Here is a 57,671-nt window from a genome sequence, read left to right on the forward strand (position 1 = left end):
CTGGACATGCTCCAGCCAAGCAAGAGCTGGGAAGCTCTTGACATTGCAACAGGTGGTGGCCATCTGACCAAATTGTTATCTCCATATGTGAGACAAATTTATACGACAGATTTGACTCCGATGATGTTGAGGGAAGCTAGGACATTCTTGGATACGGAGTATCGAAATATTGCATACGTAGTTGCGGATGCAGAAAATCTACCTTTTATGGATGGACAGTTTGACTTGGTAGGATGTCGGATCGCAGCTCACCATTTCCCTGATAAATCCGTATTCCTTAAAGAAGTCTCAAGGGTACTAAAACCTGGAGGCGTTTTCCTCCTGGTTGATAATATAGTACCTGATGATAAAGGTATAGCCACTTATATTAATACCATTGAAAAGTTGCGTGATAAAAGCCATGTATCATGTTTGTCAGCAGGTGAGTGGGAGGAATATGCTGCTGCTGCAGGGTTGAACATCTCACAAGAAGTTACAAGAAAGAAGGTCTTCGATTTTCCTGTGTGGGTGTCAAGAACGACAGAATCGCAGCAGCAAGTAAACGAAGTTATACAATATATAAAGACCGGAACAAAGGAGCAGCGGGAATATATTACGGTTAGGGAACAAGATGAAGAGATAGAATCTATTGAGATTGATGAATGGATTGCCGTATTTACAAAACAATAACCGAATTGCCAGAGTCATTTAAGTTTTTATATTTAAAAAAGCTCCTTATCGGTATCAGTAACCGTTGGAGCCTTTTTAGTATTAGATATTTTCAATACTTTTAAGATGTTCGATTGCTTTGACTAGAAAGTCTTTCTTACCGAAGCTTCCTGATTTCAACACAATCAGCATTTCCCTTCCCATAGATAAACCTGAAGGAACTCCTGTGTCTATTTCTTCTAAAATGTAATTCCCCTTTATACCAAGTTTACGAGTCACAGTTCCGGAGGTATCTCCTCCAGCAACTACTAGTCTTTTTAAATCAGTCTGGTCACAAACTTCTTTTGCAATATCTGCTAAAGCAGCAGATATGCGCTTGCTTATCTCGAGCGGATGCAATCCAGCTTTGTGTCCAAGTTCTTTTGTTTCTTTCACAACTTCAGGCGTATTATCAGCTAAAACCAAGACATTGTTACCGTTGGTAATATAAGCAGACACCTCTGAAACTATCCTTTTAATTTCTTTAGAGGCATTTTCATAAGCAGTTAGAATTTCGCGAGAATCCAGGGTGAAAGTAGGTTCACCTTGTTTTTCCAGATAAGCAGTTTGCTCTTTCGTTTGAAGGGTTAAACTTCCTGAGATTACTAACACGCCTTGGTTTGGGTCTGCTGAAAATTGTTTGCTGTTCAGTTCTATAGGTTCTTCTCCGTAAAAGGGAGGTAGTTCCAAACCGATAGCAGAGCTTCCGCATATTACCTTGAAATTAGAAATTGCCTCTGCAACAATGCGTAGATCCTCTTGGGTTTTACTATCCACGATGCAATAACTATAACCCTCTTTTCTTTTCTCTAAGATTTTCTCCTGTAGAACTGCAGCACCCTGTCGAACAAATTCTAAATCAACAAACGTAACTTTTCGTTCAGTTTGTTCACTAAGAACGCGGACTAAATTCGAATCCGTAGTAGGGTGGACAGGATCATGTAAAAAACCGGATTCTTCAAGAAGCTTTCCGTCTACGGTATGGATACCGTGTTCTGTTTGCCGGCCATTTTCAGGGAACGCTAAAGAAACAACAGCAAATTCTTCTCCTAAAGCATCCAGCATGGCATCGAATTCTGTTCCAATATTACCTCTGAAGACAGAGCACGTTTTATTATGAAAGGTACTGCAACCAGCCGCCATCAGCTGTTTTGTTGCTATATACACTTTATTATAACTATCTTCCAAACTGTCTAATCGGCTATCTGTATCAACGATAACGACATTCGTGTCTACCTGTAACTCGGCATCTTGATCAAAGGTTTCGATTTTTGCTGTGTAACCACCTCGATTGAACATTACGCCTATATCGTTTGCTCCGGTAGTATCATCCGCAACAACTCCAATTGTTTTTCTCATTTTTCTATTCCTTCCTTATGTCTTATTTCTACTTTGATAGAAGGGCTCCAAGTAACATCCTGAAGAAGCTCATCATCAGCAAGTTGATGAGCTTCCAGTTTAGGATAGATGATCAAATGCCTTTCCTTTGATGGTCAACCATTACTTGTTTACATGTTCGATTCTTTGACGTGGTTTATACTTTGATTCCTCCAGAAATTCCATTACGACCTTCTGTGGCAGGCCATTGAGTTCGATACCTGCTGATTTTGCTTTAATCAGCATTTCACACGCCAGCTCTAACGTCTCCAATCGCATCTTTGCTTCTGCAAAGGAAGTATCAAAAACTACTACTCCATGATTCTTCATTACGATGATATTTGCTTCTTTGGATTTTTCAGTAATAGCATCTGCTAATTGCTGCGTGCCAGGGTGATGGTAGTCTACATATGCAATTCTCTCTAAGTAATACATTGTTTCAATAAATAGATTGGAAGGAATACGCTCTTCTGAACATGAAAACAAGGTCGTATATAAGGGAGAACTATGAAGGACAACATTGATGTCCGGTCTGTTCTGATAAATTCCTAGATGGAAAGGCGTTTCTTTTGATGCACGTTTAGTACCAATCACTTTTCCTGATTCTACATTAATTTCTACAAAATCATGCTCAGTCAAATCTTCCATGATAGTTCCTGAAGCAGTGATTTGCATGTATCCTTCATCTAGGCGTGCACTAAGATTTCCGGATGTGCCCCATGCAAGTTTATTATTTTTAAGGTATTTACCTGTTTCAATCAATTGACTCTTAATATCCATTTGAGACTCCCTTATTATTGATTAATTTGGGAAACGATTGCTTCAGCAAATTCAGAAGTGGAGGCATTGCCGCCTAGGTCGCCAGTTTTAATGCCAGCTTCCACTGTAGCAAATATCTCTTTTTCCATTGTTTTTGCGACTGCATCAAGCTTCTCATCCTTATGCTGGGAATACAGCCATTCGAAGAACATCACCGTACTTAGCATGATACCGATTGGGTTGGCAATATTTTTACCAGCAATATCCGGTGCAGACCCATGTGCTGCTTGTGCCATGGCTTGCGTGTCGTTCGAGTTGATTGACGGGGCAAGTCCCAGACTGCCAACCAATTCACCAGTAAGGTCTGAAAGGATATCCCCAAACATGTTTTCCGTTACGATGACATCAAAGTCGCCTGCGCGACGTACCAAATGGGCAGTCATGGCATCGATATGATAATCATCCACTTCAACTTCCGAATATTGCTCGGCAACTTCGCGGCATACATTCAGGAATAAACCTGTTCCAAGCTTAATCACGTTGGCTTTGTGCACAATGGTAACTTTTTTCTTTCGTGTCATGGCACTTTGAAAAGCGGCGTGTGCAATCCTTTCAACAGCTTTTCTGGTGAATACACCTGTTGAGACAGCCACATCGGGTGTAATCTGCAATTCCCCGACTCCTATATACATGTTTCGGTCTGTATAGAAGCCTTCTGTGTTCTCGCGGAAGATGACTAGATCAGCTTCGCCAACCATACTTTTTGTACCAGGCATCGTTTTCGCAGGTCGCACGTTTGCGTACAAATCAAAGTAGTGGCGCAGCTCTCCGCTTGGGTTGCGTTTCTGTTTATGTTCTTCCGGATAGGCTGCTGAATCGTGTGGTCCGAGAATCCAGCCATGGCATTTTTCGAGCTCATCTTTTGTGTACTGTGGAATCGGATCATTATGTTCCTTTATCGCTGCCCATCCCATAGGCAAGTCCACAAGATCCAGCTGCAGCTCATGTTTTTTTGCAGCTGCTTCGAGGATACTAGTTGTAGCGCTTACAATTTCAGGGCCAATTCCATCTCCGTTAAGTACGCCAATACGGTATGTTGTCATTTTGTATCAAACTCCTTCATAAGAGGTTTACTTTACATTTTAAGTATAAGTCGCTATATGAAATAAATAAAATAAATAATATGAATGAAATTTAATTGTATTTTTCTATATCTAGATAAGTAAGTGATGTAAGTTATTCAAGTATAAGTACTATCTCTGAGAATGGATGTTAGCGGACAATTTAGCTAAACAATTATCCGGAAGCAATAGTTTTCTTTCTACATTATCAGAAACAAATAAAGAGATATAAAATTTCTTTATGCATTACTATCGAGAATATGTATTATTGAAAAACTAATCACTGTGATAACATTTTTATGAAAAATGTTTGTCGTATAAGTTATATGTAAGCACTTACAGGAGGGTAAATATGAAGAAAAAAATTGGATTGATACACGCTACAATGAACTCTGTGCAGCCTATTTTATCCGCTTTTCAACAGCATGCTCCTGAAGCAGTTTTGGTCAACTTCATGGATGAAAGTCTCATATATGAGCTGAATGAAAAGAAAGTCATCACAAATGATATGGTTCGCAGACTTGTCGAGTTAATTAGCAAAGCAGAGAGAAGTGGTGTTGACGGGATCCTTCTGACTTGTTCGTCATTTACTCCATGCGTAGAGCAGATTAGTGATCTCTTTGACAAGCCATTGCTTAGTGCAGATATGAGCATGCTTGAAAGAGCAGTTGAGATAGGCAGTAAGATTGGTGTGATAGCTACCGTAGAAGCAGCAGGTCCAACTACAGAAGGATTACTAAAACAAGTAGCCCAAGAGAAAGCGAAAGAGGTAGATATTGAAACTGTAGTAATTCATAAAGCTTTTCAAGCACTACAAGATGGAAGAAAAGAGGACCATGATTACCTTATCCTTGAAAAGATTAAGGAACTGGAATCTAAATCAGACGTTATTGTCTTGGCTCAATTTTCTATGGCTCGTGTCTTGGAACAGGATAGCACCTTCCAAGTCCCGGTTTTAACCAGTCCTGAAATCAGTGTAAAAGCGATACTTCAAGAAATTCAAAAGCATGGATCAACAAGATTGAAGGAGCAGCGTAATGCCTGATCATAATGTTGTATATACTATTTTTATTTAACGAAAGAATCAAACGAGATGATATGAACAATCCAATATTTAACTAGTAAAGGAGGATTTCCATGTATTCGTTTGAAGATCTGAAAGAGAAAAACATACTGGTAGTGGGAGGAAGCAAGGGGATAGGAATTGATATAGCTGCTGCCTTTGCAGATAAGGGGGCAGCTGTAGTAATTACTGGAAGGAATAAAGAAGACCTGGAGAAAGCCGAAGCAGAATTGAAATCAATAAATAAGAGTTGCACATACGTCCAAGCAGATATTACCAAGATAGATGACATTGAACAGATGGTAGCTATAGCTGAGGAACATATGGGGCGTATAGATGTATTAGTGAATAACGCTGGAACAAATATTGCAAAGCCTGCTTTAGAAGTGACAGAGAATGATTGGGATACAGTTCTAGATACTAATCTAAAAGGCACTTTCTTCTGTTCTCAAAAGGTAGGAAGACATATGATTGATAATGGGATACAGGGTAAGATTATCAATATCGTATCTCAAATGGCATTTGTAGGATACGTCAAAAGAGCTGCTTATTGCTCCAGTAAAGGAGGGGCAGTGCAACTCACTAAAGCTTTAGCAGTGGAATGGGCTCACCATCAAATCAAAGTCAATGCAGTAGCACCTACTTTTATAAAAACAGATCTTACCAGCGGTATGTTTCAAGACGAAGACTTCTACAGAGATGTATTAAGCCGAATTCCATTAGGCTCCTTAGCAAAGCCCTCAGATGTTACTGGAGCAGTACTCTTCCTTGCATCGAATATGGCTGATTTTATAACCGGAGAGACAATTAAAGTCGATGGAGGCTGGACAGCGATTTAGTTTTCGTATAAGTAAATAATTGCACAATTACAAATTAGGATAGAGTAATTTTGATATGGAGCCTTATGGCTCTTTTTTTGTATTTAAAACAAATGTTTTCGGGAGATGTGTTTGATCACTTTTTTTTTAGAGAGTTTTTAATCAACTGGAGTGATAATAATCTAACCGGATGAGGCTTCATAATTGTGTAGCTCACCATTCTTGTTAACACGATTATTTAATTGAAAATTTCAATCATCTTTCATAGGAAATATATATTTTATTCTTTGCTTTACTTCACATACAGTGGACATATAACAAGAAGCAGAGGGGGGAAAGTAAAAGAGATATTTTGCAAAGTTGAAAATGAAAACGCATACAAAGATTGGAGATGAACTAATGTTATCCATTTTAGGTTTTCTTACGATCATACTTTTCATGTATCTTGTAATGACAAAGAAAGCATCTGCATTTACTGCAATCGTTATTTCACCTATTATCTTTGCCATTATTGGAGGGTTCGGTTCAAATCTCGGACCAATGATGTTTGAAGGGATTGAGCTAGTTGCTCCTACTGCAGTTTTACTGTTGTTTGCGATCCTTTATTTTGGAATCATGATGGATTCTGGATTATTTGACCCTGTTTCACGCACGATTTTAAAGATTGCTAAAGGAGATCCAGTCAAAATAGTAGTTGGTACAGCCATACTTGCACTGTTAGTGGCACTGGATGGAGATGGTACAACCAGTTATATGATTATCTGCTCTGCCATGCTGCCCATTTATAAAAAAATCGGTATAAATCCTTTAGTACTTGCTACCATTTCAGTCATGGCCTTAGGTACAATTTCAGGAATGACTCCGTGGGGAGGTGCAGCAACAAGAGGCATAAGTGTCCTAGGTTTGGATGCATCGAACTACTTTGTCCGTTGATTCCAATGATCTTGTGTGGTTCGTTGTTCATTATTGTACTTGCTTATGTAATGGGCAGAATGGAAAGGAAAAGAATCGGAATAGCGAAAATCAAAGAGGTCTCAGCTGAGATTGCTGCAACTATCACAGAAAATGAAAGTGCAGTGTCTTGGAAGATTTGGTTCAACTTCTTATTGACATTAGCCCTGCTTGTATCATTAGTAATGGGTATAGCGCCATTGCCGGTCCTATTTATTATCGGTTTTGTAATTGCATTGCTAGTTAACAATCCCAAAATTAAAGAGCAGCAGGAACTTATTAAAGTTCATGGAAGTAATGCAATACCAGTGGTTATGCTTGTTTTAGGAGCGGGAATCTTTACAGGGATACTTTCCGAAACAAAAATGGTTGACCATATGGCTTCCGATTTTCTATCAATTGTACCAGAAGCATTTTCCCCATTTTTCACAGTCATTGTTGCTGTAATTAGCTTGCCACTCAGTTTCCTTATGTCAAATGACGCATTCTTCTTTGGTGCATTACCAGTCCTGGCTCAAGCCGCAGCAGAATACGGAATTGATCCAGTAGAAATAGCAAGGGCAGGAGTAATAGGGCAGCCTCTGCATTCAATGGGCCCAACATCCGCCCCGTTATGGGTATTGCTCGCGTTAGTGGGAAAAGATTTAGGAGAATTTCAACGGTTTGCTCTTGGATGGTTGATTTTATTATCCGTTGCACTAATTGTTTTTGCTTTGCTGACAGGTGCAATAACAATAGCTTGGTAGTGTGCAGAAATAGAAAAAAATTATGACCTTCTATAAAAAAACACTATTTTAATAGGAGTTGTAAGTTTTGTATCATTTAAATAGAAATATTAGTTGAAAGAAGTTGGTCTTACATGAAAACAATTAAGGGAGTTTATGATCTTCATATTCATTCTGCACCGGATATAAGAACTAGAAAACACGATGACTTGGAGTTATTAAGCCAGGCAGAAGCTTTAGGGGCAGCAGGATTTGTGCTAAAGTCGCATCAGTTTCCAACAACTGAGAGGGCTTGGATTTTAAACAAATTAGCCCATAAAACCATTGCTTATGGGAGTATTACTCTGAATAATGCTGTAGGCGGGCTTAATCCCACTGCTGTACGCTATGCACTGGAATTAGGCGCAAAGATAGTCTGGCTTCCGACAATTGATGCTAGGAATCATCGCCAGAAAGAGAGCAAGCAAGGCGGAATCACTATAAAAGAAGGCAATCGGATTGTACCGGAACTGCTGGAAATCTTGCGAGTTATCAAGCAGCATAATGCAGTACTTGCAACTGGACACATTTCGAAAGATGAAATATATGCTGTTCTGGAAGCGGCGAATGATTTAGGGATTTCTCACATAGTAGTGACACATCCGGAATTTCATATTGTCGATTTATCAATTGAAGATCAAAAATTTATCGTTTCCAATTTTGACAATGTATATTTTGAAAGAACATTTGCACAGCCAATAGGTAATGGCAACTATCAAAACAATCTGCCTGCCAATGTAGAAGCAATTCGTGAAGTTGGATATGAGACAACACTTGTATCCACTGATAGCGGACAAATTGAGAATCCTCCTTGGAATGAAAGTCTGCCAGCTTATATTCAGTTCCTGAGAGAAAATAATATAGAAGAAGATGCTATCGATTGGATGACGAAGAAGCTTCCTGCGAAACTGCTGAACATTAATTAGGAATGAAATAGGGGAATCTTTTTAGAGAGAACGATACTTATGTCGGAAAAGGGGCTGAATGGTAATGACAACATACCGTATAGGTGTACTTCAAGGAGATGGAATTGGGCCAGAAATTGTAAGCGCTACAACTAGTATCCTCGAAGCAGCTGCAAAAAAACATGAGCTGCAGCTGAATCTTGTAGACTTGCCAATGGGATGGGCAGCGATAAAGGAACATAATGATCCGATTCCACAGTACACAAAAGATGAGCTCGAAAAATGCCATGGCTGGATTCTCGGACCACACGATTCAGCAGCCTATCCGGAAGAACATAAACAGAAACGCAACCCAAGCGGAGAGCTGCGCCACTACTTTGATTTGTACGCAAACGTGCGACCTGCGAAAACGATGCCTGGTACAAAAAGTATGGTTGGCGAAGCTGATCTAGTCATCTTCCGCGAGAACACAGAAGGCTTCTATACAGACCGAAACATGTATATAGGAGTCGGGGAATTGCAGATTACACCCGATGTGGCTGTCTCAACAGGTGTATTCACCAGAAAAGCTGTTGAAAGGATTGCACACGCTGCTTTTCAAAGTGCCATGACAAGACGAAAAAAAGTCACCATCGTACACAAAGCCAACGTGATTAAGCTTGGAACAGGTTTATTCCTGAATGTATGCCGCGAAGTTGCCGAGCAATATTCGGAAGTTGAAGTGGATGATTATCATATCGATGCCATGACTGCCCATTTGGTACGTCGCGCAGGCGACTTTGATGTCATCGTAACGGAAAACATGTTTGGGGATATCCTTTCAGACCTTACTGGTGAATTGGTTGGCAGTCTGGGACTTGCCCCGTCAATCAACTCGAACGACACGCAAGCCATGGCACAAGCAGCACATGGGTCTGCACCGGATATTGCTGGTAAAAATATTGCCAACCCAATCGGTATCATGCTAAGTACGGTGATGTTCTTCGAATGGCTGTATTCCCAGCATAAGGATGAAAAGCTTAAACAGGTTGCGGAAACAATGGAAAGAACTCTCTTTAAGACGGTAGAGTCTGGAGTTAAGACAGGTGATTTAGGTGGCAGTGCTTCGACTTCTGAGTTTGCAGAATATATTATAGAGAGTATTCATGATGGAGAACAAAAGATGAGTAAGTAGAGTCTCTCTGGGTCATTGCTATATTATCTTAACTGGTACAACTATTGCGCTTTAAAGGACTGAAATTCATGGAACCAATCGGCCGAAGAATCTAGAGAGGGAGTATAGCCCTCAAAGGAGAAATTGTCTGTAAAAGGATCTAAACAGGAGGATTAGATATGTTCAAAGATATTCCTAGTACAAGTGTTTCAGATGCCCTTCAAGGAAAGAATCACATGTCTTACGAGATTAAACCTATAGGAGATTTTCAACTGTCTGGACCTGCATTCACGGTAGAAATAGACGAAGGGGAAAACATATCCGTTTTGGAAGCTATGTATAAAGCGAAACCAGGTGATGTATTGGTTGTGGACGGAAAAGGCTGGACAGCAAATGCTGTCGCTGGAGACTTTATTCTTAATTTAGGCAAGACACTGGGGCTGGCTGGAATTGTCATCGATGGAGTAATCAGAGATATCAAAGGAAGTTTGGCTCTAGACTATCCGATTTTTTGTAAAGGGACAACGACATGTGCTAGTAAAAAAACTCAAAAAGGGTTGATTGGCGTCCCAATCGTTTGCGGAGGAGTGTCTGTAAATCCTGGTGATTATATTGTAGGCGATAGTGACGGGGTAGTTGTAGTTCCGCATTCTGAAGCGAGCAGCATAAGAGAGCAAGCACTAGAAAAGATAAGTGTCGATGAAAAAAGAGAGAGCAGTGTAGGTCAGGATGTTGACGCTGCCAGAAAATATATTGAGGACTTTTTAATAAAAGCCGAAAAAAATATTGTCTTATAAAGAGTTCTATGAGTACACTAATTCATAATGGAAGAGAGGCAAGGTATCTAATGGGATCTTGCCTCTCTTCTTATTTTACTGTCATTTTTCCAAATCAACCGTTTCATTGATGTCTGTCGATTTTACACTTTGCCCAGTCATACGTTTATACATAAAGGCAATTTTCTTCGTGAAGTTGCCTGTATCCCAATATTCAGCTGCTTCCGCTTGTACCTTAATTAAGACAACGCTTGGATCATCATAAGAGGTTTGCATAATTTTCTCGTATGCTTTACTCCATAATTCCTTTCTCTTGTTTAAATCTTCAATGATTTCCGCTCTTCCACGTATGGAGACATAGGATTTACCTGCATAAGCTACATTCACATCTTGGTCATGTAGAATTTCTTCATATTTATCAGTTTCTTTTTTTGTGAAAAACCATAAGTCACCATCAAATTCTACTTCTTGCGTTTTCATAGGGCGAGATACAAGTCCTTCTTCCGTAACAGTAGTCAGCATCGCCGTGTCTACGTCTTTGATTAACTCTCTTACTGTTTCCAATTCTTCTTGTTTCATCATTTCCACCACCTAAAAACAATTTATAGAGGTATACTACCCTTCACGCCAATTTTTATTCGGATTGGTGTTCTACTAAACTATTTTTTATTTGTGTCAGCATTTTAAAGCAAAGTAACTTTTAGATTAAAAAAGTACCGTCTTCGAGTATGGCGAAGTCAATAGATATAACTTAATAATCTGATTTAAGTAAAAGAAGTTGTAAAGATGCTTAGAAGGCGATACCATCTTGCAAAGGAGTTATGAGATCTTTCTTGAGCCACAAAGTAAAGCACATAGCACTGAGAGAGTCATGGAGAGTGGCAAAAAGAGCCCAAATTAACTGCTTCTATTCTTAAATGCGTAAGCTGAGGCTGTCGAGAATGCCTCGACAGCCTTTATATTATGTTTTAAAGGAATGTGCCTCAGTGCTTCATTCTAAAGCGAACGACCTTATAAATTTCTATCAAGCAACACTCCCATTTGCCTAGCAACAACTTTAGCTGGTTCAGATAATCCGTTTGTGATCCATGCTTCCACTATCTCTACGATGGCCGCTCCAAAGAATCTCAGTACTAAGTTCCTGCTTAATCCTTGATTAATCCCTTCTATTAAATCCAAGTCGACATCCAATTCTTCTATCACAAATTCCAAAAAGCTCTTGCGAAAAGCAGGTGCTCCTTTACTTGATAGCATAGTAGAAAAGAATGAATAATTATGTTCAAAGTATTCAAACCAAATCAAGTTATCGAGATGGATTTCAGGTTTTGTTAGTCACAGGTGGGGAAGGCTGGTACCAAGAAGAAGGGAAAACTGCTCAATTGTTAAAAGCTGGCGATGTCATCGTCACTCATGGATGGCATACAACATTTGCATGTAGCTACAAAAGACAGCTGGTTTTGAACATATTGCAATAACTGCAGGTAAACCAGAATGGTTGGAACCTGTGGATGATGCGTTAATTTGGTTCCTTAAAAGACTAAATAGAGAATCAGACTGTCACTGAATTAAGGTGCAGCCTGTTTTACTTTCCAATGTAAAAGTGAAGTTTTTCCGAGATAACTTCGAATCAAATTACTTGCCACAGAGTAACACATAACATTTTGATTAGGGAAATAAGATAGTAAACCTAGAATGAAATTAGCTGATTTTTTTGAAAAATCTTTTCATTTATTGCAGATTCCATTATTAAAGTAGTATGGATATAAGATAAAGGATATTGGAAAGCGATCTTCCTATGTCCTTTTTTGATAAATCATATCTTCTATTCATATATTGTAGAAGGTCTTGCTTATATGGTGGAGCATCAGTGGTTCGAATAAAACAGAGATAATAAATATATAGTACACAGAAATGTGTGTACAGTCTTTTTATAAGAAAACTGTTATTCTTAAGATTCAATTCCGACGATACCATATCATCAATGGAATCAATAAAACAGAAACAATCCCTCCAACCATAGATAACATCAAAAAACTGGAACCTGCTACAATCAGTCCAGACAAAGCCCCGCCTGCTGCACCAGATAATGCAATCAAAACGTCCACTGTACCTTGAGTTTTAGCTCGAATGCCAGTCTCAGTAGAATCAACAAGAAGTGCTGTACCACTAATCAGACCAAAGTTCCACCCTAATCCCAGTAAAGAAAGGGCGATAATCAGCAGAAGCAAAGAATCTCCTGGAGCCAATGCAGCAATTAAGGCCGCTAAAAGCAATGTTACACCGGAAGCGCCAGCCATTATTATGCGGCCAAACTTATCAACTAGAAAGCCTGTAAATAGAGATGGGAAATACATGGCACCAATATGAAAGCCTATAACTAGACCTACGGTGCCCAGTCCATGACCATGATGGTTCATATGCACCGGTGTCATCGTCATAATTGCTACCATGACGATCTGTGTAAGGATCATAATGGTTGCACCCACAAAGATGCCACGCTTGTTGGTATGTTTAGCTTTTCCTGTATCATCGCTCTTACGCTGATCCTGCTTAGCCGCTTCAATTGCTTTAGCTATGACTAACGGTTCTGGTCGAAGTAAAATAAATAAAACCAGACCCGCTAGAATATAAGCAGCTGCTGCTAAAACAAAAGGACCCGCAAGTGATGGAACGCCAATAGACTCAGCAAAACGTCCCATCACATTGACTAAGTTTGGTCCTGCAACTGCACCGAATGTTGTGAAAACCATCGTCATGCTGATAGCTGTCGCGCGCTGTTTGTTATTCGCTAAGTCAGTACCAGCATAGCGAGCTTGCAGATTGGTGGCTGATCCTGCGCCATAAATAAGCAAGGAAGCAAATAATAGCAAAATACTATTTATAATTGCTGCAATGATGACTCCTATAGCTCCAAGTCCGCCAATGATAAATCCCGCAGAAAGACCCGCACGACGCCCGAAACGTTGAGACAGTCTGCCAACTGAAAATGCGGCTCCGGCTGATCCCAGTGTGAATAAGGCAGTAGGTAGGCCGGCATATGCATCTGTTCCAAGCATTTGCTGGGCAATGAGAGCACCAACGGTTACTCCGGCTGCTAATCCTGCGCCTCCAAAAATCTGTGAGATACTAACAACCAATAAAGTACGCTTATATAGTGCTTTTTGTTTCTCTGAAGAATGAACATAGCTTTGTACCAAGGCTGATTGTGTTCCTACATCTCTATCTTTCACTATGAAAATTCACCTCTCTTTTAACAAGTTCCTTAATTTAGGTTTGCATTATCATAGCACGCACAAAAAAACCATACAATTCAATAATTGTATGGCAAACAATATTACGTGATTTTATCTAATAAGTTTTTAAGAATAGCTAGTCCTTGCTCTAACTCTTCCGTGGTTTTTGGTGCACACACAGAAACCCTTACAGCTCTTTCTGGTGAGCTGTTGCCTACAACAAAACGATCAGCTGCATACACCTGCACGCCCTGTTTTGCAGCTAACGTTTCGAACGTATCACCAGTAATCGTACCGGGTAATAAAAGCCAGCGAAAGATGCCTGTATCAACGCCTAAGCACGTATAGTCTTTAAAATACTTATTTACGATCTGATTTCTGCAAATCGTCTGTTGACGGTGATTATCGACTAAGACTTCAAATTGATTGGATACAATCGTTCGTGCCGATAATTCTGCTAGCAGGGGCGAAACAGTTATATTCAGATTGTACAGCGCCTTGGAAAGTTGCTCTTTAAATTGCCCTGGCACTGCTACATATGCTAGTCGCAGACCTGGAGCTAATGATTTTGATAAACTGGCGATATGTATGACCTGTTCCGGAGCAAAAGATGCTAGTGCGGGCATCGGGTCTTCATTAAGCAAATGATACGATGCATCTTCAATAACAAACAGTTTATACTTCTTCGCAATTTCTGCAATCTTTTTTCGTTTTTCCACGGATAGAAAGGTAGCTGTAGGATTGTGATAATCCGGGATTAAATAAACGCCTTTAATGTTTTCGTTCTTACATGCATATTCAAGCGATTCCGGACTCATCTCATAATTCTCTGATTTTATCGGTACAATTTGCACGCTGAGCATGGCAGCAACTGTTTTTAAGCCAGGGTATGTATGTAAGTCAACACCAATTCGATCTCCGGGTTTACAAAGACTTGCCAATGCAGCGGCAATCGCATTTTGTCCTCCATTTGCAAATAATATACGCTCTACGGATGTTTCGAATCCGCTTCTTTTGATTAACTGTACAGCTGCATCTTTTTGCCAAAGGCTTTCACCTGACCTGCCATAGCTGAACCACTTTTCATAGTCTGACTCTTGCAGCATGGTTTTAAGTTGAAGCAGGAGAGGTTCATATGAAGTATCATCCGGCAGTGTTGCACCCATTTCTATTAAATGCTTCGGCTCTGTATCCTCGAGTAAATAAGCATTCGACAAAGCATCGTATGATACGTAGGTACCACTTCCAACAGAGGCGCTTAGCAATCCTTTTAGCTCACAGACTTTAAAAGCTTTTGAAATGGTACTTACGTTTAAATCCAAATAATCAGCCAGTTCTCTCTGGGGAGGAAGTTTGGTTCCGGGTATGATAACACCATGGATTATATCTCGTTCCAATTGCTCAGCTAACGCTTTGTAGATAGGCTTATTAGTTTTATCAAGAACTGGCTTCCAGCTCATAGGATAGTTATCAAAAGAATTAATAGGCATAATTTACATTCCTTTTTAAGCAAATTTATAATGCTGATTTGTTATTTAATTATAGGCGTATTAGGGTTGGGAGCTACAGTTGCTATTATGACTGTTTCTAATGACGTAGTTCAATTAGTTTTTCTAATAAATAAATGTATTATTGGTAATACTACTTCTTGTTTTAAACCATTGCTTTTAACGTTTAAATATATTGAAGGTCGGGAAAAGTAATAAATAATAACTCCTTTAGAAGGATACTGAAAAGAAACTTATTGTAATTATTATAATTGAATAATTTATATTAGATAACAAGTATAATAATTGATGAAATGGAATTTGAATGTTAGAATTATTTCGAATAATCTAAGGAGGTACACCAATTTGGCTGAGAATAAAGATAAGAATGTTGAGAGAAAGACCCTAACTACTAGGCAGGGGCATCCAGTTACAGATAATCAGAATATCCGTACGATTGGTGACCGAGGTCCGGCAACACTTGAGAATTATCACTTTATCGAAAAAATTTCCCATTTTGACAGGGAAGAGGTACCAGAGCGGGTTGTACACGCAAGGGGTGCTGGGGCGTTTGGTTATTTTGAAACGTACGGAAAAGTAGGGGACGAGCCTGTAGAAAAGTATACACGTGCAAAAGTCTTTTCGGGCGCTGGTAAGAAAACGCCATTGATGGTTCGTTTCTCTACAGTAGCGGGGGCAAAAGATTCTCCGGAAACTGCTCGAGATCCTCGTGGTTTTGCAGTGAAGATGTATACGGAAGATGGAAACTGGGACTTGGTTGGTAACAACCTGAAGATTTTCTTTATCCGTGATGCGATGAAGTTCCCGGATATGATTCATGCGTTCAAAGTAGATCCAGCGTCAAACGTCCCTAATCCGCAGCGCATGTTTGACTTTGTGTCACGTACGCCTGAGGCAACACATATGATTACATTCTTATTCTCGCCATATGGCATACCAGCAACATATCGCCATATGCAAGGTTCAGGTGTCAATACTTATAAATGGGTAAATGAAAAGGGAGAAGCAGTCCTGGTGAAGTACCACTGGGAACCGAAGCAAGGCATCCGAAATTTGACCCAAGAAGAAGCAGATTACATTCAAGGAAAGAACACCAGTCATGCAACACAAGATTTATATGAGGCAATAGAGCAAGGGGATTACCCGGAATGGGAGCTATTTGTTCAAATCATGGAAGATGATTATCATGAAGAGCTGGACTTTGATCCTCTTGATGACACGAAACTATGGCCGGAAGATAAATTCCCATGGCTTCCAGTAGGAAAAATGGTTTTAGATCGTAATCCAGTGGACTATCACGCAGAGATTGAGCAAGCAGCATTTGGTACTGGCGTGCTTGTCGATGGAATGGACTTTTCTGACGACAAAATGCTGCAAGGCCGTACTTTTTCTTATTCCGATACGCAGCGCTACCGTGTAGGAGCCAACTACTTGAAATTGCCTGTTAACGCACCTAAAACAACTATCCATACAAATCAGCATCGTGGACAGATGGATTTCCGGGACCCGAAAGAGTCCGGTGACAATCCGCATATCAATTATGAACCGTCCATGCTTGGCGGTTTGCAGGAAGCGGATAAAGGAGAACGGCCGCAGCACCGTCCAACATATAACGCTGCAGCTATGAGCGCGCCGATCGATCGCCCGAATAACTACGGGCAAGCAGGTGAAACGTATCGCAACCTTGAGGATTGGGAGCGAGATGAGTTAATCAATAACTTGTCCAATGCTTTGGCTGTTTGTGATAAATCAATCCAAGACGCCATGGTGGAGCACTTTACACAGGCAGATGAGGAATATGGCCGTCGTGTGAAGGAAGGCATTGAGGCGAAGCTGAAAGAAATCAAAGAAAACAAAGAAGAAAATAAGCTTCCAGGACGCGAAGCAGGGCACACGAAATTTGGTCAAGGTTCATTAGCTGCAAATGAAGCTACTGATGAAGCTGTAGAGAATAGCCGTAAATCAGATGAGTATTAAGAAATAATGTTTGTACAAAAAGGCTGTCATGTGACAGCCTTTTTGTATGCATTTTTTAGCTTGCTGCCCTGATCAGTCGAAGTATTTTCAATTCGAAATCCTACAAACTTATAACTAAGGATATATTCATCTAGTTTGTGTTATTTAACATCCTCTTGATGAATTAGAGACTCTATGTCTTCTTAATGTCATATGCAGCACTTCTGCTGGAGCTTTTCGCATTATAAAATACCGGATTCCAATAGAGGAATCCGGTATTATAGTGCCCTCTCTAAGTGGACGGGTCTATTTTAGATATCAGCATCCTAAGAGAAGGAAGTATGAAATTTCATTTAAGCTAATCTCGTCTTAAAGTCTTGATAACCAAACTCGCGCACGACCTTACAATCTCCATCTTTATCTCGTACCGCAATGGCAGGTAAGGGCATACCGTTGAATGTGTTGGTTTTTACCATGGAATAAATAGCCATATCTCCGAAGACTAATCTATCGCCGCTTTTTAAAGGCTGATCGAAAGAATAATCTCCTATTACATCACCTGTAAGGCATGTTTGCCCGCCAAGGCGATATGTGAATGGCTTCTCGCCAGATTCGCCTGAGCCTAATAGAGGGGGGCGATATGGCATTTCCAATACATCTGGCATATGACAAGTTGCGGAAGTATCAAGAATGGCTATTTCAATTCCATTCTTATGAATATCAAGCACTGATGTAATCAGATAGCCTGCATTAAGCGCAATGGCTTCTCCTGGCTCTAGATATACTTCTAGATCGTACTTTTCCTGCATTCTATTAATACACTTTTCTAGAGTGGGGATATCATAATCCTCTCTAGTGATATGGTGACCGCCGCCAAAGTTGATCCATTCCATTTGCGGCAGCCATTGACCGAATTTTTCTTCCACGGCATTTAGAGTCGTCTCTAAATCGTCCGAATTCTGCTGGCAAAGGGTATGGAAGTGCAGTCCTGAAACACCTTCAAGCAACTCTGGAGAGAAATCTTCCTGTTTCACTCCGAATCTGGAACCTGGGGCACATGGATCATAAATTTCATGTCCATCTTGTGTGGAACATTCAGGGTTAATACGCAAGCCAACTTTTCTGCCAGCCTCAAGAGCCTTATCCTTAAATTTTTCCAGCTGTGAGAAAGAGTTAAAGATAATATGATCACAAATGGATATGATTTCGTCGATTTCATCTTCACGATAGGCAGGGGCAAAGACATGATTTTCCTTGCCCATTTCCTCGTAACCTAGACGAGCTTCGAACAGGCCGCTCGCTGTTGTGCCGCTTAAATACTTTCCAATCAAGGGGTACATTGCTGTCATGGAAAAAGCTTTTTGAGCTAACACAATTTTTGCACCTGTACGCTGCATGACGCCATTCAGGATTTTTAGATTCTTTTCGACGAGACCTTCGTCAACTACATAACAAGGGGTTGGTAATTCTTCAAACCGCATGTTATCGAACGGACTCCTGATCTTTAGCTGCAGGCTCCTCAACAAGCACTGGATTGAAGTCTTCTACCCAAGGAAGGCCCCATTTGTTCAGCTCTTCCATGAATGGATCTGGATCAAACTCTTCAATGTTAAACACGCCTGGTTTGTTCCATTTGCCAGTCATGATCATAGCTGCTCCAATCATGGCAGGAACGCCAGTTGTATAAGAGACAGCTTGAGAACCAACTTCTCTGTAGCATGCTTGGTGGTCACAGACATTGTATACATAGTAAGTTTTTTCTTTGCCGTCTTTTTTACCTTTGAAGATACAGCCAATGTTTGTTTTTCCAACTGTACGCGGTCCAAGTGTTGCTGGATCTGGTAATACAGCTTTTAGGAACTGAAGTGGAATAATCTGTTTTCCTTCGAATTCGATTGGTTCGATGGAAGTCATTCCTACATTTTCAAGAGCTTTAAGGTGTGTAAGGTAGCTTTGGCCAAATGTCATGAAGAAACGAATACGCTTGATACCAGGGATATTTACAGCAAGAGATTCAAGCTCTTCATGGTAAAGCAAGTACATATCTTTTTTACCAACTTCAGCAAAGTCATACTCACGCTTGATTTCCATTGGTTCTGTTTCGATCCATTCGCCATTTTCCCAATATCTTCCGTTAGCAGAAACCTCACGGATATTGATTTCAGGATTGAAGTTCGTTGCGAAAGGATAGCCATGGTCTCCGCCATTACAGTCAAGGATATCGATATATTCGATTTCATCAAAGTAATGCTTTAGTGCATATGCAGAAAACACACCTGTAACACCTGGATCAAAACCGCTGCCTAAAAGAGCAGTGATTCCTGCTTTTTCAAAACGCTCGCGGTATTCCCACTGCCATTTGTATTCAAATTTAGCTGTATCCTCTGGCTCGTAGTTTGCTGTGTCCATATAGTGTGTTTTTGTTGCAAGACAAGCATCCATGATCGTCAAATCCTGATACGGTAATGCTAAGTTCATGACAATATCCGGTTTTACTTCTTCGATTAGAGCGATTAGCTCATCTACATTATCTGCATCCACTTGCGCCGTGGTGATTTTTGTTTTACCGCCATCTAATTTTGCTTTTAACTCATCACATTTAGATTTTGTACGGCTTGCGATACAAATCTCTTCAAATACCTCGCTGTTTTGAACGGCTTTGTGAACAGCTACTGAAGCTACGCCGCCAGCGCCAATAATAAGTGCTTTACCCATTCTTTTATCTCCTAACTAAGATAGATTTTTGTCTAGCAAAGAAGAATACTGAACCAACCAAGCGATCAGAGTTGTTGCCACTTGCACGGCTGCAGGAAAGAAATACTTAGAAATAGTTCCCTAAAAACAAAAAAGCAAGTGCCAGAAACGCTAATCGCGCATCACACTTGCTTTAGATATAATTATCAATATTAAAATAGCATAGTAACTCCAGAACAAAAGCAGTCCAATTAAACTGAGTCTTTTGCAAGAAAGCTTTTTAATATTCAAGAATATATCAAATAGGATCAGAGTCTAATAGCAAATAATTACTTTTACCACTCTTATTGACCGTTTCACAAGTTGATGTGCATAAGCACTGGTTGTAAAGTAACCAACTTATAAAATTTGAGCTTCTAACTCAATCAATAGGGCAACTAAAGTTGCCAATCGGCATTTGACCCGGCTGTCCGTATGGCCCTTAAACTTCCCTCAAGAGAGAAGTGGTCAAAATTATCTGCTTGGAAAGATCCAGATATATTGAATAGCAGCTTTCCAAATAACGCATCTATTATACTAACACATATAATTTATATAGCAATAGACAAATTTCATTATATTTTTTACATATATGACATAAAAGTCTTGAATGGTTACCATACACTATGTGTTTTGATGAAGACGAAGTTCCACATATCCCAAAAAATTAACGAGACGACCTACAAGATAAGACTGGAGGCAGCCTTTGGACTTCTTTTCGATGATGAGGATAAGAATGAAGTTGATACTATAGGTGGTTGGTTCTTTAGGAATAGCAATGAAGTTAAGGTAACGACAGAATTAGAAGTACACGGTTATACATTAACTGTAATCGAGATGGAAGACCATCAGATATTGACTATAAAGATGAAGAAACTGACTTCGGAATTCAAACAACAAGATAATGTGGTGTCTTCATAATTATAGAAAGACATAACAAAGAATCCCCTTTCATTCTTCAAAAAGGGGATTCTTTCTGTTGCTTAGAATGACCCCCCCTAATTTAAACCATTCCATTATAAGAATGAATTTGTACCAGTTAATACCCTTTCTACAAAATATGACAAAATCATTAGTGAAAAGCTTCACTTTCTAGTACTTCTTACCGATATAAAGAGGAATCATGTGCAGAGGAGCTAGTATTTTATGAATTCTACGATTCAGGCAGTAGTCAATATTGCCCCCATTATAAAAGATACATTAGGCCCGACAGCGGCAATAGGTGTAATGGATACAGAGAAGTTTGTCTATTTCGCTCCATCAACGCTTCTGAAGCTGGACGTTGAAGCAGGAAAATCAAGACTTGATGAACATGAGGTTTATTTGCGAGCCATCAAAGGGGAACACATTATTTCTAAAACCGAAGATCCTGAAATATTCGGTGTACCGGTCGTGACCTCCATAACTCCTATTCGGGATATGGAAACAAACGAAATTGTTGGTCTTTTGTCTTTATCTCGGACATTGGAGCATCAAGATAAGCTAGACAAAGAGCTTAGCAGACTTAATAATGTAATCGATGCATTGCAAGGTAAGGTACAGTATGTAGCTGCACAAGCAGAGGAACTTTCTGCTACTAGTAGTGACATCAACCAGCAAGCGAACAATGCAAACCAAAACTCCCGCCAAATAGGTGAAGTGGTTCAATTGATAGAACAAATTTCCACACAGACAAATCTTCTTGGATTAAATGCAGCCATCGAGGCAGCTCGTTCTGGCGAAGCAGGAAAAGGCTTCGGCGTTGTTGCAGATGAAATCCGTAAACTTTCCGATAATACGAAGGAAGCAGTTCAGACAATCGGGAAATCCCTAACAGAGATACGATCCAGCATTGAAAACCTGACACTCAGTATTAATGAAGTCTCCACTTCATCAGAGGAGCAGTCTGTCGTCATGGTCGAATTCATGAATGACATTCAAGCTTTGGACGAAAAGAGTAAACAAATCATAGAAACAATGAAGAAAGTAACTAACCAGGAATAGGAGATTAGAATATGAATCTAACATTACAAGCGTTGGTCCATCTAGCACCCGAAATCAAAAAAAACCTTGGTGAGAATTGCTCTGTGGTCGTTACCGACACAGAGAATTTTATTTTTTCTTCCCAGTCGAAAGACTTTGATTATAGCGTTAATGTCGGCGATTTTGCTTTTTCTGAGGACAACGATATACTGCGTCAGGCATTAAATGGAGAAAAGGTACAAATACATATTCCAAAAGAGCGTTATGGTGTTGGTATGCAATACTCCGCTAATCCTATTCGTGATGAAAATGGGGAGATTGTCGGTGTATTCCAAATCACCAAAACCTTGAAAGACGAAGAAATACTTGATAAAGAGCTGGATGAATTACGCACCATTGTCAGCAGTCTGCAAGGAAAAGTGCAGCAAGTTGCAGCGCAGGCTGAAGAACTTTCCGCTACGAGCACGGATATCAATGGTCAAGCAGCTTATGCAAATGAGAACTCCCAGGAAATTAGTAAGGTTGTTCAACTGATTGAGGATATTTCAACACAGACAAACTTATTGGGCTTGAATGCAGCTATTGAAGCAGCCCGTTCCGGCGATGCTGGAAGAGGATTCGGCGTCGTGGCAGATGAAATACGCAAGCTTTCCATAGGGACGAAGGAAGCAGTCGGTACAATCGGTCAATCCCTTCAGGAAATACGAACAAACATGGAGAATTTGACTGTGAGTATCGGTGAAGTGTCCACTGCATCCGAAGAGCAATCTCGTGTAATGGTAGAGTTCATGGAAGATATACAGAATCTTGATCAACAAAGCAATGATATCGGACAATACATCAAAGACATCACAAATTAAGACGGACTAGCACATAGCTACTTCATTGAAAAAGGGGATAAAACAATGAAATCTTTAGTATATTACGGATCAAAAGATGTAAAAGTTGAAAATATCGCTGAGCCAGAGGTCAGCCAAGAAACGGTTAAAGTCAAAGTTAAATTCGCAGGTATATGCGGTACTGATCTTCACGAATATCTGCATAAGACCTTTGTAACAGAAGATAAAATGATTTTAGGTCATGAGTTTACTGGTGAGATTGTTGAGGTGGGCGACAATGTAACCAAATTTAAAGCTGGTGATAGAGTAGCCGTAGAACCTATTTGGGGATGTGGCGAGTGTGATACCTGTAAAACAGGAAACTATAATATATGTCCTGATATGAAATCATACGGAATCCACGAGAATGGCGGCTTTGCAGAATACGTTGTAGTAAAAGAAGCAAATGTATTTGCACTGCCGGCTACACTCAGCTTTGAATTGGCAGCTTTAATAGAACCTCTAGCTGTTGTATTACAAGCAATCAGAAAAAGCAAATTTAAAATTGGCGACAGCGTAGCGCTTTTTGGTGCAGGACCCATCGGACTGCTTTTATCAGAAAGTTTAAGAGCAGCAGGAGCAAGTAAGATCTTTGTGGCTGAAGTAAGTGAGGAACGCAGAAAATTAGCTTTGGAAATGGGAGCGGATATCGTTATTAACCCGATAGAGGAAGATGCAGTGCAAGTTATTAAGAATAATACGAATGGCGGAGTGGATGTTTCCTTTGATGTTGCCGGGGTGGAAGCTACATTCAATCAATCTCTTGATTGCATCAAACCTAATGGGGAATTTATGATTGTCAGTGTTTTCGCGAATCCAGTTAACTATCACCCAACAATGCAAGTAGTCAGTGAGAAGAAAATCAATTCCTCTCTTGGTTACAATAATATTTTTAGCCAAGCAATTGATTTGTTAGCTAAGGGATCATTGAATGTTAAGCCAGTCATTACGAGTATTATAGAGCTGGACAACATAGTAGCAGATGGTTTTGAAAAACTGATAAATGATAAAAATGAATGTAAGATCTTAGTTAAGCCTAGTTAAGATAGGAAAAAGGAAGATCAGTTTGATATGCTCCCTTTCAAGTAGACAGTTAAACCTAACTGTTTACTTAAGGGGAGTTTTTTAAGTTGAAGATTCCATACATCATAATTTTACTTTTTGGATGAGATTGTTTTCACTTGATTCATTTTAAGTTCAACTTAAGTTAGTTGAATAAATAACTGTAAAGAACTTATTAGATTACAGAATAGCTTCAAATAGAGATCCTTGAGTCATGGAAAGCTGGAATAGAGGTAAACAATCGTAGTTGGAGGTAAGAGCTCGATTTCGGTTACAATAGACTTTATTGAAGGAAAAGCTTACACTGGTACAATGTGCACGTAGAATGTTCATAAATGATCTTTCTTTATACTAAGTTTATTTGAAATAGCATACGATATATCCCACATTTCGTTCTTCTGTGGTTTTTGGAGTGGTACTAGATAACCTTTTGATGATGTTAGCTATCAACCTAAAAAGATACGTGGGAATAGGTAGTAAGGGGCATGAGTTATGGATAGAAACAACCAAACATCAAATGATTTACAAAAAGGGTTAAAAAACCGCCATGTGCAGATGATCGCACTGGGCGGAGCAATTGGAACCGGCTTATTTTATGGATCTGCTTCTTCCATTGGATTAGCAGGACCGGCAATCCCGCTGGCTTATCTGGTAGGCGGCTTGATGATATTTTTTATCATGCGGGCCTTGGGGGAGCTTTCGGTTGATACGCCAAACTCTGGTTCCATCAGTTATTATGCATATGAGAACTTAGGAGGCTTTTTCGGGTTCTTCTCCGGATGGAACTATTGGTTCAATTACGTGGCAGTAACGATGGCGGAGTTGACGGTCGTCGGTATATACGTCCAATATTGGTTTCCGGAAGTACCGTCCTGGCTGACAGCATTCGGATTCCTTGTCTTGATTACTTGCATTAATTTACTTAGTGTCAAGCTTTATGGAGAATTCGAGTTTTATTTCGCTCTCATCAAAGTGGTAGCTATTATTGGCATGATAATTCTAGGTTTGATAATCATCTTCACTGGTTTTGGCAATAACGGTGTACCGACCGGTTTCTCCAACTTATTTGATGAAGGAGGCTTCCTGCCAAACGGAATGATAGGTGTTCTTCTGGCACTTGTACCTGTTATGTTCAGCTTTGGCGGTGTCGAGCTGGTAGGGATAACAGCGGGTGAAGTGGATACACCTAAAAAAACGATTCCTAAAGCAATTAATCAAGTTGTTTACCGCATCTTAATCTTCTATGTTGGTTCAATGATTGTAATCACAGCTATCTTCCCATGGAATCAAATAGACGGGGAAAGCAGTCCTTTTGTTCAAATACTCGATGGCGTCGGTATACCGGCAGCAGCTGGAATATTGAATATTGTTGTCTTGACTGCGGCTGTGTCGGCGCATAACAGCAGCTTGTACAGTAATGGGCGCATGCTGCATGCCTTAGCGAAGCAAGGCAACGCACCACGATTCCTGCAGCGTACCGGGAAACGGACAGGTGCACCAGTACCAGCCATCTTACTCTCTTCCGGGGTGGCAGGAATTGCTGTTATAGTCAACTTCTTAATGCCGGAAAAGGTGTTCGGCTATGTGATGGCGACTGCGACGGTTGCAGGTATCATCAACTGGAGTATGATTGTTATCATCCATTTAGCATTCCGAAAGCGCATAGGAAAGGAAGCAGCAAGCAAGTTATCCTTCAAGCTGCCGCTTTATCCTATCTCCAATTATGTTGTAATGCTATTCCTGGCAGCGGTGCTCGTCATCATAGGATTCATGCCGGATTATCGTTTGGCTCTTTATATATTGCCTTTGTGGGTGCTGATACTGGTAATAGGATATAAACTGAAGAAAAAATAAAAAATGCGTGTCCATTATAGGGACACGCATTTTTCATTAATTTACTGGCTATCGTATACCCTGACAGGATTTTACCTTAAGGATTACTTCTCTAATTGCTCTTCCCCCCAATAGCAAATTGCATCTAATACAGGAATCAAAGATAATCCTTTTTCGGTTAAGCTATATTCCACTTTTGGAGGCACTTGAGGATATTCTTTGCGATTAACTAGCTGATCGTTTTCCAGTTCTTTCAGCGTATTGGTTAAAGTTTTAAAAGAAATATTGCCTAGCATCCGTTTTAACTGATTATAGCGAATAGGATCATTGCTTAAATATAAGGCATATAAGACTGACATTTTGTATTTCCCCCCAATTAAAGACAACGTAAATCCAAAACCAGTTTCCTTTATCTGATCTTTAAATTCATAGCGATCCATTCAACACTCTCCTTTAGGTAAGTATCGCACTTTAATTACCGTACTTGTAGAAGGGTAAGGCATTCAATAAACTAAATGTACATCAAGCTATGATGCAAAGAAAGCGAAAAAGGAGGAAACAATAATGAAGACCATTGTCTATGCTCATCCTTGGGAAGGGAGCTTTAATCATGCGATCTTAACTAGCATAACAAAAGACTTAGAAGCCAAAAGAGAGAAATTTCAAGTGATCGATCTTTATAAAGATGAGTTTAACCCCGCCTATACAGCTGAAGAATTGAAGTTATTTAACAAAGGAGAAACGCCGTACAAATTAGTTAAGGAATATCAGGAAAAATTAAGCCAAGCCACAGAATTGATATTTATTTTCCCGGTCTGGTGGTGGGACTTACCTGCTATTTTAAAGGGTTTCATCGATAAAGTGATGTTGAGTGGCTTTGCTTTTCTAGAAGACAAAGAAAAAGGTGAGCTGAAAGGATTATTGACCAACATAAGAAAAACAACTGTCATTTCAACTTCTACAACTGATAAAGCTTACATTGAATCGGAAGGTGGAAACGCTATTCAGGGAGTCTTTATTAACAGAACACTAGCTGACTTGGGATTAAGAAATGATGACACAAAATGGGTTCATTTTTCTGGGGTAAACGTAACAACGGATGAGAAAAGAAAAATGTTCTTACAAGAAATACCCCTCAAACTTTGAGTTGATTTTTCTGCTTGACCTTTTCAGAGTGATAGGGGCATATCTTTATTCTGAGAGAAAACAAGGAATTGTATAAGTCTGGTGTAAAAGAACGTAGTACTCATCACACAGTATCCGGCTTACTCCAGTCACAAAAATGTATAGCGAAAAGCCACACTTGTAGTAAAGTGTGGCTTCGTTCATCTTATTATTTATCTACCCTTAAATTCTTGAAATAATATTCTTTGTCATGATCCGTAATCTCCCTGCGTACTCGGCACGGATTACCTACAGCAACAACATTGGAAGGTATGTCTTTTGTAACTACACTGCCAGCCCCAATGACTGTATTGTCTCCTACTGAAATACCCGGAAGAAGAATTGCACCAGCACCTATCCAACAGTTTTTTCCTACAGTTACTGGTACATTAAATTGATATGCTTCTTCACGGAGTTCTGGCCAGATAGGATGCCCAGCTGTTGCTATCGTTACATTAGGGCCTATCATTGTATAGTCTCCGACGTAAATATGCGTGTCATCTACTAAAGTTAAATTAAAATTGACGTAAACATTCTTTCCGAAATGAACATGGTTGCCACCCCAATTTGCGTGGAGTGGGGGCTCTATATAGCAACCTTCCCCAATCTCAGCGAACATTTTTTTTAGCAAAGCTTCTCTTTTTTCTATTTCGGTTGGTCGCGTTTGATTAAAGTCGTATAGTCGTTCGAGGCATACTATTTGTTGAGCTGCAAAATCTTTATCTCCTGGTAGATACATACTGCTATTGTGCAGTCTATCTTTAAAACTTTTATCCATATGTACAGCCTCATTTCTTCAAAAAAGTTAATTATAGTCTTAGCTAACGTCTTTCATTACGTTCTCACCTATCAAGAAGTTTCAAGACCTGATTATTGGCTCAATCGTTTAGGCTTAACACTAATTTCGTTAGCGCGTATTAAAATCAACCGACAGAACATTATCCCTGCTACACATACTAGAAGAAAATAAGGAAATATCAAAAAGGAAATGTTGGCCAACAACTGTCCTAGCAAGGGCGCCACTAAAGTAGCACCAGTGTAAGCAAAGGCCATTTGAATTCCCATAGCTGCTTGTGAATGAACTACTCCAAAATATACAGGAGTTTGGTGTAACATAGAAGGGTAGATTGGTGCAAGACCGGTTCCTATAATGACAAAGGATAATAGAGTAAATATCGTGGGAAATGGAAGTAACATTATAACTAAACCGGAAGCAGCCAAAGTACATCCCAGCTGAATTAATGCTTCATTCTTTATTCGTATTGATAGAAATCCACTTAACATACGGCCTGCTGTCATACCAAGAAAGTACAAAGAAATCCAACCAGCGGCACTTTCGGCTGGGACATTCTCTATTTTGACTAAGTAACTAGAACCCCAGAGCATTATACAAGCCTCTGTTGATGCTATAAAGAAAAATGACACCATTCCAAAGGCAGATCCTTTTTTCTTAAAGGAGTTCAGCAATCCCATTTTATTTTCTGAATTGGTTTCTTTCGTATATTGAATTCTCTTACTATCAGCATTTTCGTATTCTTTCCACTTTGAAAGTGAAAAGAGGAGCAGTAAAACTAATGCAAACTGCAATAATGAAATGGTAAAATAACCGCTTCTCCAAGAATTCCCCCAAACAACTAATACTGATAATATAACAGGGCCGAGCAGAGCTCCAACTCCCCAGAAAGCGTGTAACCAGTTCATATGTTTTGCTTCGTAGTGAGTAGCGACAAACCTGTTTAAAGCTGCATCCACCGCTCCAGCACCCAGTCCCAATGGTATAGCACATACTATCAGCCATATAAATGAAGGAGAAAATGCGAAACCAAGCAGTGCGATAGCAGTCATAGATATACTTATTATAACAATCTTACCCGTACCCAAAACTCTAATTAATCTATATGAAAACAGACTGGATACTATTGTTCCTATAGATATAATAATAGAAGCAATACCTGCATTCCAAATCGGAACCCCAAGATCAGTGTTCATAAGCGGCCACGCAGACCCTAATATAGAATCGGGTAAACCTAAGCTGATAAATGATAAGTAAATTAAGAAGATGAAGAACATGATATCCTCCTATTCCTAAAAAGGAAGCTTATACTGCAAATAAACAGCAATTACCACCCTGTGTTAACGAGTTATTCGCATAAACTTAATTAATTATATTTTTATTCATCGATCTCCTGCTTCATTCATTGGAAACATGCATGAAATTAGAAGCGATAACTTTTTAAGGATGAAATAAATTAGGAGTAGAGGCCGTTACAGCCAATAATTTTGCAAGGGACAAAAGAGAGCACTTTTACTCGTATTTTCCTTTCTAATAAGGAGATATTGAGAAAGCAATGCCTGGGCTTCCTAAAACTATTGATAAAAAAATAGGAGATGTGTATAATCCTACTTACTGTGAAAAAAATATTCTTTTCTTCTTATTTAGAGAGATGGAGGGACTGGCCCGAAGAAATCTCGGCAGCGGAACTTATGAGATTAAGTTGCTGTGCCAAATCCAGCAAGCTGCGGCTTGATAGATAAGAGGAGCGTTTTATAGATATAAAGCCTCTTCTTATGGATGTAAGAGGGGCTTTATTTTTTTGCAATAAAACAAAATCAGAGGTGAATCAATGAAGAAAGCAAATCCATGGGCTCTCATCCCATTTATTGTTTTTTTAGTTTTATTTATTGGATCCGGGATTATCACAGGAGATTTTTATAAATTTCCGGTCATAGTAGCAATCACAATAGCAGCGGCTGTAGCTTTGTCTATGAATCGAAGAGAATCCCTTACAAATAAGGTCGATATTTTCTGCAAAGGTGCAGGTAATAGCAATGTCATGCTGATGGTGATCATATTCATTTTAGCAGGAGCGTTTTCTGAAGTTGCCAAAGGCATGGGAGCAGTAGAGTCTGCTGTAAACCTTACTACATCAGTTGTTCCGCAAAACCTGCTAGTTGTAGGATTGTTTGTCATTGCATGCTTTATTTCCTTGTCGATGGGCACATCTGTTGGATCCATTGTAGCACTAGCTCCAATTGGAGTTGGAATAAGCGATGAAACTAGTCTTTCGCTGGCTTTGGTGATGGGAGTGATTGTTGGTGGTTCGATGTTCGGTGATAATCTATCCTTCATATCAGATACAACGATAACTTCCGTTCGCACGCAGGGCGCACAGATGAAAGATAAATTTAAGGTTAATTTTTGGATTGTGTTACCGGCAGCAATTGTTACGTGCATCATTTTAGGATTTATCGCAATTGGTGAATCAGCTCAAGTAGAACAAATTAACTATAATTGGATAAAGATAATTCCTTACGTCCTAGTTATAGTTTTTGCTTTAATTGGTATGAACGTCTTCCTCGTACTTGTGCTGGGAATTGTTCTTGCGGGAGCTGTTGGCTGGATAGATGGCAGCTACTATTTCATGAGCCTGATGCAGCAGATTGGGGATGGAATGGCAGGTATGTATGAGATTGCCTTCCTTGCAATATTAATAGCTGGAATGGTAGAGATAATTAAGTTTAATGGAGGAATTGATTATATTCTGCACCTTGCAACGCGAAGAATTAAAACGAAAAAGGGTGCCGAATTTAGTATCGCCGGACTTGTAAGTCTAACTGATGTTTCAACTGCTAATAACACAATCTCTATATTGATTACTGGTCCACTAGCTAAAAATATTGCAAATCAGTATGGGATAGAACCGAGAAAATCAGCTAGTATATTAGATCTTTTCTCTTGCTCAATCCAAGGTCTTTTACCATACGGAGCTCAATTATTGACTGCTGCAACCGTTGCAGGAATTTCGCCAATGAGTATCATTCCATACAGCTTCTATCCAATCTTGGTAGGTATTTGTGGTATTATTGCCATCTTAATTGGCTATCCAAAGAAGAAAAATACTTTGGAAAAATAACTTTTCAGCTCTCCCTTAGAGCAAATGTGTATTTATTAATCTTCCTTCCAGTACGGGAATAGAAGCATTTTAGGAACAAGCGGAATTATATCGTAAACTAGCTTATTGGTTAAAAACTGGTTCTGCCTAATAGAAAAAACTAGCACACTTTTACAACAACAAAACTAAATAGTATGAAGTAAGTATGAAAAACAGCTGCATCTCTGGGAAACACAAGCAGCTGTTTTTCTTATTTATAAAGCCAATCTCTGCGGAATTTGAAGAGAATAATCAGATAAATATTCAAAACCCTTACCAATTCCCCCAGCTGCGTGACTGTCTGAGCCAGGAACAAGCGGAATTCCCATTTTTGCTGCGTGCGCTATAAGCTCAACTGGCGGATAGATTTCTTTACATAATGGTTTATAAAGACCAGCTGTATTCACATCAAGCTCATATCCTTTTCTCTTTATGAGTTCCAGAATGTGTTTCTGTTCCTCTGAGAAAGAAGCCGGCTTCTGATAAGCAAGCTGAAATTTTTGAATCAGCGTAATATGACCAATTCTTCCTGGTTTATAGTGACCAAGATCAGCTTCAATGGAAGACTGGAGATTATCATAATAAGCTTTATATAATGGTAAAAGTCCTCCAAATGCATCAGCAGCACGCCCAAATTCATCCTCACTATGATCAATACAGAAGAAAGACTTATCCGGTGCTTGGAGCATGTGCACGGAAAGGATACCATCATTCATTTCCGGACCGTATGTATCAAGGAAAGTTTGTGTTTCTTGTTCGTAGCCTCTGATATAATCAACTTCAAAGCCAATATTGATTTGCAGATCATTTTTATATTGTCTTTGCAGCTCTTTGCCTTCCATTACATAGGCTTCCACCTTGTTTCGGTCCATGGTGCTGTCACGATGTGGAGCGGGATCTGTAAAGCTTTCCGGTAGCGGAGCATGTTCTGTAAATGATATATGGGTAAGTCCTTTTTCGATTGCCTGCAGAACGTAGGCTTCCATTTTATCGTCTGCGCCGTGCTGGCAATACTGAGTATGTACGTGAAAATCTCCTGGCATATGGTTGTTCCTTTCGTTATGTATTGACGTTAGTATCTCATTATGTTACATTCAAATCAACAGAAATCCTTTATCTAAGTAAAGTAGTAGAATGATAAAGAAAGAATCGGAGGCTTATAGATGTTCTTACCAGCAGGAAGTCGTGATTTGACAGGTCGACAGCTTGTCAATCGTGTCAGCATATATGAAAAGTTTCAGTCTGTCGTGAATTTACGAAATTATCAAGCGATTGAAACACCTGTCATTGAGTATAGCACAACATTTACCAATCCTTATGCAGGTATGACACTTAAAAAGATGCTGAAATGGTTTGATGAAGAAGGGGAAATCGAAGTATTGCGCCCGGATTGGACGATTGCTGTTGCTCGTGCGCTTGCGAATCAGCAGTCTGATCAGCAGAAATGGGCGTATGCTGGATCAGTCTTCAAAAAGGATCATGCGGGCGTCGAAAGCCATCAGGCTGGCATCGAAATCATCCGGACCCCAGGTCTGTATGGAGAATATGAAAGTTTGTTCACAGCAGTCCGCTTCCTTCGGGAACTAGGATTGCAAAAGTATAGCATCGAGCTCGGTCATACGGAAATCTTCGAGACATTTATTTCTTCTCTGGAACTTATTGATGCTGATGCTTCTAACATTAGACAGGCGATGCATGATAAGCGAAAAGATGAAGTATATCGTCTTGTCAAGGAAGCAGGAAATGAGGAGACAGCCGAAGCAGTCGCTGCATTAGCAGATGCATTTGGCGGAACAGCGATTTTAGATAAATTCGCTGGGGCGTGGGAAAATAACTCTAAACTATTACCTGTTATTCAAGAGCTTCAGCAGCTTGCGGCTGCTTTGGAAGAGCTTGATCAGGATGTCATCGTGGATCTGGGGCGTGTAAAGCAGCTTCCATATTACAATGGCGCCATGTTCAGAGGTTTCCTGGTCGAAAGTGGAGCGGAATGCTTCTCTGGCGGCAGATATGACGAGCTGTACGAACAGTTTGGCGGAAAGATGAGCGCTGTCGGCTTGGCATTTGACATGGACGTTCTTGCGGCTGCGCTGCCAGCACCAGATAGACAAGAACGCATATGCTTGCTGACGGATGAGCAAGGTCTGATTGCAGCTGAAGCGCTGCGGTATAAATATCCAGATGCAGTTGTAGATATCAGGACAGAAGCAACAGCTGAAAATTATGATCGAGTTTATCAAGTTGTTAAGAGCGGAGAAGAATACGAGGTGGTCGAGAGATGAAACCAGTCATCGCATTAACGAAAGGTCGCGTCGAAAAGCAATTCCTTGCATATTTGGAGGAACGAGGCATCGACAGCAAACCGTTGGTGGAAAAAGGACGCAAGTTGAGCGTTGAAACGGATGAGGCAATCTATTTCTTCGCCAAAGGCGTAGATGTGACAACGTATGTACAGCATGGCATTGCGGATCTTGGAATCGTAGGAGAAGACATCATTGCCGAATTCCAGCCGGATGTATTCAATCTCTTCCCATTGCCATTTGGTGCCTGCAAGATGGCGGTTGCTGCTGAGAAGGATAAAGTTTGGCCGGACCGGAAAAAACGGATCGCCAGCAAGTACACAAATATCACGAAGCAATATTATTTAGAAAAAGGCGAGTCGGTCGACATCATCAAGCTGGAAGGGTCCGTGGAATTGGCTCCGCTGCTTGGATTGGCAGATGCCATTGTCGATATCGTAGAAACAGGTACAACCTTGAAAGAGAATGGTTTGGAAGTAATTGAAGATATCCAGCACTTTACGGCCAGAGTCATTGCTAACCGTTCCTCTTTAAAAATGAAACGGAATATTCTCCAGCCGTACCTTTCTGTTTTACAGGAGGAGGTGGCGCAATCGTGAAAAAAATAACCAGTACACAATTCCTCGAACAGTTTTGCACCCGGAAAGCAGACAGCGGTTTTGACCCTGAGATTCTTCAGTCTGTATCGGTTATTTTGAAGGATGTCCGGCTGGAAGGTGATCAGGCTGTACGGAAATATACCGAACAATTCGATGGTACAACAACAGATCAGCTTCTTGTGTCGGAAGCTGAGATAAAAGGGGCAAAAGCCAAATTGGCACCTGATACGTTGACAGCTTTAAAGCAAGCGGCGGCAAATATTCGTGCTTTTCATGAAAAGCAAGTCACAGCATCCCGCATCATGACTGCCGAGGAAGGCAAACAGCTCGGTCAGCTCGTCTTGCCGATGGAGCGAATCGGTATATATGTACCTGGAGGCAAGGCGGTATATCCGTCGACAATTCTGATGAATGCCATTCCAGCACGTCTGGCAGGTGTGAGGGAAATCATTATGGTAACACCAGTGAAGAACAATGGGGCGATTGCTCCTGTCTTAGTGGCTGCAGCTGAAATTGCCGGCGTGGATAAAATATATAAAATTGGCGGTGCACAGGCGATTGGAGCTCTGGCATATGGTACGGAAACGATCGCTTCAGTAGATAAAATTGTCGGACCGGGAAATGCATATGTAGCTGCGGCGAAAATGCTCGTCTTCGGTCAGGTTGGGATTGATATGATTGCTGGCCCATCCGAAGTAGCTATCATTGCAGACGCAACTGCTGATCCTGCATTTATAGCAGCGGATTTGCTGGCTCAGGCAGAACATGATGAAAATGCAAGAGTAGTCCTTTTGACAGACAGTGAGGCTTTGATCCAATCAGTAGAAAAAGAGCTGGAAAGCCAGTTGGAGAAGCTGCCTCGCAAAGCAATTGCAAGCGAAGCAATCAACGGGGATAGTGCTCTTGTTCTGACAAATTCTATGGGTGAGAGCTTCGAGTTATCGAATGCTTTTGCTCCCGAACACTTGGAAATCCAGACAGCTGACCCGCTATCAACTTTAGGAAAGATAAAACATGCTGGATCGGTCTTCCTTGGTTCCTATGCTCCTACAGCTTTAGGTGACTATTACGGGGGAACAAATCACGTATTGCCGACAAACGGCACAGCAAGATTCTCATCAGGGCTCAGTGTGGATGATTTTATTAAGAAAACGACATACACGTATTACGATAGACAAGCATTGGAGCAAGGCAGAACGGCTATCACTCAGCTGACAGAAGAGGAACAGCTGACAGGACATGGAGAATCGATCAATATCCGATTCAAGTCATAGACAGGGGGATGCAATAATGCGTACAGCAGAAAAAGCTCGAAAAACGTTCGAAACAGACATCAACATGCAGGTGAATCTGGATGACAACAGCAACATCTCAATCAATACTGGAGTAGGGTTCTTCGATCATATGCTGACATTGTTCGCAAGTCATGCCAGAATCGGACTAGTTGTAGAAGCAAAAGGTGATTTACATATCGACAGTCACCACACAGTGGAGGATACTGGCATTGTGCTCGGACAGCTGGTGAAAGAAGCGCTCGGTACAAAGGAAGGTATCAACCGCTATGGCAACGCCTTTGTGCCAATGGATGAAACATTAGGCTTTGTAGCTCTGGATATCAGCGGGCGCCCGTTCCTTGTGTTTGATGCAGAATTCGAAAATCCTAAACTGGGCAACTTCGATACAGAGCTGGTACGCGAATTTTTCCAAGCGTTTTCTGTGCACGCAGGTATTACACTGCATGCAAAGGTTCATTACGGATTCAATACGCATCACAAAGCAGAATCTTTATTCAAAGCCCTTGGCCAATCGCTGGCAATTGCCATTAAAGTGAACCCAGATATCAAAGGTGTCAACAGTACGAAAGGGATGATCGAATGATCGCAATCGTCGATTATGGCGTCGGCAATGTCGCTAGTGTCGCCAATGCTTGCAAGCAGCTTGGATATGAAACGATACTGACAGACAAAAAAGAGGAATTTGAGCAAGCAACACATATCATTCTGCCAGGTGTTGGATCATTCCGAGCCGCCATGGAGGAGATAAACAAGCGCAACTTGCGCGAAATGCTTCTTGATCTAGCTGCACGTAAACCATTCATTGGTATTTGTGTAGGCATGCAGCTGTTATTTGAAAAGGGCTTCGAACATGGTGAAACAGAAGGACTTGGTCTGATTCCAGGAACTGTTGATAAAATAGAAACAATTCACCTGCTTCCTCATATTGGCTGGAATGCATTAGAGGTAAGTGACCGTTTTCCAACTTACACAGAACAAAACGGTAAACATGTTTACTTCGTTCACAGTTATCAGGCGAACACACCGGAAGAATATATTGTTGCCAGTACGGAATATGGCACACAGATCCCTGCAATCGTGCAGAAAGGGAATATTTGCGGTATCCAGTTCCACCCGGAGAAAAGTGAGAAAGTAGGCCAGTTGTTATTGCAGAGCGTATTTGAAAGCAGCCAGCAGGCGTACAGCAAGGAGGAAGGCATATGATCGCAAAACGTATCATTCCATGTCTTGATGTGAAGGATGGCACTGTCGTCAAGGGTACGAATTTTGTTTCACTACGTGAACTCGGTGATCCTGTTGCCATGGCTGCGGCGTATTCGAAAAGCGGCGCAGATGAGATTGTGTTCCTCGACATTTCCGCAACACATGAAGGACGGGCGACGATGATGGACATCGTACGTCAGACTGCATTGCATGTGTTCGTGCCTTTTACAGTCGGAGGCGGTGTTCGCTCCCTTGATGACATGACGACCATGCTTCAGGCTGGAGCGGATAAAGTAGCCATTAACTCAGCAGCAGTTGCCGACCCAGATCTCATCACAAAGGGAGCAGAGAAGTTTGGTTCACAATGTATTGTCGTTGCCATCGACGCGAAACGTTTTGAGGATGGCTGGCACGTTGTAACACACGGCGGCCGTAAGGATACAGGCATAGATGCAATCGAATGGGCGAAGAAGGCAGAAGCCAGAGGAGCAGGGGAAATCTTGCTCACAAGCATGGATGCTGACGGCGTGAAAACTGGCTATGATCTTCCACTGACGAAAGCGATTGTTGAGAAAGTCCGCATCCCTGTCATTGCCTCAGGAGGCTGCGGCAGCCCTGAACATATAACAGAAGTATTCCAGGAAACAGATGTGTCCGCAGCTCTTGCAGCGTCCATTTTCCATGATAAGACTTTCAGTATCGAAGAAGTAAAGCAAAGCTGCCACCAGGAAGGAGTACGGATTCGTGAAGCCTGATTTTAGCAAAGGACTCGTCCCAGCGATTGTGCAGGACAGCCAAACCAAGCAAGTACTCATGCTTGCTTATATGAATGAAGAAGCGTATGAGAAAACAGTAGAAACGAAAGAAACATGGTTCTATTCCCGCTCGCGAGAGGAGCTTTGGAATAAAGGGGCGACCTCCGGCAACACCCAGCAGGTTGTCGATATGAAGCTTGATTGTGACAATGATACAATTCTGATCAGTGTCACACCACAAGGACCAGCGTGTCACACTGGGGAAGTGAGCTGTTTCTTCAATGAAACACCAATTACTGGTGATACAGAGGGAGAAGCAAATATATTCAGGACAGTTATGGATGAAGCAGAAGACCGGAAAAAGCACCCTGTAGAGAATTCCTATACAAACTACTTGTATAACAAGGGTGTCGATAAAATTGGCAAGAAAGTGATTGAAGAAGCTGGTGAAGTAGTCATCGCGGCAAAGAATGATGATCCAGAGGAATTGGTTGCAGAAGTAAGCGACTTGCTTTACCACAGCTTCGTCCTGCTCGCAAACCAAGGCGTCAGCCTGCAAGAAGTAGAAGCGGAGCTAGCACGCCGGTTCCAGAAGAAAGGCAATAACAAAGGAGAGCGTCCGCCGATAGAAGAGTGGTGACGCTCTTTTTCCGTTTACCTTATGCTTGGAAGCTTTGATTTTCAATGACTTGTTCCGTTGGTATATCTTCTGCCTAAGGTATAGATTTCAGTTGATAAAGTCATAGTACCAGGAATTAAATATAGGGCAGCAGAAAACTTGAAGCTACAGCTATGCTAATTGATAAGTTGAATAATATACTTTTATTCAACTTATCACCAAATCACTGAAGATTACACATACAAGCTACAATAGGATTGGTTGCTGTTCATGCCAATGCTTGTTTTAAATCCTGTATTAGCTCATCCACATCGCCTTGCCCAACAGATATACGGATCAGCCCTGTGCTGGTATGCTCCTTTTTCAGCTGTTCAGCATTATTCCCGTAGTTAGGAGACATAATCAAGCTTTCAAAAGAACCCCATGAAACGCCGATTTGAAATACTTTTGCTTTATTTATAACCTTTTTTACCGTTTTATAGGTAGCAACCTTCAGTGAAAAGCTTAATAATCCGGAGTATCCTGTCAGTTGTCTTTGCCCCAATTCATAGTCTGGGTGAGATGGCAGTCCCGGATGATGAACTGCCTCTACAGCTGAATGAGATTCTAAAAACTTCGCAACTTTGAGCGCATTTGCTTCATGTGTTGCCATGCGTATAGGTAAAGTTCGTAGACTGCGTAAGAGCTGGGAGGCTTCTTGAGGAGGCATAATTCCTCCAAATAAAATGAATTCATCTGTAAATAGCTGGCTTATTATCTGTTTGCTGGAAATAACAGCTCCTCCCATTAGATCGCTGTGGCCACCTAAATACTTCGATGTAGAATGAACAACGATGTCAATGCCGTGAGTTAATGGTTTTTGAAAGAGTGGTGTTGCCCAGGTGTTGTCAATAATTGTTCGAATTCCTCTGCTTTTGGCCAAGCTGGCAAGAGCTTTTAAATCAACCAGCCTGAAATTATGATCAGTTGGGCATTCTAAATAGATGACTTTTGTGGCAGGGAGCAATGCTTGTTCAATGTCGGCAATGTCTGTGGAATAGATAACAGAGTGCGAAACATGAAACTTTTCCATATAAGTAAGAAAATCCATAGAAGAAAAGTAAACATTGCTAATACACAATACATGATCTCCGCTCTTGAGACTGTTTAATAAAGCAGCACTAATGGCAGCCATTCCAGAAGCGAAGCATTTACAGGCTTCCCCGCGTTCCAGTTCAGCCAATTTCTGTTCAGCTATATGTACGGTTGGATTCGTTCCCCGTGTATAAACAAAATGTCTTTGTTCATTCGACACTGCTTTCCCTAATTCTTCAAAGGTAGGGTAAACGAATAGAGTATTGCTGAATGTCGGCGGGATAACTGCGCCATTATAATTATTCGGGACTTCGCCATAATGCATGCATATTTCAATATCCTTCAATCTTTCCTCGCTTTTTACCATTGTTTTCGCTCCTAGAGTTTGTCTAGTTTCATTATGTGGATTTTGTTGATTCTCATACTTGTATCCATCACCTGTTTTATGCTGTTACTAGTGGATCAAGTCAGGTTCTGTAATGCATGAATGGACTTCTTCATTTTTCTCAGACAAGGAAAGCATAAAGTGATTGTACAGCGAGTCGAAAGAGGACCTAATAGGCGATACTTAAACCATGGCGGGACAGTAAGTTGTAGATAAGTTTCCATATAAAAAATCTCCATTGCGGCGTAACAATGGAGTCAGTAATTTTTTGTGCGGATTACAAGTTGAGTGAAAATGGGTCCATAAAGTGGCAGGAAAAGCTTTTGGAGTAACTTTTTTAAAGATATATGTGGTTTAGGCCCGTAGCTCATAATTCGCATTGGATAACCAAAGTGATGCATTTTTACATTTGGAAAAATAGTAAACCCATGTTTTTCATAGAAGCTGATCCGACGTAATCTCAAAATTCTGTCTTCAGCTTCCTTGGTTGAATCTGGATCCTCTACTTCCAGAAAAATGCTGCTTCCTGGTGATATCTCTTTCAGAAGTGCGATTAGATTACCACCATAACCGGAGGATTGAAATTTAGGTAATATGGCTAAGTAGCTTACATGCAGCACATTATACTCAGTTCGTTCTTTGTATAAAGCATAACCATATCTTTCCGTACCATCTGTAAGGAAAACTCCATGCATTTTATCTTTTTTTAACCATGATTTCATGATACGAAAAGGAGGACGTGACATGAAAGGGAAATCATAGTCTAGATACTCACGTAGTGTCTGCAAAGCCTCATTACTTAAATTAACCTTTTCTAAGTACAGATTTTTATTTTTCATGTTCTGCCACCCTATAATGTTTACTAATAATTTGAAGGAACTGTATGAAAAGCTCTACTTCAGAGTCGCTAAAGTTCCTTTCAATTTCTCTTGTTGCTTTGATAAGTGTTTTGTCAATTTCTTTATAATCGTCTATTACTTCCGGGCTGACTCTCAGGTGGATGACTCGTTTATCTGTTGGACTATTTGACTTAATTACCAACCCCTTGGCAACCAGTTCATTAACTTTCACCGTCACTGCTGATCTTGCCACATGAAGGGTGTCAGCTAGGAAGCTTGGTGTACAGTTTTTGTTATAAAGAATTATTTCTAAGTATAGTAAGCTGTTGTAACTCAAATTCTTATATAGATTATCTTTATTCATTGCACGGAGATTTTTTAGGGCTAATTTATAATAAAAGCTATCTATCTCTTGAAAAAGTTTCAGATTAATCAACTCCAATGTAGTTAAGCTAATTTAATTATAATCATTTAACTATCTGAAGTAAAGTAAGAATGTAAAAGAATAGGATGCACAGTTTGTGAGGGTTGGATCTCTGACGAAAATGAACTGCATTTGTAACAATTTCTCGAATATCAAAAGTCAGTTAGGGTTACTCTCGATATGCCTCCTTGATTCTCATCTGCATCGGTAAGGATGACACCAATGTTTTTAGTATGTAATTCTCTGATATAATGATATAAAACAGCAGTCTAGAAAGGCTTAGAGTATGAATAATCATAACTTAGAACAAACAGAATACCTTTACATATTCTCACATGGTTTGGAAGAAGTGTCGCTCTGTCTATTAGAGCAAAGAGTGCTTTTTGGACAAGAATCAGATAATCTTATCAAAAGTACAAGTATGATTGACCCAAGCAGAAGTCCGTTTATAAAAGGAAGGCTTTCCATTCTTTATTCTGGGGATTCTGTTGAAGAGATCAGCAAGCAAGTAAACCAGATAGAGCTTGATAATAAGACGTTCAAGGTGCTTTATATTAAAATAAATGACCTGCCAAGCGACCGGAAAATAGAATTTGAAGAACAGCGGGCAATCGAGAAGAAAGTTGGATGGAATATCATAGGCAAAGCAGAAATGCGAAACCCTGATGTTCTGTTTGGAATTATTCCGTTTGAAGGACGCTGGTATTTCGGCAGCTATGTAGAGAGTGAATCTGTCTGGCTGCATCATGCTAAGAAACCGCAGGAATACTCGACAGCTCTAAGTACACGGCTGGCAAGAGCGGTTGTGAATATCGCAGTTCCAGACCCGGTAGATGTTAGTGTGATCGATCCTTGCTGTGGAATCGGCACAGTCCTGGTGGAAGCACTCTCGATGGGGATAACCATAACTGGAGCGGATCGCAATCCACTTGCGGTTAAGGGAGCTCGGGAAAATATTGCCCACTTTGACTATCATGGGGAAGTGGCAGTTCAAGATATTGCCGAGCAAGAAGGGCACTATGACGTCGCGATTATTGATATGCCATATAATCTTTATTCCCGTGCAACAGCGGAAGAACAGTACACCATCATTAAGCATGCCAGAAGGATTGCCGACAGAGTGGTCATTCTAACTATCGAAGATATGGACGAGATGATTTTGAAAGCAGGCTTTACGATCATGGATCGATGTGTTGCTAATAAGGGATTGAAGGCATTGTTTTCCAGGCAGGTAGTAGTGTGTGAATGAAGCTTTTTGCGTTGAGATACTTAATTATTAGCTTCTTCTATGTATCATTATTTTTAAAAAACCAGTAAAACTAATGGAATTATGCTCCAATTTTACTGGAGAGGCAAAAATGAAAGCGAATACAAACGGAGGGGGTGAGCGCAATAGTTACTGGATCAGGTAATAGAAAAGCGTCTTCAGATGAATTTATAGAAAAATGGTTCGAGATTAAGCACTTCTATTATAGAATACATAAATGAATTAGTGAAAGGAACCGCTGCAGACTTAAAGGCTAGATGGACAAAAAATGGAATTATATAAGGAGCTGACTTAAATGAAGAGAATTTCACTTCGTATGGTGAGAGAAGATTTGGTGGATATCCCGCAATACGAGCTTCCAGATGGATTTCGTATTAGATTATTTGAGAAAGGTGACGAGCATCATTGGGCACGTGTGGAAGCAAGTGTAGAGGAATTTGAAAATCAAGACTCTGCACTAGAGCACTTTCATAAAGAATTTGGACCCTATATTAATGAAATGATGAATAGATGTGTGTTCATCGAGAATGAGCATGGAGAAGTGATTGGAACAACAACGGCATGGTATGGCAACTTAAAGGACGATGGAGAAGTATTAGGGAGAATTCATTGGGTGGGAATTGTTCCTGCATACCAAGGAAAAAAACTATCCAAACCTTTACTAAGTGCAGCTATGAATATCTTGGCCAACTATCATTCAAAGGCCTATCTTACTTCGCAGACAACAAGTTACCAAGCGATTAATATGTACTTGAATTATGGATTTAGACCCTATATAACCGCTCCAAGCTGTCGTGAAGCCTGGTCCTTATTAGAGGATACTTTAGAACGAAAAATAGTAGAATAAGTAAATTCCATTCCATGATTTGGCAAGAGGGAGTTATGACTGTGAATCAAATTTGTGAAATTACAAATGTGGCTAGTGCAACATTATATAGAAAGCTAACGGCAAGGAACAGTTGATGAGTTATACCAAAAATCGGAAATATAGAAACTAAATTTCATAGACAGGTGGAATTATATGCCTAAAATTGACAAAATGTTAGCAATTCTATGGATGCTTCGTTCAGGTGAAAAAATTACAGCAAAACAAATTTCAGAAAAGTTAGAGATGAATATAAGGAGTGTGTATCGTTATATTGACACATTATCTACAAGTGGCGTACCTATAATTTCAGAACCAGGATATAACGGGGGATACACTTTATTGAACAATTTTATTGAGGCGCCTCTTTATTTTGATTTTGAGGAGCAAACTTCACTATTTCACGCTGCTGTTTTTGCAGAAGAAGCCGGATACTATGGAGGTGAAGCACTAAATAGGGCCATTTCAAAACTAAGTAAATACTCAAATCAAGAGCAGGAAACAAAGATAAACCAACATTTAAATAGTCTTGAAGTAATAAGTCGATTAAGTTCTCTCTCTAGGGAATCTTTATTGAAGGAGTTGGAGCAGGCCTTAACTGACGGGTACTCAGTAACAATTCTTTACCATAAAAGTGGCGAAAAGCAATTGAATTATAGATTGGTCGATCCGTACAGAATTATCTATTGGAATAATAAGTGGTATGTGGTTGGATTTTGTCATTTTAGGAATGAAATTCGTAGTTTTAGAGTAGATCGAATTGAAAACCTAATGCGAACCGAAAATAACTTTAATCAGCCAGAAAATTTCTCGGCACGTGACTTTTTTATGAAAAATCTTCTTCCAACTATAGAAGATAAGGAAGGGATTATGTCTTTGGTTATTAACGGCGAAAAAAGTGTATTGGATGATATTTGCCAACATTGGTTTTTAGAACATTATTTACAAGAACGGACTTCAAATCAAGCAGTATTTTTTCTTGAAAAAGATTTGATACATACATATATACCTTATTTACTTTTACCGTACAATAAATCTATTAAAGTTATTGAGCCTATAAGTCTTAAGAAAAGACTAATTGAAGTTCTGTCGGAATTAATAAGATTTCATCAAGTATGATAACTACCCTGACGCTAACTGTCAGGGTAGTTTTATTATAATAGCTATATCAATTGTGATTGGAGTGTTATGGGATGCAAACAAAAAAAGTTTTTCTATATGTATTTAATACCATGTCGGACTGGGAATATGGATATTTAATTGCTGAACTAAACTCAGGAAGATATTTCAGAAAAGATTTAGCGCCTCTTAAAGTAATGACAGTAGGAGATAATAAGGAATTGATTACTACTATGGGGGGACTGAGCATAAAACCAGATATTTCCCTTGATGAATGCACTTTTGAGGCTAAAGATCTTTTAATTTTACCAGGAGGTACTACTTGGAGTGAAAAAATTCATCAACCTATCTTGGAAAGAATTGGCCAAGCTTTAAAGCTTGGCACTATTGTTGCTGCAATTTGTGGTGCAACTGAGGGCCTCGCGAATATGGGATACCTAGATACTAGAAAGCATACTAGTAATAACTTAGAGTATACTAAAATGGTATGTCCTAACTATAAGGGAGAAAAGTTCTATGAGTTGGAATCTACCGTATCTGATGCGAATTTAGTTACTGCATCAGGAATAGCTCCTCTGGAATTTGCAATGGAGGTACTGAAAAAAATAGATGTTTTTACACCAGATGCATTACATTCATGGTATAACCTAAATAAGACTCATAAACCTGAATACTTCTTTCAGTTAATGAATTCAATAAATTAATGAAGTAATGAAAAGCTCAATTTCTCTATTTTGATTTGTAGAGAAGTTGGGCTTTTTAATTTGGAAATTCCTTATCGTGATAAATTCGCATTTCCTGACGCTACCCCAAAGTATTTTTTGCGTTACTGAGCGAATATCTTGTATGCTCCCCATCACTTTCCCTAAAATAAATAGGAGAAGAGCAGAGAAGAGGTGGGCGCATGAAGCTTAGCGTGCTAGATCAGGCACCGATCAGGAGAGGTTCAACGCCTGAGGAGGCATTGCAGGAAAGCGTGGAATTGGCTCTGCATGCGGAAAGATTAGGTTATGAGCGTTACTGGTTTGCGGAGCATCATAATACAAATGGTTTAGTGAGCGTCGCACCTGAAATCATGGCAACGCGGATTGCCAGTGCGACAAATACAATAAAAGTAGGAACAGGCGGCGTGCTGCTGCCGCAGTACAGCCCGCTGAAAGTGGCGGAAACATTTCATACAATAGCTGGACTTTTTCCAGGTCGAGTCGATCTTGGAGTTGGGCGTTCGCCTGGCGGAACGGAACAGACCCGGAGTGCTTTAGCAGATGGAGCAGAAAACGGGATGGGCGAATTCCCCAGAAAGCTTGCGGAGCTGCAAGGTTTCCTTTATAATTCCCTCCCGCGCGAGCATCCTTATCGTTCGGTAAAAGCTTCCCCGCGTGTCAGCGAACCGGCACCGCTATGGGTGCTTGGTTTGTCAGAGGGAAGTGCCAAGCGAGCAGGTGAATTGGGTATCGGCTATGTTTTTGGTCATTTCATCAGTCCTGCTAAGCCTAATGCTATGCCTGTATATAAGGATGCATTCCGTCCGTCTGTCACGAGGGAAAAGCCATATGGCATCGTTTGTATATTTGTCGTATGTGCTGAAACAGAAGAAAAGGCGGAAGAGTTAGCCGAGAGTCAGGATCACTGGCTGCTGAGTGTCGGGAAAGGACGCGATACACAAGTACCATCTCCGGAACTCATTAACAAACGCCAGCTGACAGAAGAGGATAAAGAAACAATCCGGCAAAACCGCAAGCGTTGTGTCATCGGAACTCCAGAAAAGGTAAGGAAAGAACTTGAAAGGCTGAAAGAGCAATATGAGGCGGATGAGTTCATGTTGATTACAAATATCTACGATAAAGAAGCTAAATGGAAATCATATGAACTTATCAAACGAGAGGTAGACCATAATATTATTATGTAAACTAAATGTTTTAAAAAAGGAGCGAATAACTCGCTCCTGTTATTTATTCCAATGTTCCTCTATGAATTCATCACGGCCAGATTTAGCACGGTCTTCCTCATATGCTTCTTTTTCTTTCTTATAAAAATCCTGATGATAGTCCTCAGCAGGATAGAAAACAGCTGCCGGCAAGATTTCCGTTACGACCGGCTGCTTGAACTTGCCGCTTTCTTCAAGTGCTTTCTTCGAGAATTGGGCTAGTTCTTCCTGCACATCATCGTGATAGAAGATAGCTGTACGGTATTGGTCACCGCGATCTTGGAACTGTCCGCCTGCATCGGTAGGGTCGATTTGCGGCCAATATAGGTCCAGTATTTGCTGATATGTTATTTTTGTAGGATCATACGTAATTTCGACAGCTTCATAATGTCCTGTCGTACCTGTTTTCACTTGTTCGTAAGTCGGATTTTCGACGTGTCCGCCTGTATAACCGGAGATGACGGATTCGACGCCGTCCCATTGATCAAAAGGCTTCACCATACACCAGAAGCATCCTCCTGCGAATGTAGCTTTGGCAAATTTTGTTGTCATAGTTAATAGCTCCTCCCTGGTGCAATATGACTTATTTTACCCTATATATAAAACTTGTACTAGTATGTTAAACTATAAGGATGAAAGAAAAAAGGAGACAGTGAAACTTGTTATGAAAAATCATATTTTACTAATAGACGGCATGGCGATTTTGTTCCGCGCATTTCATGCTACTGCTTACCGAAATTATTTTATGATCAATTCAAAAGGTATGCCGACAAATGGCTTGCATGGCTTTATCCGTCATTTGGCTGCTGCTGTCGATCACTTTGAACCGACACATGTTGCTGCCTGCTGGGATATGGGCTCAAAGACATTCCGCAGCGAAATGCTGGACACATACAAAGGGAATCGCGAGGCACCGCCTGTTGAGCTGATTCCTCAATTTGAAGCAGTGAAGCAGGTTGCAGCTGGATATGGTATCCCGAATATCGGATTGAAAAATTACGAAGCAGATGACTGCATCGGTACATTGGCTAGCCTTTATGCGGCAGAAGGACATCAGGTTACCGTTCTGACGGGTGATCAGGATATGCTGCAGCTCGTCCGGCCGAATATCGATGTTGCGATTATGCGAAAAGGTGAAGGCAACTACGAAATATTCCAGGAAACAAGCTTTTTCGAACAAAAGGGTCTGACGCCGGCTCAGATCATCGATATGAAAGGTTTGATGGGGGATAGCTCCGATAACTATCCTGGAGTCAAAGGTATTGGTGAAAAGACGGCTATCAAGCTGCTGACTCAATATGAAAATATCGATAAGCTGCTTGAGAACCTGGAGGAACTTCCAGCAGGAGTACGGAAGAAAATCGAATCTGATATGGATAACCTGCATTTGAGCAGAAAGCTTGCTGCTATCCATTGCGAGGTTCCAATCAGCTGTGAACTTGAAGATGCTGTTTGGTCCGTAGATGAGAAGCAGAAACAGGCCATGCTTGAGGAATTTGAACTGACAAAGCTAAGCCGTTTATTGCGTGCTGCTGACCAGCTGGCAAATTAAAAAGCGATTGTGCATAACGCACAGTCGCTTTTTTCATCTGAATTGCTGTAAACGGGAAAAGAATTCCCGGACAAATTCGTAGAATAACCTTTCGGATGGCGCTACTTGTCTTTCTCGCGGCATGATGATACCGACCGATCTCCTTACTTCGGGAAACGTAATTGGAATTTTCGCAGTCATCCTGGGCGTAGCATCATAGAATGTACTTTCCGGCAAAATAGTGATGCCGATGCCGGCTGCTACGAGTCCTTTTATAGCGTCCAGATCTTCCCCTTCTGATGATACAGTCGGTACAAATCCAGCTTTTTTGCATCCATCCATCACAAGCTGGCGCAGTTTATAACCTTCAGGGAAAAGTACGAACTGCTCGCTCTGCAAATCCTTCAGATGCAGCCGCTCACGTTCTGCAAATCGGTGAGCGACTGGAACGAGCGCAGAAAAGCTCTCTGTAAACAGAATTTCTCCATCAATTCGATCGTGATCCCTCGGCACAGGGCCAATAAAAGCAATATCGATATCACCGCGGGACACTTGTTCAATTAAAAATTGATACGTTCCCTGGCGTAGCTGGAACTGGATATTCGGATAAGCTTCTTTGAATGAATAGATAACTGTCGGCAAAAGCTGCCCAGCCAAGCTCGTTGGAAAGCCGATTTTGATAGACCCGCGCTCCGGATCCAAATGTTCGTCGATTTGCTTTTTGGCATAATCGATTGCTTGCATAGCTGTTTCAATATGAGAGAGGAAGGTGCGCCCGATTTTAGTCAATTTGACATTTCTGCCTTCCCGTTCAAACAGATCCACTCCAAGTTCATCCTCTAAATTACTGATTTGCCGGCTGATGGCGGACTGTGCAACAAGTAAATATTCAGCTGCTTCAGACATATGCTCTCGCTTGGCAACCTCGATAAAATAGCGCAGTTGACGCAATTCCATGCTATAATCCTCCGATCTATCTCAAATTGAGATTGATTCTATCTAAATTATATATTGTTTCGATCAATTAGAAAACCTACAATGTTTAATAAGACAACATGTCGGTTCGAGACAGAGAGTGAGGGATTAATAATGGCATTTCATTTCCTACCAAAAGCACAAGGCTTATACCGACCGGAATTTGAGCACGACGCGTGCGGAATCGGTTTGTACGCGCATATGAAAGGTAAAGCCGCCCATTATATTGTCCAAAAAGGATTGCAGCTGCTGTGTCAGCTGGATCACCGCGGCGGGCAAGGGAGCGATCCTGCATCAGGTGACGGAGCAGGTATCATGGTGCAGCTGCCACACCGTTATTTTTCCGAAAAGACTGAATTTTCGTTACCGGAGCCTGGTTCATACGGCGTTGCCATGATTTTCTTCAACACACAGGATGCGCAGCAGGAAGAGCTGGAAAGTAAAATCAGTGCCTTTGTAGAAGCAGAAGGTCAGCACGTAATCGGCTGGCGCACGGTACCTGTCGATGACACGCACATCGGCATTATGGCGAAGGATGTAAAACCTTTCGTCCGTCAGCTTTTCGTCGGCAAAGGAGAGAACACAGAAATAGGTCTTCCATTCGAGCGTAAGCTGTACGTCATCCGCAAACAGGCGGAAAATGAAGCGAAAGAAATGCAGCAGCATCTGTATTTTGCCAGCTTTTCCAGTGAGACGATCGTCTATAAAGGAATGCTGACTTCTGTGCAAGTGGATCAGTTCTACTTGGACTTGCAGGACCCATTATTCGAAAGTGCATTTGCACTTGTACACTCCCGTTTCAGTACAAATACATTCCCAAGCTGGGAACGGGCCCATCCAAACCGCTACCTGATTCATAATGGAGAGATCAATACACTGCAAGGGAACGTCAACTGGATGCGTGCCCGCCAAAAGCAGTTAGTATCGAAAGCATTCGGCAAAGACACAGAAAAGATCCTGCCGATTCTGGATACAGACGGAAGCGATTCTTCCATCATGGATAATGCTTTTGAGTTCTTCGTGCTTGCTGGCCGTAAACCGGCTCATGCTGCGATGATGATGATTCCTGAACCATGGGATAAGAACCCCTATATGGATAAGGAAAAACGCGCTTTTTACGCTTATCATAGCACATTGATGGAACCATGGGATGGCCCGACAGCCATTTCATTTACGAATGGAAAACAAATTGGTGCGGTTCTTGACCGTAATGGTCTGCGTCCAGGACGTTATTACGTAACGAAAGATGACCATCTCATCCTATCTTCAGAGGTAGGCGTGCTTGATGTAGAAGAAGAGAACGTCCTATCGAAAGATCGTCTTAGCCCTGGCAAGATGCTTCTACTGGATATGGAGCAAGGCCGTTTGATTCCTGATGAGGAAATAAAGCAGGAAATGGCAGCAGAAGCACCTTATCAGCAGTGGCTGGATGAGAACATTGTGGAACTCCATGATCAGACTGTTTCTGACGATAGCGCTGTTGAGGACCTTATTACAAAACAAAAAGCTTTCGGTTACACATATGAAGATGTGCAGAAGTATATTGTTCCGCTTGTATCAGAAGGCAAAGACCCAATCGGGGCTATGGGGAATGACACACCGTTAGCCGTGCTGTCTGACCGCCCGCAATCATTGTTCTTTTATTTCAAGCAGCTGTTTGCTCAGGTAACGAACCCGCCGATTGATGCTTATCGGGAGCAAATCGTTACAAGCACGCTATCTTATCTTGGAAAAGAAGGCAATCTGCTGCATCCGGATGAAACGAATTGCAAACGGATCAAGTTAGCTTCACCAGTTATTACGAACAATCAGCTGGAACAACTAGTTTCTGAACCGAGCGGCAATTTCAAGCTGCAGGAAATTCATACATTGTTCGGAGAAAATCTGAAGAAGAGTATGGAACGAATTTTCCAGGAAGCAGAGGATGCGATCAGCAAAGGTGTCAGTGTACTCGTGCTGACAGATCGCCTCATGTCTGATATCTATGTTCCGATTCCAACCTTGCTTGCTGTAAGCGGCTTGCATCAGCATCTTGTACGGAAAGGTCTTCGTACGAAGGTCAGTTTGATTGCATCAGCCGGAGAAGTTCGCGAAGTGCATCATGTGGCTACGCTTCTAGGTTATGGTGCAGATGCTATTCATCCATATTTAGCATACGCAACCCTGAAGGAAAGCATTGATAATGGCGATATCGCGCTGACTTATCCGGAAGCCGTCAGACAATATGCAGCAGCAATGACTGAGGGTGTTGTCAAGGTGATGTCCAAGATGGGTATCAGTACCGTGCAAAGCTACCGCGGCGCACAAATTTTCGAAGCAGTCGGTATCAGTCATGGTGTTATTTCCAAGTACTTCACAGGAACAACATCCCAGCTTGATGGAATCGACTTAAAGACGATAGCTGAAGAAGCGAAAAAACGCCACCATGCAGCTTATAAATCAACAACCACAGCCTTGGAAACAGGCAGTGAATACCAATGGCGTAAAAACGGCGAGCATCATGCGTTCAACCCGAAAACGATCCATACGCTACAATGGGCATGCCGCCGTGATAACTATGAGCTGTTCAAGGAATACACCGAAGCTGCCGATAAAGAACGGCTCGGTTTCCTTCGTAACTTATTCGATTTCAAGAAGTCCAATCCGATTCCGATTGAAGAAGTCGAATCGGTTGAAAGCATTGTGACACGCTTCAAGACAGGTGCTATGTCATTCGGCTCGATCAGTGAAGAAGCACATGAAGCATTAGCCATCGCGATGAACCGTCTAGGCGGAAAAAGTAATAGTGGTGAGGGTGGCGAAAACGCGAAGCGCTATACGCTAGATGAAAACGGAGATTCCCGCCGAAGTGCCATCAAGCAGATTGCTTCTGGCCGTTTCGGAGTTATGAGCTCTTATCTAGTGCAGGCAAATGAGCTTCAAATCAAAGTGGCGCAAGGTGCAAAACCTGGGGAAGGCGGACAGCTGCCAGGAAAGAAAGTGTATCCATGGGTTGCAGACGTTCGAAAATCGACTCCAGGAGTTGGTTTGATTTCTCCACCTCCGCATCATGATATCTACAGCATCGAGGATCTGGCTCAGCTCATCCACGACTTAAAAAATGCGAATAGTGATGCAAGAATCAGTGTTAAATTAGTTGCCAAAGGCGGCGTCGGCACAATTGCTGCTGGTGTAGCAAAAGGTGCCGCAGATGTCATCGTCATCAGTGGTTATGACGGCGGAACAGGAGCATCACCGAAAACTAGCATCAAGCACGCTGGTCTGCCATGGGAGATCGGATTGGCGGAAGCACACCAGACACTTATGCTGAATGGTTTGCGTGACCGTGTCCGTTTGGAGACTGACGGTAAATTGATGACTGGCCGTGATGTTGTCATGGCAGCATTGCTCGGAGCAGAGGAGTACGGATTTGCAACAGCGCCATTAGTTGTTCTTGGCTGTGTTATGATGCGTGTTTGTCATATCGACACATGTCCAGTTGGTATCGCGACGCAAAACCCTGAGCTTCGTAAGAAATTCATGGGGGACCCGGATCATGTCGTAAACTTCATGACATTCATCGCACAGGAAGTTAGAGAAATCATGGCTGGGCTTGGTTTCCGCACAATGGAGGAAATGGTCGGTCGTACAGATGTACTTGAAGTTTCGGAACGAGCACAATCGCATTGGAAAGCAGGACAGCTGGATTTAAGCAGATTGCTGCATCAAATCGATGGAGCTCGGACTTACAATACGCCGCAGAACCATAAGATCGATATCGCATTGGATACGACAGATATCCTGCCGCATCTTGAAAAAGCATTATCTGGCAAGGAGCAAGTGAATCTGGAGCTTCCAATTCGCAATATCAACCGTGTAGCCGGAACACTTGCTGGCAGTGAAATCAGCAGGAAATTTGCTGAAGCAGGGCTTCCGGAAGACACTGTTAATCTGCATTTCAATGGTTCAGCTGGACAGAGCTTTGGTGCATTTACACCGAAGGGTATGACCTTGAAAGTTACGGGAGATGCCAATGACTATGTTGGTAAAGGTTTGTCCGGCGCGAAATTGATCGTCAAGAAACCAGCTGGATTCCAAGTATCCGCTGCGCAGCACGTTATTGCCGGTAATGTTGCATTGTATGGTGCGACTTCTGGTGAAGCATATATCAACGGCATGGCAGGTGAACGGTTCGCTGTCCGAAATAGTGGAGCAACAGCTGTTGTAGAAGGAATCGGGGAGCATGGCTGTGAATATATGACTGGCGGTAAGGTTGTCATACTCGGTGAGGTTGGCAAAAACTTTGCTGCGGGAATGTCGGGCGGAATTGCCTACATTCATACAGCTGACCGGGAAGCATTCAAACAGCTTTGCAATACGGAAATGATCGACTTTGAACAATTGTCTGATGAGAGAGAGATCGCAGAGCTTCGCAGCACGATTGAGAAGCATGCTGCTTACACAGATAGCGAAAAAGCATCTTTCATCCTGGAAAACTGGGAAGCGGAACTCGCTTACTTTGTCAAAGTGATTCCAATTGATTACCGTAGCATGATGCATCAGATCGATGCACAGCGTGAGCTTGGGCTATCGCAGGAAGAGGCTGTCATGGAAGCATTCGTATTGAAAAACCAGCAGCCAAAACCAGTAAAAGAATCCGAGAAACCTGCAGCAGTACATTAAGAAAGAGGTGGAAGTATGGGGAAAGCAACCGGATTTATCGACTACAAAAGAGAAGAAGCAAATGAACGCGATCCAAAGACGCGGACCCGGGACTGGAACGAATACGCCGCTCCTTTCTCTGATGCTACGCTGAAGACACAAGGAGCCCGCTGCATGGACTGCGGTACACCGTTCTGTCACATCGGTATGGAGATTGGCGGTGCTACATCTGGCTGTCCTATTTACAACCTGATTCCGGAATGGAACGACCTTGTGTACAAGGGGAAATGGAAAGAGGCATTGGAACGATTGATGCTGACGAATAATTTCCCTGAATTCACTGGCCGTGTCTGCCCGGCTCCTTGTGAAGGTTCCTGTACGGTAGCAATCAGCGATCCTGCAGTTGCCATCAAGAATATAGAACGTGCAATCATCGATAAAGGCTTTGAAAATGGCTGGATTACACCGCGCATTCCGCAAAAGCGTACGGGTAAAAAGGTCGCAATTATCGGATCTGGACCTGCCGGTATGGCTAGTGCGGATCAGCTGAACCAAGCTGGGCACACAGTAACTGTATACGAGCGTGCTGATCGTGCTGGCGGATTGCTTATGTATGGTATTCCAAACATGAAGCTGGAAAAAGAAGTCGTGGAACGTCGTATCAACTTACTGCGTCAGGAAGGTATCGACTTTGTCCTGAATACAGAAATCGGCAAGGACATCCTTGCTGAAGAGCTTCGTGACCAATACGATGCTGTCATTCTTTGTACAGGAGCTCAACAGCAGCGCGATCTTGTGATCGAAGGAAGAGAATCCAAAGGTGTTCATATTGCAATGGATTATCTGACCGTTTCGACAAAAGCTCTGCTTGATGAGAAACAAGCTGTTCAGCCGGAGTTCGATGCAGCTGGCAAAGATGTCATCGTTATTGGCGGCGGAGATACTGGTGCGGATTGTATCGCTACAGCTGTCCGTCAAGGCGCAAAAAGCGTTACGCAATTCGGGAAACACCCACAGCTGCCGCTTGCTCGCAGTGCTGATAACCAATGGCCGGAGTATCCACACGTATTCGGTTTGGAATATGCGCATAAAGAAGCAAAAGCGGTTTACGGGGAAGACCCGCGCCAATACTCTATCCAGACAACGAAATTCGTCAAGGATGAGCAAGGCAATCTTAAGGAATTGCATACAATCGATATGCAGAAAGTACGTAATGAGAAAGGCATGTTCGTTTACCAGGAAGTTGAAGGATCTGAGAAAGTATGGCCTGCTGAGCTCGTGTTGATCGCCATCGGCTTCGAAGGTACTGAAACGCCGTTGCTTACAGAGTTTGGTGTTAATGTAACACCTAACAAACGCGTAGAAGCAGCTTACGGAGATTATCGCACGAATGTCGATAAAGTATTCGCAGCCGGCGATGCCCGCCGCGGACAAAGTCTGATCGTTTGGGCTATCAACGAAGGCAGGGACGTTGCCAAACAGGTTGATCTTCAGCTTATGGGTGAGACTGTCTTACCTTAAATATCAAGCAGAATTTCCGTTTAACGGAGGTTCTGCTTTTATTATGCCGCCATAACGGAACGCAAGCCAGCAACTTGTCAGATCTCCTGCCAGTATTTTGGAAGAACGCCTTCAAATTACTGATATTCAACCGATATACAAGGAATGGGGGATTCATCGAGGAGGATCAGCATGTTATTGAAACGCAAAAAAGAGAGAAATGCAGAAAAAGTGGAACAAACTAATTTATCTAGAGAAGCAAACGTAACATTGAAGATTGAAGGCGAACTGAAAAAACAGCTTGATATGATTCATCTGACAGAAGATGATTTGTACGTTTTAACAGGATTACAGCCACTAGTCTGTTCGGAGATTGAAAGTATCGTCAGCCGTTTTTATCAGAACATCACCAATCAGAACAATTTGCTCACAATCATTGAAAGTAATAGTTCAGTTGAAAGATTGAAGCAGACGCTTAAGCGGCATATACAGGAAATGTTTGATGGCAAAGTGGATGCTGATTATGTAGAGAAACGCAAACGTATCGCGTTGATTCATGCAAAAATTGGACTGGAACCAAAGTGGTATATGGGAGCTTTCCAGGATCTCCTGCAGCAGATGCTATCCATATTCGAACAGCACCTCCATGACTTCGGAGCCTACCGCTCAGCCGTACTTGCCACGACAAAGATCTTTAACATAGAACAGCAAATTGTGTTGGATGCTTATAATACAGAACATGAACGTGTACATATTGAACATATTGAGAAGCAGGATACATTATATGAAAGAATCCAAGCTACCTCCGAGAGCCTCACAAACATATTCCTGCAGGTGAACCGAGCTGTCGAAGAGCTTGTTGCATTCTCAGCAACATTGACCCAACAGAGTAATGAAACAAAACAGACAGCAAAAGAAGTGGTGAACCATTCTGAACAAGGACAAGCGGGTCTGGCATCCCAGCAACAGCGGATGCACCGAATCGGCGAGCAAATGGATATGGTGCAAAAGGAACTAACTGCTTTGGAGGCAGCAGCTGCTAAGATCGGCAGTATTGTAGTGTTAGTGGAAGGTATTGCTGAACAGACGAACCTTCTTTCTCTTAATGCTTCGATTGAATCGGCAAGGGCAGGTGAACAAGGAAAAGGGTTTGCCGTCGTAGCGAGCGAGGTTCGGAAGTTGGCGGAAGAAACGAAATCATCTGTTTCCGATGTAACAGCGCTGATTCAAGATACGTATTCCCAGATTAATAATGTGAGCAAATTCATGGAGACAGCAGAGGATTTGATTGCAAATGGTACGCAACAGCTGGGGAATGTTACGACAAAGTTTGAGAATATCATGACGCATTCACATAGTAATGAACAAATAAGCAGCCGTACAGAAGAAAGCATCAAGGAATTCACTGGTGAGCTTATGGATGTAAAAGGTGCGATGCAACAGGCAGAAACCATACTGCGCCAATTAAATGAACTTACGGAAGCATAAAGAAAACCAGCAGTCAAATGACTGCTGGTTGTTTGTTTTAAAACTGTGTTTGTTTGAATTGCTCTTTCAATGCAGAAGGTGCTTGTTTAATGGAAGAAATAACCGTCTTCGAACCTTCCGTAATCGATTGAACATTAGACTGGATTTCTTTCTGATGCTGCTGTAAAACTGTCTGCTCTTGCTTGATTGTCTGCATATCCGCTTGCATCGGTGCCATTGTCTTATTGATTTTATTCTTTGTTGCGAGCATTGATTTAACAGCTTTCATGATCATAACAGCAGCGATTGCAAGTGCGCCGATAATTATGATTCCGCAAATGATCCACATGATTGTACCCGTTTCCATATGCCGTACCTCCTTAATGTATGTGCTTTTCTTTTCCCTTATCTTTGTTTATCCTAACATACAGAATGCAGTTTTGTTAAAATTTTAGGTTGAAACTGTTCGCAAACTCCTATATAATCTGTTGATAAGATATTGTTGTCGCAATATTCTATCATTAGAAACAATTCAACTGAAAAAGAGAAAGAAAATCTTAAATGACAGGGAGTCCTAGCTTTGAAACAACAAACCTTTGCATTTACACGCAGCGAAAATTTAAAACAGAAACCGGAAGCAAGCACGCTTCAATTCGGTAAGGTGTTCACCGACCATATGTTCACGATGGATTACTCAGTCGATACAGGATGGCACGATCCACAGATCGTACCGTACGCACCGCTGGAATTGGATCCGGCAGCCATGTGTTTCCATTATGGCCAGACGGTTTTTGAAGGCTTGAAAGCCTATGTAACCAAGGAAGGGAAAGTATTGCTGTTCCGTCCGGATAAAAACTTTGAACGTATGAATCGTTCAAACGACAGACTTTGCATTCCACGATTAGATGAAGAATTAGCGCTAGAAGCATTGCGACAGCTTATTTCGGTCGAGAAAGATTGGATCCCGACTGCAGAAGGAACTTCACTTTATATCCGTCCGTTCATCATTTCGACGGAGCCGTTCCTTGGCGTAGCTGCATCTGTCAGCTACAAGTTCATCATCATTCTGTCTCCTGTAGGGGCTTACTACAAAGAAGGTATCAACCCGGTAAGCATTGCAGTGGAGAATGACTATGTACGTGCAGTCAAAGGCGGTACAGGCGATGCGAAAACCGGCGGAAACTATGCTGCAAGCCTTAAGGCGCAAGAAGTGGCAGCCGCTTCTGGCTTCTCTCAGGTACTTTGGCTGGATGGTGTCGAGAAGAAATACATCGAAGAAGTAGGGAGTATGAATGTATTCTTTAAAATTGATGGCGAGATTGTTACACCACAGCTGAACGGCAGCATCCTTCAGGGAGTTACACGCGACAGTGTCCTGCAGTTGCTGAAACATTGGGGTTATCCAGTAACAGAACGCCGTGTTTCTATTGCGGAAGTGGTTCAAGCGCAGAAAGAAGGCAAACTGGAAGAAGCGTTCGGTACTGGAACAGCAGCAGTCATCTCCCCAGTCGGCAAGCTCTTCTATGAAGGCGAAACGTACGAGATCAATAATGGCGTCACTGGTGAAGTTGCAAGGCGTGTCTATGATACGATCGTCGGCATTCAAAAAGGTGAGCTGGAAGATACATTCGGCTGGACAGTCGAAGTCAACTAACTTAGATGAACCTCCACACATAGCGGTGGAGGTTTTTAGCTTTCAGACTAGGAGCTTGGGCTATTTTACTATATAATCGTTACTAAAATGAGTTGTTAGATGAAAAGGTGAATGGAAGATGAAAAGAATAATTGTAAAAATAGGCTCAAGCATGCTTTCTGAATCGGGCGGCGGAATGAGTGAATCAAAGATTCGCCAGCATACGGACCAAATAGCAGCGTTAATCAAAGAAGGACATGAAGTGATACTTGTATCCTCAGGTGCTGTGGCAGCAGGATTCCGTCAGCTGGGCTATCCATCAAGACCGGTTACGATTGAAGGGAAACAGGCCGCGGCTGCAATCGGACAAGGTTTGCTCGTCCAAGCTTATACGGAAGCCTTTGGCAAACATGATATGAAATGTGCGCAGCTGCTTTTGACGCGGGATGTCTTTACAAATGCCGATCAGTATCATAACAGCTACAATACGCTGCAGGAGCTGCTGAAGCGCAATATCATTCCAATAATCAATGAAAATGACTCAGTATCCATACGAGAACTGACATTTGGTGATAATGATATGCTGTCTGCTTATGTCAGCGGACTCGTGAAAGCTGA

General features: G+C 41.4%; 51 protein-coding genes, 3 pseudogenes and 1 riboswitch (2 of these 55 cut by a window edge). Of the genes and pseudogenes, 35 read left to right on the plus strand and 19 right to left on the minus strand.

Annotation, left to right across the window (positions count from 1 at the left end):
- Positions 1-669, plus strand: partial view of a class I SAM-dependent methyltransferase gene (locus ABXS78_RS08555; protein WP_366249698.1) — the 3' portion only. 102 nt of this gene lie to the left of the window's left edge; 669 of the gene's 771 nt are visible here — the last part of the coding sequence; its start codon lies beyond the left edge, outside the window; its stop codon occupies positions 667-669.
- 81 nt (positions 670-750) lie between these two features.
- Here ABXS78_RS08555 and ABXS78_RS08560 read toward each other — a convergent pair whose 3' ends face one another.
- The 3 genes from ABXS78_RS08560 to ABXS78_RS08570 form a co-directional block, all read right to left on the minus strand.
- Positions 751-2,046, minus strand: coding sequence for a four-carbon acid sugar kinase family protein (locus ABXS78_RS08560; protein WP_366249699.1), 1,296 nt, complete (start codon positions 2,044-2,046; stop codon positions 751-753).
- A 141-nt stretch (positions 2,047-2,187) separates the two neighbouring features.
- On the minus strand, positions 2,188-2,844 hold the full coding sequence (locus tag ABXS78_RS08565) for a class II aldolase/adducin family protein (RefSeq protein WP_366249700.1): 657 nt from the start codon (positions 2,842-2,844) through the stop codon (positions 2,188-2,190).
- Positions 2,845-2,858: 14 nt separating this feature from the next.
- Entirely contained in the window at positions 2,859-3,926 is a 1,068-nt protein-coding gene (locus ABXS78_RS08570; protein WP_366249701.1) for an isocitrate/isopropylmalate dehydrogenase family protein, read from the minus strand.
- 370 nt (positions 3,927-4,296) lie between these two features.
- Here ABXS78_RS08570 and ABXS78_RS08575 point away from each other — a divergent pair, with 370 nt between their 5' ends.
- The 6 genes and pseudogenes from ABXS78_RS08575 (at position 4,297) to ABXS78_RS08600 (ending at position 10,395) form a co-directional block, all read left to right on the plus strand.
- On the plus strand, positions 4,297-4,989 hold the full coding sequence (locus ABXS78_RS08575; protein ID WP_366249702.1) for an aspartate/glutamate racemase family protein: 693 nt from the start codon (positions 4,297-4,299) through the stop codon (positions 4,987-4,989).
- Positions 4,990-5,081: 92 nt separating this feature from the next.
- Positions 5,082-5,846 (plus strand): glucose 1-dehydrogenase, encoded by a 765-nt coding sequence (locus ABXS78_RS08580; RefSeq protein ID WP_366249703.1) that lies wholly within the window; start codon positions 5,082-5,084, stop codon positions 5,844-5,846.
- 378 nt (positions 5,847-6,224) lie between these two features.
- Positions 6,225-7,522: pseudogene (locus ABXS78_RS08585) on the plus strand (citrate:proton symporter).
- Between the two features lie 113 nt (positions 7,523-7,635).
- A complete protein-coding gene (locus ABXS78_RS08590; RefSeq protein WP_366249704.1) occupies positions 7,636-8,466 on the plus strand; it encodes a DUF6282 family protein in 831 nt (276 codons plus the stop codon).
- Between the two features lie 64 nt (positions 8,467-8,530).
- Complete coding sequence (locus ABXS78_RS08595; RefSeq protein ID WP_366249705.1) at positions 8,531-9,619, plus strand: isocitrate/isopropylmalate dehydrogenase family protein; 1,089 nt, start codon at positions 8,531-8,533, stop codon at positions 9,617-9,619.
- Positions 9,620-9,777: 158 nt separating this feature from the next.
- Complete coding sequence (locus ABXS78_RS08600) at positions 9,778-10,395, plus strand: RraA family protein (RefSeq protein WP_366249706.1); 618 nt, start codon at positions 9,778-9,780, stop codon at positions 10,393-10,395.
- A gap of 81 nt (positions 10,396-10,476) precedes the next feature.
- On the opposite strand, the gene ABXS78_RS08605 is transcribed toward ABXS78_RS08600, so the two are convergent.
- On the minus strand, positions 10,477-10,965 hold the full coding sequence (locus ABXS78_RS08605; RefSeq protein ID WP_366249707.1) for a pyridoxamine 5'-phosphate oxidase family protein: 489 nt from the start codon (positions 10,963-10,965) through the stop codon (positions 10,477-10,479).
- A gap of 420 nt (positions 10,966-11,385) precedes the next feature.
- The gene (locus ABXS78_RS08610) at positions 11,386-11,628 is read right to left on the minus strand and encodes a TetR-like C-terminal domain-containing protein (protein ID WP_366249708.1); all 243 of its coding nucleotides are present in this window, start codon (positions 11,626-11,628) and stop codon (positions 11,386-11,388) included.
- 50 nt (positions 11,629-11,678) lie between these two features.
- On the opposite strand from ABXS78_RS08610, the pseudogene ABXS78_RS08615 reads away from it, so the two are divergent.
- A pseudogene (locus ABXS78_RS08615) lies at positions 11,679-11,938 on the plus strand (AraC family ligand binding domain-containing protein); the annotation flags it as partial.
- Positions 11,939-12,329: 391 nt separating this feature from the next.
- On the opposite strand, the gene ABXS78_RS08620 reads toward ABXS78_RS08615, so the two are convergent.
- Both ABXS78_RS08620 and ABXS78_RS08625 read right to left on the minus strand, forming a co-directional pair.
- Positions 12,330-13,613 carry an MFS transporter gene (locus ABXS78_RS08620; RefSeq protein ID WP_366249904.1) on the minus strand — a complete coding sequence of 428 codons (1,284 nt, stop codon included), beginning with the start codon at positions 13,611-13,613 and terminating at the stop codon, positions 12,330-12,332.
- Positions 13,614-13,708: 95 nt separating this feature from the next.
- Positions 13,709-15,097, minus strand: coding sequence for a PLP-dependent aminotransferase family protein (locus tag ABXS78_RS08625; protein ID WP_366249709.1), 1,389 nt, complete (start codon positions 15,095-15,097; stop codon positions 13,709-13,711).
- Positions 15,098-15,460: 363 nt separating this feature from the next.
- Here ABXS78_RS08625 and ABXS78_RS08630 point away from each other — a divergent pair, with 363 nt between their 5' ends.
- Complete coding sequence (locus ABXS78_RS08630; RefSeq protein WP_366249710.1) at positions 15,461-17,092, plus strand: catalase; 1,632 nt, start codon at positions 15,461-15,463, stop codon at positions 17,090-17,092.
- A gap of 332 nt (positions 17,093-17,424) precedes the next feature.
- On the opposite strand, the gene nspC is transcribed toward ABXS78_RS08630, so the two are convergent.
- Positions 17,425-18,552 (minus strand): carboxynorspermidine decarboxylase, encoded by a 1,128-nt coding sequence (nspC, locus tag ABXS78_RS08635; protein ID WP_366249711.1) that lies wholly within the window; start codon positions 18,550-18,552, stop codon positions 17,425-17,427.
- Position 18,553: 1 nt separating this feature from the next.
- Positions 18,554-19,786 (minus strand): saccharopine dehydrogenase family protein, encoded by a 1,233-nt coding sequence (locus tag ABXS78_RS08640; RefSeq protein ID WP_366249712.1) that lies wholly within the window; start codon positions 19,784-19,786, stop codon positions 18,554-18,556.
- A 654-nt stretch (positions 19,787-20,440) separates the two neighbouring features.
- On the opposite strand from ABXS78_RS08640, the gene ABXS78_RS08645 reads away from it, so the two are divergent.
- The 5 genes from ABXS78_RS08645 (at position 20,441) to ABXS78_RS08665 (ending at position 25,560) form a co-directional block, all read left to right on the plus strand.
- Positions 20,441-20,725 (plus strand): transporter associated domain-containing protein, encoded by a 285-nt coding sequence (locus tag ABXS78_RS08645; RefSeq protein WP_366249713.1) that lies wholly within the window; start codon positions 20,441-20,443, stop codon positions 20,723-20,725.
- Positions 20,726-20,950: 225 nt separating this feature from the next.
- Positions 20,951-21,787, plus strand: a complete 837-nt coding sequence (locus ABXS78_RS08650) for a methyl-accepting chemotaxis protein (protein ID WP_366249714.1) — start codon at positions 20,951-20,953, stop codon at positions 21,785-21,787.
- Between the two features lie 11 nt (positions 21,788-21,798).
- On the plus strand, positions 21,799-22,626 hold the full coding sequence (locus ABXS78_RS08655) for a methyl-accepting chemotaxis protein (RefSeq protein WP_366249715.1): 828 nt from the start codon (positions 21,799-21,801) through the stop codon (positions 22,624-22,626).
- A 45-nt stretch (positions 22,627-22,671) separates the two neighbouring features.
- Positions 22,672-23,688: a 2,3-butanediol dehydrogenase gene (locus ABXS78_RS08660; RefSeq protein ID WP_366249716.1), complete on the plus strand. Its 1,017-nt coding sequence runs from the start codon at positions 22,672-22,674 to the stop codon at positions 23,686-23,688.
- A 510-nt stretch (positions 23,689-24,198) separates the two neighbouring features.
- Entirely contained in the window at positions 24,199-25,560 is a 1,362-nt protein-coding gene (locus tag ABXS78_RS08665) for an amino acid permease (protein WP_366249717.1), read from the plus strand.
- A gap of 83 nt (positions 25,561-25,643) precedes the next feature.
- On the opposite strand, the gene ABXS78_RS08670 is transcribed toward ABXS78_RS08665, so the two are convergent.
- Positions 25,644-25,979 carry a helix-turn-helix domain-containing protein gene (locus tag ABXS78_RS08670; protein ID WP_366249718.1) on the minus strand — a complete coding sequence of 112 codons (336 nt, stop codon included), beginning with the start codon at positions 25,977-25,979 and terminating at the stop codon, positions 25,644-25,646.
- 124 nt (positions 25,980-26,103) lie between these two features.
- On the opposite strand from ABXS78_RS08670, the gene ABXS78_RS08675 reads away from it, so the two are divergent.
- Positions 26,104-26,685 carry an NAD(P)H-dependent oxidoreductase gene (locus ABXS78_RS08675; protein ID WP_366249719.1) on the plus strand — a complete coding sequence of 194 codons (582 nt, stop codon included), beginning with the start codon at positions 26,104-26,106 and terminating at the stop codon, positions 26,683-26,685.
- A 187-nt stretch (positions 26,686-26,872) separates the two neighbouring features.
- On the opposite strand, the gene ABXS78_RS08680 is transcribed toward ABXS78_RS08675, so the two are convergent.
- Together ABXS78_RS08680 and ABXS78_RS08685 are read right to left on the minus strand one after the other, a co-directional pair.
- Complete coding sequence (locus ABXS78_RS08680) at positions 26,873-27,481, minus strand: sugar O-acetyltransferase (protein ID WP_366249720.1); 609 nt, start codon at positions 27,479-27,481, stop codon at positions 26,873-26,875.
- A 92-nt stretch (positions 27,482-27,573) separates the two neighbouring features.
- Positions 27,574-28,773, minus strand: a complete 1,200-nt coding sequence (locus ABXS78_RS08685; protein WP_366249721.1) for an MFS transporter — start codon at positions 28,771-28,773, stop codon at positions 27,574-27,576.
- A gap of 359 nt (positions 28,774-29,132) precedes the next feature.
- A riboswitch (SAM riboswitch) is annotated at positions 29,133-29,241 on the plus strand.
- A gap of 86 nt (positions 29,242-29,327) precedes the next feature.
- Here ABXS78_RS08685 and ABXS78_RS08690 point away from each other — a divergent pair.
- Entirely contained in the window at positions 29,328-30,617 is a 1,290-nt protein-coding gene (locus ABXS78_RS08690) for a Na+/H+ antiporter NhaC family protein (RefSeq protein WP_366249722.1), read from the plus strand.
- Positions 30,618-30,850: 233 nt separating this feature from the next.
- Here ABXS78_RS08690 and hisJ read toward each other — a convergent pair whose 3' ends face one another.
- Positions 30,851-31,678 (minus strand): histidinol-phosphatase HisJ, encoded by an 828-nt coding sequence (hisJ, locus tag ABXS78_RS08695; RefSeq protein WP_366249723.1) that lies wholly within the window; start codon positions 31,676-31,678, stop codon positions 30,851-30,853.
- A gap of 120 nt (positions 31,679-31,798) precedes the next feature.
- Between hisJ and ABXS78_RS08700 the strand changes: the two genes are divergently transcribed.
- The 7 genes from ABXS78_RS08700 to hisIE are packed head-to-tail and all read left to right on the plus strand — an operon-like array spanning position 31,799 to position 37,427.
- Positions 31,799-32,917 (plus strand): ATP phosphoribosyltransferase regulatory subunit, encoded by a 1,119-nt coding sequence (locus ABXS78_RS08700; protein WP_366249724.1) that lies wholly within the window; start codon positions 31,799-31,801, stop codon positions 32,915-32,917.
- Positions 32,914-33,534 carry an ATP phosphoribosyltransferase gene (hisG, locus tag ABXS78_RS08705; RefSeq protein ID WP_366249725.1) on the plus strand — a complete coding sequence of 207 codons (621 nt, stop codon included), beginning with the start codon at positions 32,914-32,916 and terminating at the stop codon, positions 33,532-33,534. Before ABXS78_RS08700 ends, hisG begins: the two co-directional genes overlap by 4 nt.
- Positions 33,531-34,808, plus strand: a complete 1,278-nt coding sequence (hisD, locus tag ABXS78_RS08710) for a histidinol dehydrogenase (RefSeq protein WP_366249726.1) — start codon at positions 33,531-33,533, stop codon at positions 34,806-34,808. Before hisG ends, hisD begins: the two co-directional genes overlap by 4 nt.
- 16 nt (positions 34,809-34,824) lie before the next feature.
- Entirely contained in the window at positions 34,825-35,412 is a 588-nt protein-coding gene (hisB, locus tag ABXS78_RS08715) for an imidazoleglycerol-phosphate dehydratase HisB (protein ID WP_366249727.1), read from the plus strand.
- Positions 35,409-36,032, plus strand: coding sequence for an imidazole glycerol phosphate synthase subunit HisH (gene hisH, locus ABXS78_RS08720; protein WP_366249728.1), 624 nt, complete (start codon positions 35,409-35,411; stop codon positions 36,030-36,032). The genes hisB and hisH overlap by 4 nt, the downstream gene beginning before the upstream one ends.
- Positions 36,029-36,787: an imidazole glycerol phosphate synthase subunit HisF gene (gene hisF / locus ABXS78_RS08725; RefSeq protein ID WP_366249729.1), complete on the plus strand. Its 759-nt coding sequence runs from the start codon at positions 36,029-36,031 to the stop codon at positions 36,785-36,787. The genes hisH and hisF overlap by 4 nt, the downstream gene beginning before the upstream one ends.
- Positions 36,777-37,427: a bifunctional phosphoribosyl-AMP cyclohydrolase/phosphoribosyl-ATP diphosphatase HisIE gene (gene hisIE / locus ABXS78_RS08730; RefSeq protein WP_095222774.1), complete on the plus strand. Its 651-nt coding sequence runs from the start codon at positions 36,777-36,779 to the stop codon at positions 37,425-37,427. The genes hisF and hisIE overlap by 11 nt, the downstream gene beginning before the upstream one ends.
- Positions 37,428-37,674: 247 nt before the next feature.
- On the opposite strand, the gene ABXS78_RS08735 is transcribed toward hisIE, so the two are convergent.
- The 3 genes from ABXS78_RS08735 to ABXS78_RS08745 all read right to left on the minus strand — a co-directional run bounded on the left by ABXS78_RS08735 (position 37,675) and on the right by ABXS78_RS08745 (position 40,146).
- A complete protein-coding gene (locus tag ABXS78_RS08735) occupies positions 37,675-38,847 on the minus strand; it encodes a PLP-dependent aspartate aminotransferase family protein (protein ID WP_366249730.1) in 1,173 nt (390 codons plus the stop codon).
- Between the two features lie 275 nt (positions 38,848-39,122).
- Positions 39,123-39,704: a GNAT family N-acetyltransferase gene (locus ABXS78_RS08740; RefSeq protein ID WP_366249731.1), complete on the minus strand. Its 582-nt coding sequence runs from the start codon at positions 39,702-39,704 to the stop codon at positions 39,123-39,125.
- Positions 39,694-40,146 (minus strand): MarR family transcriptional regulator, encoded by a 453-nt coding sequence (locus ABXS78_RS08745; protein WP_366249732.1) that lies wholly within the window; start codon positions 40,144-40,146, stop codon positions 39,694-39,696. Before ABXS78_RS08745 ends, ABXS78_RS08740 begins: the two co-directional genes overlap by 11 nt.
- A 268-nt stretch (positions 40,147-40,414) precedes the next feature.
- Here ABXS78_RS08745 and ABXS78_RS08750 point away from each other — a divergent pair, with 268 nt between their 5' ends.
- The 6 genes and pseudogenes from ABXS78_RS08750 to ABXS78_RS08775 all read left to right on the plus strand — a co-directional run bounded on the left by ABXS78_RS08750 (position 40,415) and on the right by ABXS78_RS08775 (position 45,288).
- Positions 40,415-41,377: a methyltransferase domain-containing protein gene (locus ABXS78_RS08750; RefSeq protein WP_366249733.1), complete on the plus strand. Its 963-nt coding sequence runs from the start codon at positions 40,415-40,417 to the stop codon at positions 41,375-41,377.
- Positions 41,378-41,690: 313 nt separating this feature from the next.
- Positions 41,691-42,242, plus strand: coding sequence for a GNAT family N-acetyltransferase (locus ABXS78_RS08755; RefSeq protein ID WP_366249734.1), 552 nt, complete (start codon positions 41,691-41,693; stop codon positions 42,240-42,242).
- 17 nt (positions 42,243-42,259) lie between these two features.
- Positions 42,260-42,358: pseudogene (locus tag ABXS78_RS08760) on the plus strand (helix-turn-helix domain-containing protein); the annotation flags it as partial.
- Positions 42,359-42,416: 58 nt separating this feature from the next.
- Positions 42,417-43,379: a WYL domain-containing protein gene (locus tag ABXS78_RS08765; protein WP_366249735.1), complete on the plus strand. Its 963-nt coding sequence runs from the start codon at positions 42,417-42,419 to the stop codon at positions 43,377-43,379.
- A 74-nt stretch (positions 43,380-43,453) separates the two neighbouring features.
- Positions 43,454-44,083: a type 1 glutamine amidotransferase family protein gene (locus ABXS78_RS08770; RefSeq protein WP_366249736.1), complete on the plus strand. Its 630-nt coding sequence runs from the start codon at positions 43,454-43,456 to the stop codon at positions 44,081-44,083.
- 200 nt (positions 44,084-44,283) lie between these two features.
- Positions 44,284-45,288: an LLM class flavin-dependent oxidoreductase gene (locus ABXS78_RS08775; RefSeq protein ID WP_366249737.1), complete on the plus strand. Its 1,005-nt coding sequence runs from the start codon at positions 44,284-44,286 to the stop codon at positions 45,286-45,288.
- A gap of 39 nt (positions 45,289-45,327) precedes the next feature.
- Here ABXS78_RS08775 and msrA read toward each other — a convergent pair whose 3' ends face one another.
- Positions 45,328-45,858, minus strand: a complete 531-nt coding sequence (gene msrA, locus ABXS78_RS08780) for a peptide-methionine (S)-S-oxide reductase MsrA (RefSeq protein WP_366249738.1) — start codon at positions 45,856-45,858, stop codon at positions 45,328-45,330.
- Between the two features lie 112 nt (positions 45,859-45,970).
- Between msrA and ABXS78_RS08785 the strand changes: the two genes are divergently transcribed.
- Complete coding sequence (locus ABXS78_RS08785) at positions 45,971-46,858, plus strand: 5'-3' exonuclease H3TH domain-containing protein (RefSeq protein ID WP_366249739.1); 888 nt, start codon at positions 45,971-45,973, stop codon at positions 46,856-46,858.
- Between the two features lie 33 nt (positions 46,859-46,891).
- On the opposite strand, the gene ABXS78_RS08790 is transcribed toward ABXS78_RS08785, so the two are convergent.
- Positions 46,892-47,794 (minus strand): LysR substrate-binding domain-containing protein, encoded by a 903-nt coding sequence (locus ABXS78_RS08790; protein ID WP_366249740.1) that lies wholly within the window; start codon positions 47,792-47,794, stop codon positions 46,892-46,894.
- A gap of 132 nt (positions 47,795-47,926) precedes the next feature.
- On the opposite strand from ABXS78_RS08790, the gene gltB reads away from it, so the two are divergent.
- The 3 genes from gltB to ABXS78_RS08805 all read left to right on the plus strand — a co-directional run bounded on the left by gltB (position 47,927) and on the right by ABXS78_RS08805 (position 55,441).
- On the plus strand, positions 47,927-52,474 hold the full coding sequence (gene gltB, locus ABXS78_RS08795; RefSeq protein ID WP_366249741.1) for a glutamate synthase large subunit: 4,548 nt from the start codon (positions 47,927-47,929) through the stop codon (positions 52,472-52,474).
- Between the two features lie 15 nt (positions 52,475-52,489).
- Positions 52,490-53,974, plus strand: coding sequence for a glutamate synthase small subunit (gltD, locus tag ABXS78_RS08800; RefSeq protein WP_366249742.1), 1,485 nt, complete (start codon positions 52,490-52,492; stop codon positions 53,972-53,974).
- 171 nt (positions 53,975-54,145) lie between these two features.
- Positions 54,146-55,441 carry a globin-coupled sensor protein gene (locus tag ABXS78_RS08805; protein WP_366249743.1) on the plus strand — a complete coding sequence of 432 codons (1,296 nt, stop codon included), beginning with the start codon at positions 54,146-54,148 and terminating at the stop codon, positions 55,439-55,441.
- 37 nt (positions 55,442-55,478) lie between these two features.
- Here ABXS78_RS08805 and ABXS78_RS08810 read toward each other — a convergent pair whose 3' ends face one another.
- The gene (locus tag ABXS78_RS08810; protein ID WP_366249744.1) at positions 55,479-55,787 is read right to left on the minus strand and encodes a hypothetical protein; all 309 of its coding nucleotides are present in this window, start codon (positions 55,785-55,787) and stop codon (positions 55,479-55,481) included.
- 213 nt (positions 55,788-56,000) lie between these two features.
- Here ABXS78_RS08810 and ABXS78_RS08815 point away from each other — a divergent pair, with 213 nt between their 5' ends.
- Entirely contained in the window at positions 56,001-57,074 is a 1,074-nt protein-coding gene (locus ABXS78_RS08815; protein ID WP_095222751.1) for a branched-chain amino acid aminotransferase, read from the plus strand.
- Positions 57,075-57,192: 118 nt separating this feature from the next.
- Positions 57,193-57,671, plus strand: partial view of a glutamate 5-kinase gene (gene proB / locus ABXS78_RS08820; RefSeq protein WP_366249745.1) — the 5' end (the start) only. 613 nt of this gene lie beyond the right edge of the window; only the first 479 of its 1,092 coding nucleotides appear in the window; its start codon is at positions 57,193-57,195; its stop codon lies beyond the right edge, outside the window.

This window comes from Terribacillus aidingensis (assembly GCF_040703035.1).
GTDB lineage: Bacteria > Bacillota > Bacilli > Bacillales > Amphibacillaceae > Terribacillus.

Coding starts and splice junctions, on each gene's coding strand:
- gltB (WP_366249741.1), top strand. CDS start 47,927: ATGGCATTTCATTTCCTACCAAAAGCACAAGGCTTATACCGACCGGAA.
- ABXS78_RS08805 (WP_366249743.1), top strand. CDS start 54,146: ATGTTATTGAAACGCAAAAAAGAGAGAAATGCAGAAAAAGTGGAACAA.
- ABXS78_RS08655 (WP_366249715.1), top strand. CDS start 21,799: ATGAATCTAACATTACAAGCGTTGGTCCATCTAGCACCCGAAATCAAA.
- ABXS78_RS08645 (WP_366249713.1), top strand. CDS start 20,441: ATGAAGACGAAGTTCCACATATCCCAAAAAATTAACGAGACGACCTAC.
- ABXS78_RS08685 (WP_366249721.1), bottom strand. CDS start 28,773: ATGTTCTTCATCTTCTTAATTTACTTATCATTTATCAGCTTAGGTTTA.
- ABXS78_RS08575 (WP_366249702.1), top strand. CDS start 4,297: ATGAAGAAAAAAATTGGATTGATACACGCTACAATGAACTCTGTGCAG.
- ABXS78_RS08690 (WP_366249722.1), top strand. CDS start 29,328: ATGAAGAAAGCAAATCCATGGGCTCTCATCCCATTTATTGTTTTTTTA.
- nspC (WP_366249711.1), bottom strand. CDS start 18,552: ATGCGGTTTGAAGAATTACCAACCCCTTGTTATGTAGTTGACGAAGGT.
- ABXS78_RS08665 (WP_366249717.1), top strand. CDS start 24,199: ATGGATAGAAACAACCAAACATCAAATGATTTACAAAAAGGGTTAAAA.
- ABXS78_RS08580 (WP_366249703.1), top strand. CDS start 5,082: ATGTATTCGTTTGAAGATCTGAAAGAGAAAAACATACTGGTAGTGGGA.
- ABXS78_RS08670 (WP_366249718.1), bottom strand. CDS start 25,979: ATGGATCGCTATGAATTTAAAGATCAGATAAAGGAAACTGGTTTTGGA.
- ABXS78_RS08675 (WP_366249719.1), top strand. CDS start 26,104: ATGAAGACCATTGTCTATGCTCATCCTTGGGAAGGGAGCTTTAATCAT.
- hisB (WP_366249727.1), top strand. CDS start 34,825: ATGCGTACAGCAGAAAAAGCTCGAAAAACGTTCGAAACAGACATCAAC.
- ABXS78_RS08810 (WP_366249744.1), bottom strand. CDS start 55,787: ATGGAAACGGGTACAATCATGTGGATCATTTGCGGAATCATAATTATC.
- hisJ (WP_366249723.1), bottom strand. CDS start 31,678: ATGCCAGGAGATTTTCACGTACATACTCAGTATTGCCAGCACGGCGCA.
- ABXS78_RS08570 (WP_366249701.1), bottom strand. CDS start 3,926: ATGACAACATACCGTATTGGCGTACTTAACGGAGATGGAATTGGCCCT.
- gltD (WP_366249742.1), top strand. CDS start 52,490: ATGGGGAAAGCAACCGGATTTATCGACTACAAAAGAGAAGAAGCAAAT.
- ABXS78_RS08775 (WP_366249737.1), top strand. CDS start 44,284: ATGAAGCTTAGCGTGCTAGATCAGGCACCGATCAGGAGAGGTTCAACG.
- ABXS78_RS08765 (WP_366249735.1), top strand. CDS start 42,417: ATGCCTAAAATTGACAAAATGTTAGCAATTCTATGGATGCTTCGTTCA.
- ABXS78_RS08560 (WP_366249699.1), bottom strand. CDS start 2,046: ATGAGAAAAACAATTGGAGTTGTTGCGGATGATACTACCGGAGCAAAC.
- hisF (WP_366249729.1), top strand. CDS start 36,029: ATGATCGCAAAACGTATCATTCCATGTCTTGATGTGAAGGATGGCACT.
- ABXS78_RS08650 (WP_366249714.1), top strand. CDS start 20,951: ATGAATTCTACGATTCAGGCAGTAGTCAATATTGCCCCCATTATAAAA.
- ABXS78_RS08785 (WP_366249739.1), top strand. CDS start 45,971: ATGAAAAATCATATTTTACTAATAGACGGCATGGCGATTTTGTTCCGC.
- ABXS78_RS08660 (WP_366249716.1), top strand. CDS start 22,672: ATGAAATCTTTAGTATATTACGGATCAAAAGATGTAAAAGTTGAAAAT.
- ABXS78_RS08640 (WP_366249712.1), bottom strand. CDS start 19,786: ATGGGTAAAGCACTTATTATTGGCGCTGGCGGCGTAGCTTCAGTAGCT.
- ABXS78_RS08565 (WP_366249700.1), bottom strand. CDS start 2,844: ATGGATATTAAGAGTCAATTGATTGAAACAGGTAAATACCTTAAAAAT.
- ABXS78_RS08610 (WP_366249708.1), bottom strand. CDS start 11,628: ATGCTATCAAGTAAAGGAGCACCTGCTTTTCGCAAGAGCTTTTTGGAA.
- ABXS78_RS08735 (WP_366249730.1), bottom strand. CDS start 38,847: ATGGTAAAAAGCGAGGAAAGATTGAAGGATATTGAAATATGCATGCAT.
- ABXS78_RS08750 (WP_366249733.1), top strand. CDS start 40,415: ATGAATAATCATAACTTAGAACAAACAGAATACCTTTACATATTCTCA.
- ABXS78_RS08595 (WP_366249705.1), top strand. CDS start 8,531: ATGACAACATACCGTATAGGTGTACTTCAAGGAGATGGAATTGGGCCA.
- ABXS78_RS08790 (WP_366249740.1), bottom strand. CDS start 47,794: ATGGAATTGCGTCAACTGCGCTATTTTATCGAGGTTGCCAAGCGAGAG.
- ABXS78_RS08600 (WP_366249706.1), top strand. CDS start 9,778: ATGTTCAAAGATATTCCTAGTACAAGTGTTTCAGATGCCCTTCAAGGA.
- hisH (WP_366249728.1), top strand. CDS start 35,409: ATGATCGCAATCGTCGATTATGGCGTCGGCAATGTCGCTAGTGTCGCC.
- ABXS78_RS08680 (WP_366249720.1), bottom strand. CDS start 27,481: ATGGATAAAAGTTTTAAAGATAGACTGCACAATAGCAGTATGTATCTA.
- ABXS78_RS08590 (WP_366249704.1), top strand. CDS start 7,636: ATGAAAACAATTAAGGGAGTTTATGATCTTCATATTCATTCTGCACCG.
- ABXS78_RS08700 (WP_366249724.1), top strand. CDS start 31,799: ATGTTCTTACCAGCAGGAAGTCGTGATTTGACAGGTCGACAGCTTGTC.
- msrA (WP_366249738.1), bottom strand. CDS start 45,858: ATGACAACAAAATTTGCCAAAGCTACATTCGCAGGAGGATGCTTCTGG.
- ABXS78_RS08625 (WP_366249709.1), bottom strand. CDS start 15,097: ATGCCTATTAATTCTTTTGATAACTATCCTATGAGCTGGAAGCCAGTT.
- ABXS78_RS08755 (WP_366249734.1), top strand. CDS start 41,691: ATGAAGAGAATTTCACTTCGTATGGTGAGAGAAGATTTGGTGGATATC.
- ABXS78_RS08740 (WP_366249731.1), bottom strand. CDS start 39,704: ATGAAAAATAAAAATCTGTACTTAGAAAAGGTTAATTTAAGTAATGAG.
- ABXS78_RS08770 (WP_366249736.1), top strand. CDS start 43,454: ATGCAAACAAAAAAAGTTTTTCTATATGTATTTAATACCATGTCGGAC.
- hisG (WP_366249725.1), top strand. CDS start 32,914: ATGAAACCAGTCATCGCATTAACGAAAGGTCGCGTCGAAAAGCAATTC.